Raw genomic sequence first — 55,959 nt, 5'->3', positions numbered from 1 at the left:
CTCGGTGCGGCCGGGCTCGTTCACGTGCACGTGGGTGTCGACGATCCCCGGCAGCAGCACCTGGCCGGCGGGGAGGACGACCTCCTCGAGGGTCTTCCAGGGCGCGTCGATGTCGCCGACGGCGACGATGAGACCGCCCGCGACGGCGACGCTGGCGGGCCGCGTCCCGTTCTCGGTGAGGACGGCGGAGGAGCGGATCACGAGGTCGAGCGAGGGGGAGTCGTCGGGCATGGGTTCGACCATATACTCGGCATGTTTCCCGCGTGTGAGCGCCCGCCGGCCGCACGACCCGGCTCTGCGCCCTCCCGCCCGTCGACGTCGGAGGCCGCCGTGCTCGAACTCGCCGTACCGCTCCTCGCGCGCGTCGAGGCGGGCGAGAGCGTCGCCGTGGTCACCGTCACCCACGTCTTCGGCTCGGCACCGCGCGCCCTCGGCTCGTCGATGGCGGTCGACGCGGCCGGCAGCGCCATCGGCTCCATCTCGGGCGGCTGCGTCGAGGCCCAGGCCTACGCGCTCGCGCAGGAGGTGCTCGGCTCCGGCGGCTCCGGCTCGGAGCACTTCGGCTTCGACGACGAGGCGGCGTTCGCGGCCGGTCTCTCCTGCGGCGGGCAGCTGCGGGTCTTCGGCCACGTCGTCGACGCGGGCTCGGGTGCGGTGCTGGCCGAGTTGCGGGCCGCGCGGGCCGGGCGGCCGGCGGGACTGGCGATGATCGTCGGCGGGCCGGACGAGCTCGTCGGCCTGGTGCTCACCGGGGCGACCCGCGCACAGGACGTGGTGGGACCGTCGCTGGACGAGGACACGGTGCGCAGGATCCTGGCCGAGCGGGCCGCGCGCCTGGCCTCGGGCCGCTCGGCGACGGTCGAGATCGCCTGCCAGGGCGTCGAGCTCGAGGTGACCTACGTCGTGAGTGCCGAGAAGCCGCGCCTGCTGATCTTCGGCGCCGTCGACTTCTCCGCGGCGCTCTGCGCGGCCGGGGCGCTGCTCGGCTACCGGGTGACGGTCTGCGATGCGCGGCCGGTGTTCGCGACGGCGGAGCGGTTCCCGGGCGCCGACGAGGTCGTGGTCGAGTGGCCGTCCGACTACCTCGCGGCGACGGAGGTGGACGAACGCACGGTGATCGCGGTGCTCACCCACGACGAGAAGTTCGACGTGCCGCTGCTCGAGACGGCGCTGACGCTGCCCGCCGCCTACATCGGCGCGATGGGCTCCCGGCGCACGCACGAGCGGCGGCTGCGGCTGCTGCGCGAGGCCGGGGTGGCGGAGGAGTCGCTCGCCCGGCTGCACTCGCCGATCGGCCTGGACATCGGCGCGTCGACGCCGGAGGAGACGGCGGTCTCGATCCTCGCGGAGGTGCTGGCGGTGCGCGCCGGGGCATCGGGCGCGCCGCTGGCGGGGCGGTCGGGGCCGATTCACGCCTCGCGCTGAGACAGAAGGTGCCAGCGGGTCACGCGAGCTGCCGGGCTCCTCAGTCCGTGCCACAGAGAGGACAGCGCGATGGGCGCGATGCCAGCATGGCGTCGCTCCGCCGCTCACCCTCAGCACGATGAACCAGGAGTCACCATGACCGAACCCACCCGCTCCCTCACCGCCGCCCGTCCCGCGCGCGGAAGTCGCTCGACCGTCGCGACCCTCGCGCTCGTCGCTGGTTTCGCCGGCGGCCTCGCCCCGGCCGCACTCGCCGACCCGACCCCGGACGTCGCAGCCCCGACGAGCCCGGCGAAGAGCATCGTCACGGGCGGCGGGAGTGCGGCGGCGCCGTCGGCCGCCGCGGCGTCCGACGGCGGTTTCACCTTCTCCTCCTTGACGGGGAGTGGAGCAGCCGTGCACCCCGGGCTGAAGGTCAAGACCTACGCCTCGTTCGACGTCGCGCCGGGGACCGCCGTCGGAGCGGGCACGCCGGTCACCGTCGTCTACTCGTTCTTCAACACCGGCGACATGCCGCTGCGCGATGTCGGTCCGAAGAAGGTGAACCTGGACGTCGACACGGTCTCCACGGTCGTCATCAAGGGCCGCGTCGTCACCGTGGAGGATGTCCAGCGCGGCTCTGTGGCTCTGTCGAGCACCTGGACGGCGAGGACGCCGGTGGGGTCGGTCTCCGCGCCGACCAGCACGTTCGACCTCCGCATCCCCGGCTCCGCCTTCTAGAGCACGCCCGGCTCGGCGGCGGTCCGCCCGGCTGCCCTGACGTTCGTCGGGCGCGGGCGGGCCGCCTCGAGGGGACGGACGTGAAGTGATGCCCCGTCGCTCCGCGTCCGTCCCCCTCCGTCGGCCTTCATCCGCCTCGAGTGCGTGCCGTGCCGACGACGCGCGGTCCTCGACGGACCGCTCCGGCAGGTGGACCGTCCGCACGACGACGCGCTCGTGGACGGCTGCTCCCTTCGCGATCTGGTTCTTCGCGCGCTGAGCAGCGGTCCGGAACGGCCCTGACGAGGACGGGCCGGGGCGGAGGAAACCGCCGCGAAACACCGCGCTGCCATGCTCGGAGGATGCAGCGTCACGTCATCACCGGAGCCCACGTCGCCACCGTCGATGCTGCGGGAGCCGAGCACCCCGGCGGCCACGTGGTCGTCGACGACCGGCGGATCGTCGCCGTCGGCGCGGGGGAGCCGCCCGCCTGGGCGCTCGACGGCCGGGCGCCGACCGGTCTCCCGTCCGCGGAGCCGGTCCTGCTCACCCGGGTCGACGGTCGTGGGCATTTGCTGACCCCCGGACTCGTCAACACTCACCACCACCTGTACCAGTGGCTGACCCGCGGCTGGGCGCAGGACTCGATCCTCTTCGACTGGCTCGTCGCGCTGTACCCCGCCTGGTCGCGGATCGACGCCGATCTGACCCGGTCCGCCTCGCTCGGTGCGATGGGGGTGCTCGCCCGCTCGGGCTGCAGCACCGTCGGCGACCACCACTACGTCTTCCCGCGCGGCTCCGGCGACATCGTCGGCGGCATCGTGGACGCCGCCACCACGCTGGGGCTGCGGCTGCACGCGACGCGCGGCTCGATGGATCTCGGCGAGTCGCAGGGCGGGCTGCCGCCGGACTTCGCGGTCGAGACGACCGCGGCGGCGCTGCAGGCGAGCGGCGAGGCCGTCGAGCGCTACCACGACACCTCGTTCGACGCGATGGTGCGCGTCGCGATCGCGCCGTGCTCGCCGTTCTCGGTGACGCCGGACCTGCTGCGCGAGTCGGCGGTCCTCGCCCGGCAGCTCGGCGTGCGCCTGCACACGCACGGGTCCGAGACGGTCGAGGAGGACGCCTACACCCGCGAGGCCTTCGGGATGTCGCCCACGGACTACCTGGAGTCGCTCGGCTGGCTGGGCGACGACGTCTGGATGGCGCACGGCGTGCACCTCGACGACGACGCGATCGCGAAGTTCGCGGCCACGGGCACCGGAGTCGCCCACTGCCCGTCGTCGAACGCGCGGCTCGCGGCGGGCATCGCGCCGATCCCGCAGCTGCTGGCGGCCGGGGCGCCGGTCGGGCTCGGCGTGGACGGCGCGGCGTCGAACGAGTCCGGGCAGCTGGGCTCCGAGATCCGCGCGGCCGTGCTGATGAACCGGCTCCGCGCCGGCGCAGACCGGATGAGCGCGCGGCAGGCGCTCTCGATCGCGACGATCGGCGGCGCGCGCGTGCTCGGCCGCCAGGACGAGATCGGCTCGATCGAGGTGGGCAAGCTCGCCGACCTGGCGCTGTGGCGGATCGACGGGATCGAGCACGCCGGCATCGCCGACCCGGTCGCGGCGCTCGCTCTCGGGGCGCAGCCGCCGCTGACGCTGCTGCTCGTCAACGGGCGGCCCGTGGTCGCGGACGGACACCTCGTCACCACGGACGAGGACGCGATCGCCCGCGAGGTCGCCCGCGCGAGCGCGGAGCTGGCGGCGCGCGTCTGACTGAGCACGGCCCGGATTGCGGACCACCCTCCGCCGCTGAGGGAGCGACCCGTGCGGCGGCCCGCCCGTTCTTGCTGATCGAGTAGGCCGCGAAGCGGGCGTATCGAGATCCACGGTCGTCCGTGGGGCGGTCTGCAGACACCTCGTGCTGGCGGTGGTGGGTCTCGATACGCCCCTGCGGGGCTACTCGACCAGCATGGGCGGCCGTGGCCACGGCCGCCGCTCAGGTCAGCCGGGAGGCGCGCCCGCGTCGACCGCCTGGACCGGGGCCGCGTCGGGGTGCAGCAGGCGCCAGACGCGGTCGCGGGAGACGGGCAGGGCGTGCGGCCGGACGCCGACGGCGTCGCGGACGGCGTTGGCGAGTGCGGGCGCCACCGGGTTGTAGGGCGCCTCGCTCATCGACTTCGCGCCGAACGGGCCCAGATCGTCGGCCGTGTCGGCGAAGTAGACCTCGGCCGGCGGCACGTCGGCCATCTGCGGGATGTGGTAGTTCCGCAGGATCGCCGTCGTCACGGTGCCCTCGCCGTCGAGGATCACCTCCTCGTACAGCGCCGAGCCGATCGCCTGGGCGACGCCGCCCTCGACCTGCCCGCGGAGCTGCGCCGGATTGATCACGAAGCCCGCGTCGACCGCCTGCACCGACTGCAGGATCCGCACCTCGCCGGTCGGCGCGTGCACCGCCACGCGGAAGCCCTGCACGTTGAAGGCGAGCGAGCGCTGCGCGCCGTCCTCGCTGCCGGTGGCCGACACCTGTCCGCCGGCCGCGAGCACCAGGTCCGCGTAGCTCACCCGGGTGCCGTCGGCGGCGAGGAGCCCCTCGTCGTCCGGCTCGAACTCGCTCCCGTCGTGACCGGTGAGCCGCTTCGCCAGCGAGCGCAGGTCGGCGAGGAGCCGCAGCGCCGCGCTGTACACGGCCTTGCCGGCGACGACCGTCCCCGCGGAGCCGAACGCGCCCGTGTCGTACCGGGCCGCGGCGGTGTCGGACTGGCGGATCCGCACCCGGTCCGCCGAGGCCCCGAACGCACTCGCGACGAGCTGCGTGTGCACGGTCGTCGTCCCGTTGCCGAACTCCGCGGTGCCGACTCCGATGGTGAGCACGCCCTCGGCGTCGACCGACACGGTCGCCTCCGAGAAGTGGCCGCGCGGAGGCAGCGTCGCGATCATCGCGACCGCCATGCCGCGCCCGGTGCTCCAGCCCGGTCCCTCGGGAGCCTCGGACCCCGTCGCGCGGTCGAGCGCCGCCTCCGCGAGGTCGAGGCACTGGTCGAGCCCGTAGGAGGCGAAGCCGATGTCGTCGCCCTCCACGTGGGTCACCACGAGCGGCTCGCCCGGCTTGACCGCGTTGATCCGCCGCAGCTCGAACGGGTCGATCCCCAGCTCGCCGGCGAGCTCGTCCATCGCCGACTCGATGCCGAAGATCACCTGGCCGAGGCCGTAGCCGCGGAACGCGCCCGAGGGCAGATTGTTCGTGTAGACCGCCTGCGCGTCGACGCGCTTGTTCGGCGCCGTGTAGGTCGCGACCGACTCCGACGTGCCGTGGAACATCACGCCGGGGCCGTGGTTGCCGTAGGCGCCGGTGTCCGAGAGCACATCGACGCTCAGCGCGGTCAGCCGCCCGTCGCGGCGCGCGCCGAGCGTGACGTCGACCCGCATCGGGTGCCGGCAGGGCGCCATCGTGAACTCGTCGGAGCGGGTGAACTCGAACTGCACCGGCCGCCCGGTCGCCAGCACGGCCAGTGCGACGACGTCCTCGGTGAGGATCTCCTGCTTGCCGCCGAAGCCGCCGCCGACCCGCGCGGTGAAGACCCGCACGCTCGCGGGGTCGCGGTCGAAGATGCGCGCGATCTCGTCGCGGACCAGGAACGGCACCTGGGTGGAGGTGCGCAGCACCAGCTCGTCGCCCTCGAGCCAGCCGATCGTGCCGTGCGTCTCCAGCGCGGTGTGCGCGACGCGGGAGGTGGTCCACCGGCCCTCGACGACGACGTCCGCCTCGGCGAGGCCGGCGGCGACGTCGCCGTACTCGCCGTGCAGCTCGGCGACCACGTTCGCGCCGGGGTCGGCGATGCGCGAGGCGATCGGGTCCTTGTCCGCGTGCAGGAGCGGGGCACCGGGCGCGCGCGCCTCCTCCGGGTCGAAGACCGCGGGCAGCAGCTCGTACTCGACCTCGATCGCGCGGCAGGCGGCCTCGGCCACTCCTACCGACTCGGCGACGACGACCGCGACCCGCTGGCCGCGGAAGCGCACGACGGTGTCGAGCATCCGGGTGTCGTCGGGGTCGTCCAGCCGCGACTCGTGCCGCGCGGTGGAGTACAGGATGTCCGGCACGTCGGCGGCGGTCAGCACGGCGACGACGCCGGGCATCGTCGCGGCGACCGCGGTGTCCATCGAGAGGATGCGGGCGTGCGCGTGCGGGCTCTGCAGCACCTTGAGGTGCAGCAGCCCGGGCACGGCGACGTCGAGCGTGTACGGCTCGTGGCCGGAGACGATGCGGCGGCCGGCCGGGGCGCCGAGCGAGCGGCCCACCCGCGACTCGTCGGCGGAGGTGCGCCCGGTGCGCCGCACGGGGGTCAGCCCGGTGGGCGGCTCGCAGAGGTGCTCGGACAGCGCCTCGCGGATCGGCCGGTAGCCGGTGCAGCGGCAGAGGTTCCCCTTCATCAGGCGGGGGAGGTCCTCCTCGCGCGTCCTTTCGAGGGCGCTCGCGGTGACGACCATGCCGGCGGTGCAGAAGCCGCACTGGAACGCGGCGTGGTCGACGAACGACTGCTGCACCGCGCCGGGTTCCTCCGGAGTGCCGAGTCCCGCGGCGGTGGTGACCTCGCGCCCCTCGATGCGGTGCGCGGGGTAGAGGCAGGAGTGGAAGGGCGTGCCGTCGACGAGCACCGAGCAGGCGCCGCAGTCGCCGGCGTCGCAGCCCTTCTTGACTTCGAAGTGCTCGTGGTCGCGCAGCAGCGTCCGCAGCACCTGGCCGGGGCGGGGCGATGCGTCGACCGGCTCGCCGTTGACGGTGAATCTCATGCGGTGTCTCCCGCGGTCGGGCTGGTCTCGCCGCTCGTCGCCGGCTGGTCCGCTCCGCCCAGCTCGCCGCGGATCTCCTCGGCCAGCACGCCCACCACCGCGCGCCGCCAGTCGGCCGCGCCGTGCGGGTCGGTGAACCAGGTCGTGATCCCGCCGAGCGCGGCGTCGAGCTCCTCGGACGTCGGGAGCGCCGTCCACCGCAGCACCTCGGGCCGGATCGTCGCGGCGGTCACCGTGACCACGACCTCCCCGTCGGCGTCCACCCGGCCGATGACGAGCGCTCCGGAGCGCCCGAGCGGCGACAGCGCGATCTTCCGGTACGCGGTCCACGCCGCCAGCGCCCGGCGCGGGAACTCGATCGAGCGGATCACGTCGCCGTGCCCGAGCGAGGTCGTCATGTTGCCCGTGACCAGCTCGGCGACCGGCACCAGAGCGTCGGAGCCGTCCGCGCGCCAGACGAGCGCCTCGGCGTCGAGCGCCGCGGCGAGGCTGATCATCGGCCCGGCGGGGAGTGCGTTGGCGATGTTGCCGCCGACGGTCGCGACGTTCCAGATCTTGAAGGAGCCCAGCAGCGCCGTGCAGCACTGGAAGAAGAGCGGGTGCGCGGGCCGACCGCCGTCCGGCATCGCCGACAGCTCAGCGAGGGTGCAGGTCGCCGCAATCGACAGGCCCTCGGCCGTCTCGCGGTACGGCTCCCAGCCGAAGCCCTGCAGGTCGAGCAGCTCGTCGAGGTGGTCGTGCGGGAGCGAGAACACCCAGGACCCGCCGCCGATCACCGCAGTGCGCGGACCCATCGCGGCCAGGTCGGCGCGCTCGCGGACGACGCGCACGCGCTGGATCGTGTTCAGGTCCATGCCGCGCCCTCCGCTCCGTGCGCCGACGGCGCGCTCCTCCCAGTGAACCTCAGACGTGTGACGCTCGTGTTTCCGAGCCCGCCGCGGAGGCTCAGCCGAGCGACGCGACCCACTCCGAGCTGCCGTCGACGAACGACTGCTCCTTCCAGATCGGCACGGTCGCCTTGATGTCGTCGACCAGCGCCGCGCAGGCCTCGAAGGCCGCGGCGCGGTGGGCGGAGGCGACGGCGCAGGCGAGCGCGAGATCGCCGACGACGAGGTCGCCGACCCGGTGCACCGCGGCGACGCGGACTTCCGGGAACCGCTCCGCGATCCGCCGGGCCGAGGCGAGCAGGGCGGCCGGCGCCTCCGGGTGCGCCTCGTAGGAGAGCCGGAGCACCCCGCGGCCCTCGTCGTGGTCGCGGACGATCCCGGCGAAGGTGACGACGGCGCCGTGGGTCGGCGACTCGACGGCGTGCTCGCACTCGTCGACGGTGACGGGGTCGCGGGCGATCCGGGCCAGGGCGACGGGATCAGCGGACATGATCGCCCCCGCCCAGCTGGTCGAGCACGTGGCCGATGATCGGCTCGAGCACCTCGATGCCGTCGCGGACGCCGCCGGGAGAACCGGGCAGATTCACGATGACGCTCCGGCCGCTGACTCCCGCGCGCCCGCGGCTGAGCACGGCGGTGGGGACATGGCCTGCCCCGCGCGCGCGGATCGCCTCGGCGAGTCCGGGCAGCTCGCGCTCGAGCAGCGGCGCGGTCTGCTCCGGAGTGACGTCGCTCGGTGCGACGCCCGTGCCGCCGGTGGTGATCACCACGTCGATGCCGGCCGAGAGCGCATCGGAGATCGCCTCGCCCACCGCGTCGCCGTCGGCGACGACGACCACGCGGCCGCTCCAGCCGCGGCTCTCGAACCAGGTGAGCAGCGCCGGACCGGTGCGGTCCTCGTAGACGCCCGAGGCGGCGCGGGTGGAGGCGACCACCGCGACTGCGGTGCGGCTCACGACCGGCTCCATGAGCCGCTCCTGCCGCCCTCTTTCGCCAGGACGCGGATCCCGGTGATGACGGCGCCGCGGTCGACGGCCTTGATCATGTCGTAGACGGTGAGCGCGGCCACGCTGACGGCGGTGAGCGCCTCCATCTCGACGCCGGTGCGGCCGCTCGTGCGCACGCGCGCCTCGATCCGGACCCGGTCGTCGCCGGGCTCGAGGTCGATGTCGACGCCGTCGAGCACCAGCGGGTGGCAGAGCGGGATCAGCGCGGAGGTGGCCTTGGCGCCCATGATCCCGGCGATGCGCGCGACGCCGAGCGCCTCGCCCTTGGGCAGCTCGCCCTGCGCGAGGAGGCGGACGACGTCGGGGGTCGTCTCGACGAACCCCTCCGCGACCGCGACCCGCGAGGTGACCTGCTTGCCGCCGACGTCGACCATGTGCACGGCGCCGTCGCCGCGGACGTGGGTCAGCTCGGTGCCGTCGGTGGTCCCGACGCTTCCGGTCGTGTCCGTCGTGTCAGTCATCGATCCTCCAGATCTCGACCGTGTCTCCGGTCGCGGCGTGCTCGGTCCCGATCGGGACGTGGATGAGCACGTTCGATCGAGCGTAGGACGCGAGCAGGTGCGAGCTCGGGCCGCCGACGGCGTGCACGAGCCCTTCGTCGTCGAGGGTGCCGCGCCGGATCTGGTGCAGGTGCCCGGGGGAGTCGAGCGGCGTGGCCAGCCGGGCGCGCAGCCGCGGGCGCTCGGCCGGCAGCCGGCCCGCGAGCGAGCGGAGCACGGGCCGAAGGAACAGCTCGAAGGAGACCAGGGCGCTGACCGGGTTGCCCGGCAGCGAGACGATCGGCAGGTGCAGGTCGTCGCGGACCCGGACGAGCCCGAGGCCCTGCGGACCGCCCGGCTGCACGGCGACGTGGCCGAACTCGGAGCCGGCCGCCCCGAGCGCGTCGCGGACGACCTCGTAGGCGCCCGCGCTGACCCCGCCGACGGTGATCGCGAGGTCGGCCTCGGCCGCGTGCGCGTCGAGGAGCGCGAGGAGGTCCTCCGCCCGGTCGCTGCCGCAGGGCACCACGGTCGGCAGGCCACCCGCCTCGCGGACCGCCTCGGCCAGCAGCGAGCCGTTGGCGTCGTAGATCTGCGCGTCCTCGAGCTCCGAGCCGGCCGCGCGGATCTCGTGCCCGGTCGGCACGACCAGCACGCGGACGCGAGGCAGCACCTCGACCTCGGTCAGGCCGAGCGAGGCGAGCAGGCCGTAGTGCGCGGCGCGGAGGACGGTGCCGGCGGGCAGCGCGAGCTCGCCCTGCCTCGCGTCGCTGCCCCGGGCGCGGACGAAGGCCGCAGCGACGACGGGGCGCGAGAACGCCACCTGGGCGTCGGTGCTGCCCGGGGCGGGGAAGCGCGGCGGGTCGACGGTCTCGATCGCGACGACGGCGTCGGCCCCGGCCGGCAGCGGCGAGCCCGTCATGATCGGCACCGCGGTGCCCGCCTCGTGCCGGGGAGCGCGGTCGCCGGCCGGGATCGGCGCGGCCACGGGCAGCGAGACCGGGCTGCCGGCGCTCGCCGCGGCGAGGTCCGCCGCGCGCACCGCGAAGCCGTCCATCTGCGAGTTGTCGAAGCGCGGCAGATCCAGCGGCGCGTCGACCGAGCGCGCGAGCACCCGGCGGTCGTACGCGCCCGGGTCGGCGGCGACGGCGGCGGGAGCGAGCGCCAGCGTCTCGCGGGCGCCGCGGGTGGCCAGCGGCGAGAGCAGTGCGCGCACACGGGCGGCGTGCAGATCGATCGAGGTCATCGGGTCCTCTCGGAGGTCCTGGCCGGCGAAAGCGTTCCTGACGGGGCGGGGCGTTCCTGACGGGGCGGAGGCGTTCCTGACCGGCGGCAGGGACGTCTCCATCTTGCCCGCTCCGGCCCGGATCCGGCGCGTAGTCTGTCCGGATGAGCACAGCACTCGGGATCCCCGGCATCCGGCCCCGCCCACGCGGTGCGGTCCTCCCGGCCGAGCGGCCCGAGACCCCGCTGCTGCTCGACAGCTACGGACGCGTCGCCGACGACCTGCGGATCTCGCTCACCGATCGCTGCAACCTCCGCTGCACCTACTGCATGCCGGCCGAGGGCCTGCCGTTCCAGCCGCCCGCCTCGCTGCTGAACCGCGAGGAGATCGTCCGCCTCGCCCGCATCGCCGTCGAGCAGTTCGGCGTCCGCCAGATCCGCTTCACCGGCGGCGAGCCGCTGCTGCGCAAGGACCTCGTCGACATCATCCGCGACGTCGCCGCGATCGAGCCGCGCCCCGAGATCTCGCTGACCACCAACGCGATCGGCCTCTCCGGCCGCGCGCAGTCGCTCGCCGACGCGGGCCTGGACCGCGTGAACGTCTCGCTCGACTCCATCTGCGCCGAGACCTTCGCGAAGGTCACCCGCCGCCCCTTCCTCGACCGGGTCCTCGCCGGCATCGACGCGCTCGGCCCCGCCGGGCTCCAGCAGACCAAGATCAACGCGGTTCTGCTGCCCGGGATCAACGACCACGAGGCGCCCGAGCTGCTCGCCTGGGCGCTCGCCGGAGGGCACCAGCTCCGCTTCATCGAGCAGATGGCCCTCGACGCCGACCACGGCTGGGACCGCTCCACCATGATCACGGCGGCGATGATCCGAGACCTGCTCTCGGAGCGCTTCGTCCTCACGCCGAATGCCGCGCCGCGCGACGGCGCGCCCGCCGAGCTCTTCGACGTCCGCGCGATCGGCTCCGACGAGCTGCTCGGCACCGTCGGCATCATCGCCTCCGTCACCGAGGCGTTCTGCGGCGATTGCCGCCGCACCCGGCTCACCGCCGAGGGCGGCGTCCGCAGCTGCCTCTTCTCCAACGAGGAGACCGACCTGCTCGGCGCGATGCGCTCCGGCGCCGACGACCACCACGTCGCCCAGCTCTGGCGCGGCGCGATGTGGGCCAAGCCGGCCGGCCACGAGATGAACCGGGCCGGATTCGTGCAGCCCGAGCGCACCATGAGCGCGATCGGCGGCTGAGCGTGCGCGTCCGCTACTTCGCCGCGGCGAAGGCCGCCCTCGGGCGCGCCTCCGACGAGTTCGAGGGCGTTTCCGACCTCGCCGCCCTGGAGGCGGAGCTCGTCGCCTCCGCGCCGTCCGCCGCCGACGTCCTCGCCCGCTGCAGCTACCTGGTCGACGGCGTCTCGACGACCGACCGCGCCACTCCGCTGCCCACCGGCGCGTCGGTGGACGTCCTGCCGCCCTTCGCCGGCGGCTGACCCCTCTCGCCGCTGTGCAGGTGCCCGTCCGTTGTGCAGGAGATGCCGGCTCCGGTCGGCCGTGCCACGCGGCGAGACGGCACAGGGAACGCGGACGACCTGCGAATCGAGCCTCCGACCGGCAGTCGGATCAGCGCCAGCCCACCATCCCGCCGAGCAGCGAGTCCGAGGCGATCCCCACCGCCGCCGCCCGGTCGGCCGCGATCCGCGAGCGCACACCCGAGGCGCAGTGCAGCACCAGCGGCCCCGCGGGCAGCAGCGCCGGATCGAACCGCGACATCGGCAGCCGCACGGCCCCGGGGATCGCGACGGAGCGGTCCTCGTCGTCCTCCCGCAGATCGACGACCGTCGGCGGCGTCGGCCCGGCGAGCCGCGCCCGCAGCTCGTCGGCGGTCACCGCTCCGGCCACGGCGAGCACCGCAGCCACCGGCGGCACCGCGCGGGCCAGCGGCAGCTCGTTCCACGAGCCGTCCAGCGCGTCGTGCACGACGACCCGGCCGAATAGAGGCTCGCCGACGCCCGAGACGAGCTTGACCACCTCGCTCGCCATCGCTGAGCCGATCGCCGCGCAGAGCGAGCCGAGGACCCCGACCGTCGCGCAGCTGTCGGCCGCGTCCTCGGCGCCGGGATGCAGGGCGCGCAATGTGACCCCGCCGCCCGGCGCGGCCGCCCAGAAGGTGGACAGCTGCCCGTCGAAGCCGAGCGCCGACCCCCAGACGTGCGGAACGCCGGCCCGGGTCGTCGCGTCCGAGGCGAGGTAGCGCGAGCCGAAGGTGTCGAAGCCGTCGACCACCACGTCCCAGCCCGCGACGAGCGCGTCGGCGTTCGCACCGGTGAAGGAGACGGGGAAGGCCTGCACGTCGATCCCGGGGGAGAGCCGCCGCGCGGTCGCCGCCGCGGACTCCGCCTTCGACGAGCCGATCGACGACTCGTCGTGCGCCGTCTGCCGCGCGAGGTTCGACGCCTCGACGACGTCGCCGTCGACGATCCCGAGGTGCCCGACTCCGGCTGCGGCGAGCGCCGTGATCACCGGGGAGCCGATGCCGCCCGCGCCGAGGACGAGCACCCGCGCGTTCCGCAGGCGGCGCTGCCCGAGCTCGCCGAGCGGCGACAGCCGGATCTGCCGGGCGAAGCGCTCGCGCTCGGCGGCGGTCAGCGGCGGCCCCGGCTCCACCAGCGGGATCACGGCGCCACCTCGTCGAGCCGCCACTGGCCCTCCACCGCGATCGCGCGGAACCCCACGGCCTCGTTGACGGCGAGCATCGGCCGGTTCTCCTCCGCGTTCCAGGTGTAGACGGCCCGGCAGTCCGGATCGGCCACGGCCAGATGCTCGAGCGCGTCGAGCTTGAGCAGCATGCCGAACCGGTGCCCGCGGTGCGCCGGCTGCACGAGCGTCGCGCCCCAGAGCGCGGCGCGGCCGGGCAGCACGTCGACGGTGCAGTAGCCGACCGGCCGGCCCTCGTGCAGGGCGACCGAGGTCAGCTCCACCCGTCCACCGGCGGTCGACTCGCGGTCGTGCGCCTCGAGGCGCTCGCGGGTCCAGGTCTCCTCCGGCACCGACAGCCCGGCCGTGGGCGCCTGCGCGGACATGCTCGCGCGCAGGGCGAGCATCCCGTCGACGAGCTCCGCGGGCGTCGCGCCGCTCCAGTGCCGCAGCTCGTAGCCCTCGGCGTGCGCCAGGGCACCGCGACGCCGGGACGCGGCGAGCACGGGATCCAGCGGCAGCCGCACCGCGCTGACCCGCTCCACCTGCTCCAGCACCCAGCCGCGGGAGGCGAGCCAGCGCGCGCCGGGGTCGTCGGCCGGAACGGAGCCCGCCCCGGAGCGCGCGGCCAGGCGCGGCCCCGAGCGGTCGGCCCGGTGCGCCGTCCAGGTCTGCAGCACGGTCCGCCCGAGCGCGTGCGCCTCCGCCGTGAGCCGCTCCAGCAGGGCGGAGCCGACGCCGTGCCCGCGCTCCGCGGCGAGGACGGAGAACGCCAGCCAGGCCGCGTCGTCGCCCTCCTCGGTGCTCCAGTGCAGCTCGCCGCTGCCGACCGCGCGGACTCCGTCGTCCGTCGTGACCTCGGCGAGGAACGCGCGGCGCGGGTCGAACTCCTGCTGCCGCCACTCGCCGAGGTTCGTCTCGGCGGGGAAGCCGAGCTCGTCCGTGCCGGTGCCCTCGGCCTCGACGGCGTTGCCGATCGCGGTGAGGGTGACGAAGTCGTCCCAGCCCTCGGCGCCCGGGTGCTCGGGGATCGGCAGCTCGCGGATCCGGAGCGCGGGGTCGGTGGGGCTCGTCACCTCCCCAGTGTGCACGCCGCCGGGCCGCACCGCGCGGTTCCGGGCACGACGGAGCCCGTCGAGTACCGTAGGGAGCGTTTTCGAGCGGAGCGAGGCGGCCGGGTGTACCTGAAGAGCCTGACCCTCAAGGGGTTCAAGTCCTTCGCGCAGCCGACCACGTTCGCCTTCGAGCCCGGGGTCACCTGCGTCGTCGGGCCCAACGGCTCGGGCAAGAGCAACGTCGTCGACGCTCTCGCCTGGGTGATGGGGGAGCAGGGCGCGAAGACCCTCCGCGGCGGCAAGATGGAGGACGTCATCTTCGCCGGCACCTCCACCCGCGGCCCGCTCGGCCGCGCGGAGGTCGCGCTCACCATCGACAACACCGACGGCGCACTGCCGATCGAGTACACCGAGGTGACGATCAAGCGCACCCTGTTCCGCAACGGCGGCAGCGAGTACGCGATCAACGGCCGCGCCTGCCGGCTGCTCGACGTGCAGGAGCTGCTGAGCGACTCCGGTCTCGGCCGCGAGATGCACGTCATCGTCGGCCAGGGCCAGCTCGACGCCGTCCTGCACGCGACCCCGGAGGAGCGCCGCGGCTTCATTGAGGAGGCGGCCGGCATCCTCAAGCACCGCCGCCGCAAGGAGAAGACGCTCCGCAAACTCGACGGCATGCAGGCGAACCTGACCCGCCTCTCCGACCTCGCCGGCGAGATCCGCCGCCAGCTCAAGCCGCTCGGCCGCCAGGCGGAGGTCGCCCGGCAGGCGCAGACCATCGCCGCCGTCGTCCGCGACGCCCGCGCACGCCTGCTCGCCGACGACGTCGTCACCCTCCGCACCGCGCTCGACGGCTTCGCCCGCACCGAGAGCGAGCGGCACAGCGAGCGCCTCGTGCTGCAGGAGCGGCTCGAGCAGAGCACGCTGCGCACCGCCCGGATCGAGTCCGAGATGGTCGGCGACGCGGTCGACGACGCCCGGCGCACCACCTTCGAGCTCGAGTCGGTGCAGGAGCGGCTGCGCAATCTGGCGGCGCTCGCCGGCCAGCGCCTCGCCCTGCTCGAGGCGGAGTCGGAGCAGCCCGCCGTGCAGCCCCGCGTCACGGCGCCGATGGTCGAGGAGGCGCGCGCCGAGCTGGAGCGCCTCCGCGTCGCCGTGCTCGACGCCGAGACCGCGTGGACCGACTCGCAGAAGGCGACGGTGCGCGCTCGCGGCGCCCTGGACGCGACCGACGAGGAGATCGCGGCGCAGTCGGCGCTCGTCTCCCGGCACGACCTCGAGCTGTCCAAGCTGACCGGCCAGGCCGACACCGCCGCCTCCCGTCTCGCCGCCGTCCGCGGCGAGGTGCTCCGCGCGCAGAACACCCTCGACTCCGCCGTGCAGCGCCGCGAGGCGGCCCAGCGCCAGCTCGACGCGCTCGAGGACGAGATCGGCGAGGCGGGCGGCGGCACAGACGGCACGCTCGACGAGGGCTACGAGCTCGCGCAGTCCTCAGTCTTCGAGGCCGAGGGCGAGATCGAGCGGCTCCGCGAGGAGCTGCACGCCCTGGAGCGCGAGCGCGACGGACTCGCCGCCCGCCGCAGCGCCCTCTCGCTCGCCCTCGACGTCTCCGACGGCTCGGCCGAGCTGATCGCCACCCGCCTGGACGGCATCCGCGGCCGCGTCGCCGAGCGGATCCAGGTCCGCCCCGGCTACGAGGCGGCCATTGCGGCGGCACTCGGAGCGGCCGCCGACTCCGTGCTCGCCGACTCGCAGCCGCACGCCGAGGCCGCACTCGACGAGGCGATCCGTCGCGAGCTCGGCCGGGTCGAGCTGCTGATCGGCGACGCCGCCCGCCCCGCCCTCGCGATCGAGGTGCCGGAGGGAGCGACCCGCGCCCGCGACCTGGTCACCGGCCCCGACGGCGTCCTCGCCCTGCTCGAGCAGGTCGTCGTCGTCGACGACCTCGACACCGCCCGCCGGCTCTGGCCCGCGCTGGCCGGCGGCGAGCACCCCGTCACCGTGGTCACCCGCGACGGCGCCTCGGTCTCCGACGCCGTCCTCAGCGGGGGAGCGGGCGGGCAGCGCAGCCGTCTCGAGCTGGTCTCCGAGCGCGACGCCGCCGCGAGTCGGCTGGAGGAGATCGAGGGCCGGATCGACCGCCTCCGCTTCGACCTCGCCGAGCAGACCGGCGCCCTGCGCGCCGCCAAGGAGCAGTCGCGCCTGGCCCTCGCCGCCCTGCGCGAGCACGACGCCGCCCGCGCCGCGCACACCGAGCGCCTCGGCCGGGTGCGCGCGCAGCTCGAGGGCGCCACCGCCGAGCTCGGGCGCGGCGAGAAGGCCCTGACCATCGCCACCGAGCGGGTCGGCGACGCCGAGGCCGCGGCGCAGAAGGCGAAGGGCGAGCTCGACGTCGCCCGCTCGCGCCCGCGCCCGGTCCTCGACGTCAGCGCCCGCGACGGCCTCCAGCGCGAGGTCGACGCGGCCCGCGAGCGCGAGATCGAGGCGCGCCTCGGCGTCGAGACCGCCAAGGAGCGCGTCCGGGCCGAGCAGTCCCGCGGCGAATCGCTCGAGCGCCAGCTCGCCGCCGACCGCGCCGCCGCCGACGAGGCCGCCCGCCGCGCCGTGATCCGCCGCCGCCAGCACGACGCCGCGGCCGACGTGACCGGCGCCATCCCCGCCGTGCTCGCCTCCGTCGACCGCTCGGTGCAGCAGTCGCGTGCCGAGCTGCTGCGCGCCGAGACCGCCCGCTCGCAGCAGAACGAGGAGCTGCAGGCGCTGCGCCGCGAGGAGGGCGTGCTCCGCGACCGGCTGCAGAGTGTCACCGAGAGCGTGCACGGTCTGGAGCTGCAGATCTACGAGAAGCGCCTGCAGCTCACCGGGCTGCTCGAGCGCGCCGGCTCCGAGCTCGGACTGGTCGAGGACGTGCTGGTCGCCGAGTACGGCCCCGAGGTCCCGGTCCCCGACGAGACCGACGCCGAGGCGCCCGCGCGCCCGTTCGTCCGCGACGAGCAGCGCCGCCGGCTGGACAAGGCCGAGAAGCAGCTCGGCCAGCTCGGCCGGGTGAACCCGCTCGCCCTCGAGGAGTTCGCGGCTCTGGAGCAGCGCCACGTCTTCCTCACCGAGCAGCTGACCGACCTCACCAACACCCGCCGCGACCTGCTGACCATCATCGAGGAGCTCGACGAGACGATGCAGACGGTCTTCGCCTCGGCCTTCGACGACACCCAGGCCGCCTTCGCGGACGTCTTCCCGGTGCTCTTCCCCGGCGGCACCGGCAGCATCCGGCTCACCGACCCGGAGAACCTGCTCACCACCGGCATCGAGGTCGCGGTGCGCCCGGCCGGCAAGAAGATCGAGCGGCTGTCGCTGCTCTCCGGCGGCGAGCGCTCGCTCGCGGCGGTGGCCTTCATGGTCGCGATCTTCAAGTCGCGGCCGAGCCCGTTCTACATCATGGACGAGGTGGAGGCGGCGCTCGACGACGCGAACCTCGGCCGCCTGCTCAGCATCTTCCAGGACCTCCGCACGTCGAGTCAGCTGATCGTCATCACCCACCAGAAGCGCACGATGGAGATCGCCGACGCCCTCTACGGCGTCTCGATGCGCCAGGACGGGGTCTCCGCGGTGGTCGGTCAGCGCGTGGAGGCGCCGGCGGTCTGATCCACGGGTTCGATTCGCAGGCGATGCCGGCCGGCAGGCCCGTCCTGCCGCAGGTCCAGGCTCCGCGAAGGGCGGATCGCCTGCAGATCGGACGTCCACCCGCCGGTAGCCTGGGCGCATGGCAGAACGCAGCTCCTGGTCGCTCGGTCGCGCACTCCGCGGCCTGTTCGAGAAGCGCACGATCGACGAGCAGACGTGGGACGACCTCGAGACGGCCCTGATCACCGCCGACTTCGGGCCGGACATCACCGAGGAGATGGTCGAGGACCTCCGCGCCAAGGTCGCCCGCTACAACACCACCGACCCGCGCGACCTCCAGCGCATGCTCCGCGAGTCGCTCGAGGAGCGCCTCTCCAAGTACGACACGACCCTCAAGCTCAGCGAGCGGCCCGCGGTCATCCTGGTCGTCGGCGTGAACGGCGTCGGCAAGACCACGACCATCGGCAAGTTCGCGAAGTTCCTCCGCAACTTCGACCGCAGCGTCGTGGTCGGCGCCGCCGACACCTTCCGCGCCGCCGCGGTCGACCAGCTCGCCACCTGGGCGCAGCGCGCCGACGCGCAGATCGTCCGCCCGCAGCAGGAGCGCCAGGACCCGGCCTCCGTCGCCTACCAGACCGTCGAGTACGCGAAGACCCACGGCATCGAGATGGTCATCATCGACACCGCCGGCCGCCTGCACACCAAGGGCGGCCTGATGGACGAGCTCGGCAAGATCAAGCGCGTCGTCGAGAAGCAGGCGCCGATCTCCGAGATCCTGCTCGTCCTCGACGCGACCACCGGCCAGAACGGCCTGATGCAGGCCCAGGCCTTCATCGAGCACGCCGGCGTCACCGGCCTCGTCATCACCAAGCTCGACGGCTCGGCCAAGGGCGGCTTCGTCCTCGCCGTCCAGGAGAAGACCGGCATCCCCATCAAGCTCGTCGGCCAGGGCGAGGGCATCAACGACCTCACCGGCTTCACCCCCCACGTCTTCGCCGCCCAGCTCGTCGCCTGACCCGGGAGTCCCTCCTCCTCTTCTGCGAGATGCCACTTGTGCACGCGACACGCCGTGAAACGCGTGCACAACTGGCATCTCGCGAAGCAGTTCAGTCCCCGGCGCAGCGTGAGTCACCACTGACCGCCGGGCCGAGAGTGGACGCGAACCGAGTTCTGCGGGCGGGCCATGGCCCGAGACGGATCGACTCGGCGAACAGCCCTCTCGGAAGACCGGCCACTTTGCTGATCGAGTAGCCCGCGGAGCGGGCGTATCGAGATCCACCAGCGTCAGACAGCGAGTCTGCAGACCACCCCTGCTGACGATCGTGGGTCTCGATACGCCCCTGCCGGGCTACTCGACCAGCAAGGGCCCCCAGGACCCCATCCGCGAGATGCCACTTGTGCACGCGACACGCCGTGCAAGGCGTGCACAAGTGGCATCTCGCGGGGAGAGCGGGTCAGACCGCCTGGGAGAAGCCGAGGGCCGCGTCGGCCAGGTGGCGCAGGTGCTCCGGGACCGGCCGGCCCTTCGACTCCATCGAGCGGGCCCAGAGGCGACCGGCGCGGTAGGAGGAGCGGACGAGCGGGCCGGAGAGCACGCCCAGGAAGCCGATGTCCTCCGCCTCCTCCTTGATCGCGACGAACTCCTCCGGGTGCACCCAGCGGTCCACCGGCAGGTGCCGCGGCGTCGGGCGGAGGTACTGCGTGATCGTCACGATGTCGGTGCCCGCGTCGTGCAGGTCCTGCAGCGCCTGCGAGATCTCCTCGCGCTCCTCGCCCATGCCGAGGATGAGGTTCGACTTCGTGATCAGCCCGGCATCGCGTCCCTGGGTCAGGACGTCGAGCGAGCGCTCGTAGCGGAACGCCGGCCGGATCCGCTTGAAGATGCGCGGCACCGTCTCGACGTTGTGCGCGAACACCTCCGGCCGGGCGTCGAACACGCGCTGCAGGTGCTCCGCGCGCCCGGTGAAGTCGGGCACCAGGATCTCCACGCCCGTCCCCGGCGCCTGCGCGTGGATCTGCCGGATCGTCTCGGCGTACAGCCAGGAGCCCTCGTCCGGCAGATCGTCGCGGGCCACCCCGGTCACCGTCGCGTAGCGCAGCTTCATCCGTGCCACCGACTCGCCCACGCGGCGCGGCTCGTCGGCGTCGTAGTCGGCCGGCTTGCCGGTGTCGATCTGGCAGAAGTCGCAGCGGCGCGTGCACTGCGAGCCGCCGATCAGGAAGGTCGCCTCGCGGTCCTCCCAGCACTCGAAGATGTTCGGGCAGCCGGCCTCCTGGCAGACCGTGTGCAATTCCTCGTCCTTCACGAGCGACTGCAGCTGCCGGTACTCCGGGCCCATCACGGCCTTGGTCTTGATCCACTCCGGCTTGCGCTCGATCGGCGTCTCGGCGTTGCGCACCTCGAGGCGCAGCAGCTTCCGGCCGCCGGTCTCGGCGCTCACGCCGCGACCCCCGCGATCGTCTCCACGACCGCGAAGGCGGGTGCCGCCTCCCGGAACCGCGCCTCGACCCGGGCGCGCACCGACTCCATCGAGGGCGCCTCGCCGCGCTCGCGCTCGACAGTGGTCACTCCGGCGTCGGCGATGCCGCACGCGACGATCCGGGAGTAGGGCTCGAGGCTGTTCGAGACGTTGAGGGCGAAGCCGTGCATCGTCACGCCGTGCGCCACCCGGATGCCGATGGCCGCGATCTTGTCGGCGCCCTCGCCCCGGCGGATCCAGACCCCCGAGCGCCCGTCGACCCGCACCCCGGCGACACCGAGGTCGTCGAGCACGTCGATCAGCACGCCCTCGAGCGAGCGGACGTAGGCGACCACGTCCACCGGCTCGCGCAGCCGCACGATCGGGTAGCCGACCAGCTGCCCCGGCCCGTGCCAGGTCAGCCGTCCGCCTCGGTCGACATCGACCACGGGGGAGCCGTCGACCGGCCGCTCGTGCGACTCCGTGCGCTTGCCCGCCGTGTAGACGGCGGCGTGCTCGCAGAGCACGAGCGTGCCCGGCCGCGAACCGGCGACCACCTCGCCGTGCAGCCGGCGCTGCAGCTCCCAGCCATTGCGGTAGTCCAGGGGATCCGCGGCGTCGCCCGCGAGCAGTGTCTCGATCACCCGGCCACCTTAGACGAGTTCCTGCACTCGGTACAGTTAATCGACGCGGGCCGCGGTCGTCCGACCTCCGGGAAGGCTCCGGTAGAATTCCCGGCATCATGGCTACTTTCGGCACCCTCTCCGATCGACTCGTCGAGACCTTCAAGAACCTGCGCACGAAGGGCAAGCTCTCGGCCTCGGACGTCGACGGCACCGTCCGCGAGATCCGGCGCGCGCTGCTCGACGCCGACGTCGCGCTCGACGTCGTCAAGGCGTTCACCGGCAAGATCCGGGAGCGCGCCCTCGGAGACGAGGTCAACAAGGCGCTGAACCCCGCGCAGCAGGTCGTGCAGATCGTCAACGAGGAGCTCGTCGCGATCCTCGGCGGCCAGTCGCGCCGCCTCGAGTTCGCCAAGCGCCCGCCGACGGTCATCATGCTCGCCGGCCTCCAGGGTGCGGGAAAGACGACCCTCGCCGGCAAGCTCGGCAAGTACCTCGGCAAGGACGGCCACACGCCGCTCCTCGTCGCGGCCGACCTCCAGCGCCCCAACGCGGTGCAGCAGCTGCAGGTCGTCGGCGAGCAGGCCGGTGTCGCGGTGTACGCCCCGGAGCCCGGCAACGGCGTCGGCAACCCGGTCAAGGTCGCGCAGAACGCGATCAAGTTCGCCACCGACAAGCAGTACGACACCGTCATCATCGACACCGCCGGCCGCCTCGGCGTCGACGCCGACATGATGAAGCAGGCCTCCGACATCCGCCGGGTGACGAACCCGGACGAGGTCCTCTTCGTCATCGACGCGATGATCGGCCAGGACGCGGTCGCCACCGCGAAGGCCTTCCAGGAGGGCGTCGACTTCACCGGCGTCGTCCTCTCCAAGCTCGACGGCGACGCCCGAGGCGGCGCGGCCCTGTCGGTCGCCTCGCTCACCGGCCGCCCGATCCTCTTCGCGTCCACCGGCGAGGGCCTCGACGACTTCGAGCAGTTCCACCCGGACCGCATGGCGAGCCGCATCCTCGACCTCGGCGACGTCCTCACCCTCATCGAGCAGGCGCAGAGCGCGTTCGACGAGGACGAGGCGCGCAAGATCGCCGAGAAGATCATGGGGGACACGTTCACCCTCGACGACTTCCTCGGCCAGATGCAGCAGCTGCGCAACATGGGCTCGATCAAGAAGATGATCGGCATGCTGCCCGGCGCGAAGGGCATGCGCGAGCAGCTCGACCAGTTCGACGAGCGCGAGATCGTGCGTACCGAGGCGATCATCCAGTCGATGACCAGGGCCGAGCGGGTGAACCCGAAGCTGCTGAACGGCTCGCGGCGCCTCCGCATCGCCCGCGGATCCGGCATGACCGTGACCGACGTCAACCAGCTCGTCCTGCGCTTCGACCAGGCCGCGAAGATGATGAAGACCGTCGCCAAGGGCGGCGTGCCGAACGTCCCCGGCATGGGCCCCGTGCCCGGTGCCGGCTACCAGGGCCGCCCGAAGCCGCAGAAGAAGAAGAGCAGCAAGTCGGGCAACCCGGCCAAGCGCGCCGCGGAGAACGCGGCGATCAGCTCCGGCCCGCAGTCCACGAACGCGGGCGGCTCGGGCTTCGGCCTCGGCGGTGGCTCCGGCGCGGGTGCGCAGCCCACTCCGGAGGAGCTGGAGCAGCTGCAGAAGCTCCTCGGCCGATGAGGGGCCTGGGCGCCGGTCTCGCGGTCGCCGCGGCGGCCGCAGTGGCCCTCGGGCTGGCCGGCTGCTCCGAGGGCTCGGGAGTGGACGCCGCCTCTGCCCCGTCGCCGGACGAGCTCGTCGGCCGCTGGGTCACGGGAGTGTCCTACGAGTCGCCCGAGGTCCCGTTCCTGCTCCTCGCCGAGGACGGCACCTGGACCGGATCCGACGGCTGCAACGGCGTGCAGGGCGAGTGGTCGATCGACGGCGAGGGCGCGCTGACCGTCGACGCCGGCCCCAGCACGATGATCGCCTGCGACGGCGTCGCCCTGCCGATGATCTTCGCCGACGCGATGATGGCCTCGATCGACGGCGGCCGCCTCCGCCTCTTCGACGCCGACGGCGCCACCACCGTCAAGCTCGCCCGCTCCACCAGCGACGACGCCCCCACCGCGTCCCCCGACCCGGCCGGCGAGTAGCCGCCCCGATCGGATCTCGATACGCCCGCTGCGCGGCCTGCTCGATCAGCAGGGGTCCGCCTCATGCTGGTCGAGTAGTCCCGCAGGGGCGTATCGAGACCCACCACCGGCACGCCGCCCGCCGCGAGGTCTAGCGTGAAGGCATGACAACCGCTTCTCCGCGCCCCGTCCGCATCGGCGTCCAGATCGCCCCGCAGCACGTCTCCTACGAGGTCATCCGCGACACGCTCGCCGAGCTCGAGGACATCGGCGTCGACATCGCCTTCAACTGGGACCACTTCTACCCGCTCTCCGGCGAGCCCGACGGCCTGCACTTCGAGGGCTGGAGCATGCTCGCCGCCTGGGCCGAGCAGACCAGCCGCATCGAGTTCGGCCCGCTCGTCACCTGCAACAGCTACCGCAACCCCGACCTGCTCGCCGACATGGCCCGCACCGTCGACCACATCAGCGCCAAGGGCGCCGAAGGCCGCCTGATCTTCGGCATCGGCTCCGGCTGGTTCGAGCGCGACTACCAGGAGTACGGCTACGACTTCGGCACCGCCGGGTCGCGCCTCGACGAGCTCTCCGAGGCCATGCCCCGCATCCGCGCCCGCTGGGACAAGCTGAACCCCGCTCCCACCCGCGACATCCCCGTGATGATCGGTGGCGGCGGCGAGAAGAAGACCCTCCGCATCGTCGCGGAGCACGCCGACATCTGGCACAGCTTCTCCGACGTCCCCACCCTCGAGCGCAAGCTCGGCGTCCTCGCCGACTGGTGCGGCCGCGTCGACCGCGACATGGACGCCATCGAGATCTCGACCGGCGCGAGCGTCCGCGGGGGAGTCGGCGACGCCTCCTTCGGCGTGCTCGACCAGCAGTTCGACCTCGGCGCCCGCCTCTTCACTCTCGGCATCACCGGCCCGGACATCGACCTCCAGCCGGTGCGCGACCTGCTCTCCTGGCGCGACGGCAAGAACAGCACCACCCGCTGAGCGGCTCCCCCGGGGTCAGCCGGGCGCGTCCGTCGCCCGCTGGTCCCCGGGGATCGCCTGCGCGAGCCCGGCCTTCTCCGCGGCGAGCACGAAGGCGTCCGCGAGCGCGACCTGGCCCTCGGCCGTCGGATGCACGCCGTCCTCGGCGAGCAGCCCGTCGGCGCGCAGCGGGTCCGGGTACTCGAGGGCGATCCCGCCCGCCGCGTCCACGGCGCCCACGAGCGCCGCATCGTAGGCGTCCAGGTCCTCGGGTCGCGGATCCGGCCCCCACACCGAGTCGAGCGCGATCAGCTTCGCGGAGGGGGAGGCCTCCGCGATCGCCTGCACCGCCGGGCCCATCGCGTCGGCGACCTCCTCGGGGGTCCAGCCGAGGTCGTTGCTGCTGGCGATCAGCACGATCGCGTCGGGCCGGGTGTCGGCGATCTCCTCGGCCCGGTCGCCGACGGCCACGCCGCAGTCGCCCGGCTCGATGAAGCCGCCGCCGTCGCAGCCCAGGTTGACGACGCTCCAGCCCAGGTCGTCCCCGACGAGGGCCGGCCAGGCCTGTCCGGGATCGAGCCCCAGACCGCGGACGATGCTGTCGCCGACGATCGTGACCCGCGCGCCGGCCGGCAGCGCCCCACCGAGCGCGAGCGGCGCGGAGTCGGACAGCGGATCCGAGGTCGGCGACGGCAGAGCCGTGGCCGTGGTCGCGGATGGCGACCGTGTGGCGCCCGTTCCGGCGGGGGCACCGCTGGCACTCGAGCACCCCGCGAGAGCCAGCAGGCCGGCGCCGAGCAGCGCCGCACCGGCCAGGAGCCGTCGGGTCATGCCCGCGGGTCCTTGAGCCCGTCGCGCAGCTCGCCCGCCAGCGCCCGGACCACAGCCTTCAGATCGCCGTCGTTCTCGGCCGCGGTGCGCAGCTGGCGCTGGTAGCTCGCTCCCGCCACGAGGATCAGCTCGACGTCGGCCAGCTCCGCCGCGCAGTCGAGCCGCTCCGCCACCGGCGCGAGCGTCGTGAGCAGATCGCGGATGTCGTCCGTGACGAGCCGCTCGTTCCCGGCCGCGTCGAGGATGATCTCCGCGTCGAGTCCGTAGCGCGCGGCGCGCCACTTGTTCTCCCTGACGTACCAGGGCTGCATCGTCGCGAGCGTCCCGCCCTCGTCGAGCTGGGTGGAGAGGTGCTCGACCAGGCACTGGATCAGCGCCGCGACCGCGCCGATCTCCTCCGGCGAGGACAGCCCGTCGCAGGCGCGCATCTCGATCGTGCCCCACTGCGGCGAGGGGCGGATGTCCCAGCGGACCTCGGTGTGGTCGTCGATGACGCCGGTGCGCATCATGTCGTCGACGTACTCCTCGTAGTTCGCCCAGGCGCCGAACTGCGGCGGCAGCCCGGCGGTGGGCAGCTGCTGGAACATCAGCGCGCGGTTCGAGGCGTAGCCGGTGTCGACGCCGCCCCAGAACGGGCTGGACGCCGAGAGCGCCTGCAGGTGCGGGTAGTAGTCGAGCAGCGCGTTGAGGATGGTGAGGACCTTGTCCCGGTCCTCGATCCCCACGTGCACGTGGATGCCCCAGATCATCATGTTGCGGCCCCACCACTGGGTGCGGTCGATGAGCCGGTGGTACCGCTCCTTGTCGGTGATGGTCTGGTCGTACCACTGCGCGAACGGGTGCGAGCCGGAGCAGACGAGGTCCAGGCCCATCGGGTCGGTGATCTCGCGCACCTGGCGCAGCTGGTCCTGCAGGTCGGCGACGGCGTCGCGGACGGTGCGGTGCACGCCGGAGACCAGCTCGACGGTGTTCTTCAGCAGCTCGCCGGTGATCCGCGGATGCGGCGATCCGTCCTCGCCGCGGAGCGCCTCGAGCACGACGTCGGCGACGTTGGCGAGGTCGCCCGTCTGCCGGTCGACGATGGCGACCTCCCACTCGATCCCGAGGGTGGAGCGGTCGGATTCGGCGAAGGTGATCTCCATGACGGCGTCCTCGTCAGTCCGGCGTCCACCGGGGCGGGACGCGCCCCCACATCCTCGCACCAGAGACCGGAGCGGACGCCGAGTGACGGGTGTCCGTGTCGGGGCCGCAGGCCGGGGGTTTTTCTGGCAGAATGATCCGTCGGGTCCGAGGCGGTCGACCCTCTACTCACCGCCGAAGAAACCCCCTCGAGCTTCCGGCCGGGTGTGCACCCCACGCTCACGGCTCAGTTCATCCATCATCGACCTCACGGTCAACGACCACACAGGAGAATTGTGGCTGTCAAGATTCGTCTGAAGCGCCTCGGCAAGATCCGAGCGCCCTACTACCGCATCGTCGTCGCCGACTCGCGCACCAAGCGCGACGGCCGCGTGATCGAGGAGATCGGCCAGTACCACCCGACCGAGCAGCCCTCGTTCATCAAGGTCGACTCGGAGCGCGCGCAGTACTGGCTCGGAGTCGGCGCGCAGCCGACCGAGCAGGTCGCCGCGATCCTCAAGCTGACCGGCGACTGGGGCCGCTTCAAGGGCGACGCCGACGCCGTCAGCACCGTCCAGGTGAAGGAGCCCAAGGCTCCGTTCGTCGTCGACGCCAAGAAGAAGCCGGTCCTCAAGCCGAAGTCCGAGGCTCCCGCCAAGGCCACCGCGCCCGAGGCGCCCGCCGCCGACGAAGCCTCCACCGAGGCGTAGTCCATGCTCGCTCCCGCCGTCGAACACCTCGTCAAGGGGATCGTCGAGAACCCCGATGAGGTCAAGGTCGTGGCTACGAGCTCCCCGCGCGGAGAGGTCCTCGAGGTGCGCGTGCACCCCGAGGACCTCGGCCGCGTGATCGGACGTTCCGGTCGCACCGCCAAGGCCGTCCGCACTCTCGTCGCTGCCCTCGCCGACGGGCGACGCGTGCGCGTCGACGTCGTCGACACCGACAAGTAGGGTGGCGGCCCCCGCAGCGGGCACGACGCAGCTCCGCGTCGCCCGACTCACCAAGGCCCACGGGCTCAAGGGCGCGATCAAGCTCGAGCTCTACACCGATGAGCCCGACAAGCGCTTCACCCCCGGTGCCTCCTTCACGCTCCAGGTGCCCCGCACCTCCGAGTGGCACGGCAAGAAGCTCGAGCTCGTCGAGCTGCGCTGGTACAACAGCCACCCCGTCGCGTTCTTCAAGGGCATCGCCGACCGCGACGCCGCCGAGACCCTCCTCAAGGCGATCCTCTGGATCGACGAGGAGGTGCAGACCGAGCCCGGCGACGACGACTCCTGGTACGACTACCAGCTGGTCGGCATGTCCGTCGTCCGCGACGGCCGCGAGGTGGGCACGGTCCGCCGCGTCGACCACTTCCCCGCGCAAGACCTCCTGATCGTCGGCACGCCGTCCGGCGAGGTGATGGTCCCGTTCGTGAACGCGATCGTCCCGTCCGTCGACCCGGTCGCCGGCGTCGTCACCGTCACGCCGCCGATCGGCCTCTTCGAGGAGGCTCCCGAGGAGGAGCCCGCCGAGGTGGACCTCAGCGGCGTCGACCTCTCCGACCCCGAGCTGGCCGCGGCCGCGCCGGTCGAGGACGAAGCCGACGCCGAAGCTGAATCCGAGTCCGCCGACGTGACAGCCGACTCCGCGGATGCCGCGACCCCGGACTCCCAGGAGGAGCCGCGGTCGTGAGGATCGACATCGTCACGATCTTCCCGGAGTTCTTCGGCGTCCTCGACATCAGCCTGCTCGGGCGCGCGCGCCAGAGCGGGCTGATCGAGCTCGGGGTGCACGACCTCCGCTCCTTCACGCACGACCGGCACCGCACCGTCGACGACACGCCCTACGGCGGCGGCGCCGGCATGGTGATGCGGCCCGAGCCGTGGGGTGAGGCGTTCGACACGATCCTCGATCCCGCGGCGGACCCGCTGGTGATCTTCCCCTCGCCCGCCGGCGAGGTCTTCACCCAGGCGACCGCGCGCGAGCTCGCGCAGGAGTCGTCCCTCGTGTTCGGCTGCGGCCGCTACGAGGGCATAGACCAGCGCGTCGTCGACCACACCGCCGAGCGCGCCCGCGTGCGGATGATCAGCCTCGGCGACTACGTCCTCAACGGGGGAGAGGTCGCCGTGATGGCGATGATCGAGGCCGTCGGCCGCCTCGTGCCCGGCGTCGTCGGCAATCCGGCGAGCCTGGTCGAGGAGAGCCACTCCGACGGCCTGCTCGAGTACCCCAGCTACACCAAGCCCGCGTCCTGGCGCGGCCTCGACGTCCCCCCGGTGCTGCTCAGCGGCAACCACGGAGCGATCGCCGCCTGGCGCCACGAGCAGAGCGTCGAGCTCACCCGCCGCGTCCGCCCGGAGCTCCTGCCCTGACCCGATCCCGCGAGATGCCACTTGTGACCGCCTTTCTCGGCGTGTCGCGTACTGAAGTGGCATCTCGCCACTGCGTGCGACGGCCCGATCCCGCGAGATGCCACTTGTGACCGCCTTTCTCGGCGTGTCGTGCTCATAAGTGGCATCTCGCGAGGGGGGGGGTCAGGGCTCCCGGGCGAGGGTGAGGTGGCGTTCGCGGAGGGCGAGGAAGAGCGGGAAGGCGAAGGCCAGGGCGACCAGGGGCGCGAGCAGGACGAGGATCCAGACCCGCTTCATGCCGATGCGGCGGCCCTCGGTGATCATGAAGGCGACGGCGGCGATCGCCACCACCAGCAGGTCCGTCGTGATCGACGAGACCGCCGGTCCACCGCCCGCGAGGTCGCCGAGGAAGTCGACGCTCTCCAGCACGGCGCGGACGTTGTACGTCCAGGTGCCGACGAGGCCGGCGACGGCGAGCAGAAGGTAGATCACCGCGTGCGGCGTCCAGCCGCGGCGCAGCCGGCTCATCGCGCGACCTCGACGGAGGCGCGGCGCACCGCGACGAGTCCCGCGATCACGAGGGCGAGCACGACCGCGCCGCCGACAGCGAGGGTGAGCGCATCCGGAGCCACGATCGACTGCCCGCGCAGCGCCTGCCAGCAGGTCAGCGCGACGAGGGCGGACCAGGCGAGCGCCGCGAGCGCGACCAGCCGGAGGCGGAGGGTCGCGTCGCCGAGCAGCCGCACCCGCGTCCCCAGCCGTGCGAGCGCGAACGCCAGCAGCGGCAGCCCCTGCAGCGCGTGCATCCCGACGAAGTGCGGGATCCGGAGGTCGCCGCCCGTGGTGCTCCAGCCGAGCAGTGGCAGTCCTGCGCCGCCGTCGTCCACGCCGACCGCGTGCGCGCCGACGACGCCCTGGTAATCCGAGAGCTGCGAGGCGGTCGGCCCGGTCATCAGGAAGGCGAGCGCCATCCCGACGAGTCCGATCACGAGGCCGGCCCGGACCGCGAGAGTGAGCGAGGGGTCGCCGAGCGGCACCCGCGCCAGGAGCGCCGCGAGCACCAGCGTGACCAGCCAGACGACGACGATCGACACCGCCATCGCCGCCCAGAGCGCCGAGTGCAGCGGCGTCGTGACGTTGAAGTGGCTGGTGACGCCCACCGCCGCGGCGCCGCCGATGACGACCATCTCGATCGCGAGACCCGCGACAGCGACGCTGCCGAGGATCCGCGCGAGTCGCCGGCGGCGCTCGGGGACGAGGCCGATCAGCCAGGCGAGCGTCAGTGCGTAGACGGCGATGGAGAGGCAGAACTTCAGCGGCTTCGCCCAGAGCGGCTGGCCGCCGAGCTCGCGCGGGTCGACGAGCAGCAGGACGAGGCAGGCCAGTACGCCGACCGCCATCGCCGCGGCGAGGACGAGGAGCGGGCGGTGCGGACGGGCGAGGACCGCTGCTGCACGCTCCGGACGCTGGATCGTGGCGGTCATCGCGCGACCTCGGCGTTCTCTTGCGCCGCGGTGTGCTCGGAGGCGGACGGCGAGTCCTGCCGCTCCCCGAACCTCCGCTGCGTCTCGCGGGCCTGGGCCACGCGGCGCATCGACTGCAGCACGACATCGCCGAGGGCCGTGCCCACCGCCGCGATCGACGTCTGCTCGCTCACGCTGCTGCGCGCCTCGAGCTCGTCCAGGTCCGCGCCCGCGACGATCGCCGCCGCCCGGGCGTAGGCGTCGAGCCAGGACGGCGTCATCCCGCCCCCGGAGAGCTCCAGGGCGTCGAGGGCTCGGGCCGCCGTCCGCACCGCGGGGTGCTCGCAGTAGTCGTCGCCGACCACCGACCGCACCCGCTCGAGCGCGTCGTCCGAGGCGACGGCCTCGGAGTCGACGTTCGCGGAGACGACGTCCTGCGCCACCTCGAACGCGACCGCCGGGGGAGCGCCCTCGTCCAGCACGGCCGTGATCCGCTTCGCGCCGGCGATGCCGACCCCGCCGCTCTCGATCAGCGCGCGGAGCAGTCGGAGCCGGGCGAGGTGCTCGTCGCCGTACTCGGACCGCTGCGGCCCCGAGGCCGTGCCCGGTGGTAGCAGCCCCTCCCGGATGTAGTACTTGATCGTGGGCAGGCTGACGCCGCTGAGGCGGCTGAGCTCGGAGACTCGCATGCGGATAGTATCGCTATCGGATACCGCTGCTGTCCAGTACTCCGCGGATGAACCTTCGGGGCTGGGATCAGTCCCGCGCGGAGAGGACGATGTTGCCGGTCTCCGTGATGGCGATGGTGTGCTCCATGTGCGCGCCGCGCGAGCCGTCGCGGCTGCGGAGGGTCCAGCCGTCCTTGTCGGTGTAGATCTCGTCGGTGCTCTGCAGGAACCACGGCTCGATCGCCACGACCAGGCCCGGGCGCAGCGGGTAGCCGCGGCCGGCGCGGCCGTCGTTGGCGATGTGCGGGTCGCCGTGCATGGTGCGGCCGACGCCGTGGCCGCCGAAGTCGGTGTTGATGCTGAGTCCCTCGGCGCGGGCGACCGCGGCGATGGCGGCGGAGATGTCGCCGATCTTCTTGCCCGGCTGCGCGGCGGCGATGCCGGCCTCGAGCGCGCGGGTCGTGGTGTCGACGAGCTTCAGGTCCTCGGGGCGGGGCGTGCCGACGGCGACGGTGATCGCGGAGTCGGCGACCCAGCCGTCGACGGAGGCGGCGAAGTCCAGGGTCAGCAGGTCGCCGTCGCGCAGGCGGTAGTCGAAGGGGAGGCCGTGCAGCACGGCGTCGTTCACCGACGTGCAGATCACCTTGCCGAAGGGGCTGGCGCCGAACGACGGGTGGTAGTCGATGTAGCAGGACTCCGCTCCGGCCGAGCGGATCATGTCGTGGGCGAGGCGGTCGAGCTCGAGAAGGTTGACGCCCACGGCGGCCGCGGCTGACGTCGCCTTCAGCACCTCGGCGACGAAGCGGCCGGCCGGGCGCATCTCCTCGATCTCGGCGGGTGTGCGCAGCTCGATCATGCTGATCCTCTCGGGGGTCGCTGAGGCGTTCTTCAGCGGTCATGGGTACCGTCGGTGCATGCGCACGAGACGGGCTTTCGGTTCCTGGCTGTTCCCTGCGGCGGTCGTCCTGCCGCTCTGGATCCTCCTGGGGTACGGACTCTTCGGAGGATCGAGCGGCTGGACCGTGCTCGGCCTGGTCATCGCCCTCCCCATTCTGGCGGTCGGTCTGGCCGTCGTCGCGAGCGTCGTGGCGTTTCGGGTGACCGTGCGGCCCTCCCGGACCCCCGCCTGGGGCGACGTGGCCGCGCTCGGCGCCTGGCACGTCTCGCTGATCGCCTTCGGCTTCTTCCCTCCCGGGGCGTGGGCGCTCGGACTGCTCTCGATCCTGCTGGGAGTCGTCGCGTTCACCCACTCCGTCTGGCGCTTCTTCACGGATGCACGCGCGACGCTCCTCGCCTTCGCCGCGGCCGCCGAGGTGCAGGCCCAGGGCGGCCCGCAGCCGCAGCCGGTGACGGACGACCGCTTCGACCCGGAGCGCCCCCAGGACGGGCAGACGATCGTCCTCTGAAGCGACCGTGCCGGATCGCGGCTTCCACTCCTCGCAAGTTGTCGTAGTGGGCATCCGAGTACGACAACTTCTGCGTTCTGCCGCTAGACCTGCGTGGCCCCGCGTCGCCGCTCTCCAGAAGTTGTCGTAGCGGGCGCCCCGGTACGACAACTTCTGCGGAGTTGCCCTCGCGCATCCGTCCTCAGGACCTCGCCGGGACCGCCGCTTTGACGCGCGCTCCGGCGCCATGGCAGAATGAGCGCTTGTGCCTCGCGCAGGCTCTGCCACAGGGGAGCCGCGACGACGTGGGCACGACCGACTTCCATCAACGAAACGGTGTTCGACCTGTGGCGGGCACGGAGAGCGATACAGCATGCACATCCTCGACTCACTCGATGCGGCGTCACTCCGCACCGACATCCCCGAGTTCCGCGCCGGCGACACCGTCAAGGTGCACGTCAACATCGTCGAGGGCACCCGCTCGCGCATCCAGATCTTCCAGGGCGTCGTCATCGGCCGCTCGAACGAGGGCGTCCGCGAGACCTTCACGGTCCGCAAGGTCAGCTTCCAGGTCGGCGTCGAGCGCACCTTCCCGGTCCACTCCCCGGTGATCGACCACATCGAGGTCGTCACCCGCGGTGACGTGCGTCGCGCGAAGCTCTACTACCTCCGCAACCTCCGCGGCAAGAAGGCGAAGATCAAGGAGAAGCGCGACTCCTGAGCGGCGTCCGCACAGCGATTCCCGGACCCCGGCCCATCTATGATGGACCGGGGTCCGACCCTTTTCCGGGGCGGTACGACCCGGTGATCCACAGACCGGCGCGGCACCGCGCGGGTCGACCACAGTAGGGGCCACGGCACGCGATGACAGACAGCACGGCCCCCGTGACCCTCCCGCACGACGGCGGCCGCCACTCCGCCGATCCGGACGGCGAGCACCGGCCCCGCCGTCGCCGACGGGGAGTGCTCCTCTTCCTCCGCGACGTGCTGATCATCGTCGTCGTCGCCGTCCTGGTGTCCTTCCTCGTCAAGACGTTCCTGATCCGCTCGTTCTACATCCCGTCCTCCTCGATGGAGCAGACGCTGGTCGAGAACGACCGCATCCTCGTGAACGAGCTGGTCCCCGGGGTCGTCCCGATCTCGCGCGGCGACGTGGTCGTCTTCCGCGATCCGGGCGGCTGGCTCTCGCCGACCACCGAGCCCGAGGTCCCCGCCTTCCAGGCCGCCATCGACTCCGCCCTCGCGCTCGTCGGCCTCACCGCGCCGGACAGCAACGACCACCTGATCAAGCGGGTCATCGGCCTGCCCGGCGATCACGTCACCTGCTGCACGCCGCTCGGCCAGGTCGAGATCAACGGGAATCCCATCTCGGAGCCGTACGTGAAGCTCCCCGACGGCGTCCAGGCGGTCTCGGCGACCCCGTTCGACGTGGTCGTGCCCGAGGGCTCGCTCTGGGTGATGGGCGACAACCGCTACAACTCCGCCGACTCCCGGTACAACACCGACAAGCCCGGCAACGGCTTCGTGCCGATCGACAACGTCGTCGGCCGCGCGATCCTGGTCACCTGGCCGGTGCAGCAGTGGGCCTGGCTGGACGACTACCCGTCGGTGTTCCGCGGCGTCGACACCGAGGCGTCCGACGAGCAGTCGGAGGACGACCGGGCCAGCGCGGGCGGGCGCTAGGTGGTCGTCGCCGACCCGGACCTCCGCGAGGAGCGCCGGCTCTTCCGTCAGGGCTTCGAGAGCGTCATCGGCTGCGACGAGGTCGGCCGCGGCGCGATCGCCGGACCGGTCTCCGTCGGCGTCGTCGCGATCGGCTCGCGCTGCGGCCGCTTCCCGGAGGGCCTGCGAGACTCGAAGATGCTCGCCCCCGCGCGCCGCGAGGCACTGCTGCCCGGCGTGGTGAAGTGGGTGTCCGGCTGGGCGATCGGCGAGTCCTCCGCCGACGAGATCGACGACACCGGGATCATCGCCGGCCTCGGCCGCGCCGCCTCGCGCGGCATCGAGCGCCTCGTCGACCAGGGCGTGGAGCTGTCCCGCGCCGTCGTCCTGCTCGACGGCAAGCACGACTGGCTCACGCCCGCGCTCGGCCCGTGGGCGGCGGACCTGACGATCGTCACCCGCATCAAGGCCGACCGCGACTGCGCCTCCGTCTCGGCCGCCTCCGTGCTGGCGAAGGTCGGCCGCGACGGCCAGATGGTGCGCCACCACGACGACTTCGCCGATTACGCCTGGGACAGCAACAAGGGCTACGGCAGCGCCGCGCACTGGGCCGGCCTGGATCGGGTCGGGCCGTCGCCGCTGCACCGGGTGACGTGGCTGTCGCGCTCGCGCGAGGCCGGAGCGGACGCCGTCTCTGCGTAGGGCGGTCCCGGCGGAGGGTCGTGTCGCGTAGAATCGACGGACGATGGATGAGGACGAGTTCGAGGACTACGACCGCGAGGTCGAGCTGGCACTGTACCGGGAGTACCGCGACGTCGTCTCGCAGTTCTCGTACGTCGTCGAGACCGAGCGGCGCTTCTACCTCGCCAACGAGGTCGAGCTGGTCCGCCGCGACACCGAGCACGACTTCTACTTCGAGCTGACCATGCGCGACGTCTGGGTCTGGGACGTCTACCGCTCCGACCGCTTCGTGAAGTCCGTCCGCGTCCTGACCTTCAAGGACGTCAACGTCGAGGAGCTCTCCCGCAAGGAGTTCGAGCTCCCGAAGGAGCTGGCCCTCGACGAGTAGGGCTTCCGGCTCGTTCTCTCCGGGTTGAGAAGCGCTTCCGGCGCACACTCCCCCCTGCCGAGGAGCGCTTGCAGCGCTCCATTCTCCGGCTGAGGAGCGCCTGCAGCGCACCCTTCTCCGGCTGAGGAGCGCTTGCAGCGCACTCTTCCCTCCGCTGATCGAGTAGCGGTGGCGCTCATCGAAACTTCGCAGACGGACGTCGCTGACGGCTCTTCCCTCGGGCCGCGGCCGGCCTCATTGATGCTGGTCGAGTAGCCGCCGAAGGCGGCGTATCGAGACCCACCCTCACAAGGGGCCGGCAGCGGCTGGTCTCACGATTCCGGCATGCATCACGCACCGCCCGGCCTTCACGCTGGTCGAGTAGCCGCCGCAGGCGGTGGATCGAGACCCACCCTCACAAGGGGCCGGCACCGGCTGTTCCTCCGCTTCCGGAGCGCATCACGCACCGCCCGGCCTTCATGCTGGTCGAGTAGCCGCCGGAGGCGGCGTATCGAGACCCACTGTCGACGGACGATCCCGCGCCGATCGACGCCGCCGGACCCGCCCTCCACAGCTCCGGATTCCCCGCTCCCTCCCCAGTTCTACCGCCGCCCGCCCCGTGCCACCTCTCTCTCCGCGACCCTTCCCTCGGGAGGTTCTGCATGGACAAGGACGAGTTGGGCCGTCGCGGCGAGGAGATCGCTGCGGCGCACCTGAGGGAGCGCGGTTTCGAGATCCTCGACCGCAATTGGCGGGTGCGGGAGGGGGAGCTGGACATCGTGGCGCGGGAGGGTTCGGCGTTGGTGGTGGTGGAGGTGAAGACGCGGTCCTCGACGCGGTTCGGGTTGCCGATCGAGGCGATCACGCGGGTGAAGGCGCAGCGGCTGCGGCGGCTGGCGTATGCGTGGGCGCGGGAGCACGACGAGCGCTCGCGGCACCTGCGCATCGACGCGGTCGGCATCGTCGCGCCGGACGGAGTGCCGTCGCAGGTGCGTCATGTGCGGGCGGTGGCCTGATGGGGCTGGGGCGGACATCCGCGGTCGGTCTGGTCGGCTTCACCGGCGCGGTGGTGGGGGTGGAGGCGCACTCGGCGGACGGCACTCCGGGGATGGTGATCATCGGTCTGCCGGATGCGGCGCTGTCGCAGGCGAAGGAGCGGGTGCGGTCCGCAGCGATCAACTCGGGCAGCGGGATCGCGGAGTACAAGATGACGGTGAACCTGTCGCCGGCGGCGATGCCCAAGCACGGCTCCGCGTTCGATCTCGCGATCGGGCTCGCGGCGCTGGCGGCGCTGGGGGAGGTGAATCGCGAGTCGGTCGCAGCGGTCGTGCACATCGGCGAGCTCGGGCTCGACGGGCGACTGCAATCGGTGCCGGGCGTGCTGCCCGCGGTACTCGCCGCGGCCCGGGCCGGCCGATACAGGGTGATGGTGCCCGAGGACGACCGGCTCGAAGCGGAGTTGGTGGACGGGGTGGACGTCATCCCGGTCTCGTCCCTGGCGGCGGCCGCCGTGTGGCACGGGGCGGAGTGGGACGTGCCGGTCCTGCCGGAGCGTTCCGCTGCGCCTCCAGCCGTTCGTGAGCCGGAGTCCCGGCTCGACTTCGCGGACGTGATCGGCAACGAGGAAGCGGCGTCCGCGATGATCGCCGCAGCGGCGGGCGGGCACCACGTGTTCCTCCTCGGTCCGCCCGGAGCGGGGAAGACGATGCTCGCCTCACGCCTGCCCGGGATCCTGCCGGATCTCGACGACGAGGCGGCACTCGAGGCGACCTGCATGCGCTCCCTCGTCGGCGAGCACACCGGCGGCACCCTTGTGAGGCGTCCGCCGTTCGAGAGCCCGCACCACTCCGCCTCCGCCGCAGCGATCGTCGGCGGCGGCAGCGGCAGGATCCGGCCGGGAGCCGTCGCACGCGCGACCCGCGGGGTCCTCTTCCTGGACGAGTCCAGCAATGGAAAGCGCACCTCCTTATCGAAGGAGGTCACTGATGAACACAAGCACGACGAAGCCGGGACCGAACGCGCGGCCCGGACGGGCCACGCGGGCGGTGGTCTATCCCGCGTTTACTCAGACAGGTCCGGAGACACCCGCCGAAGGCACACGGGCAATTTACCTGTACCTGCGTCTGTCGAAGTATCACAGGGACAAGGCCGACGCGATCGAACGCCAGCGACTTGATCTGACACGAAAGCTCTCTCAGGATGGCGGTTGGACTGTGCTTGGTGAGTATGTCGATAACGATTCAGCGAGCACGTCCGCGGCGAAGAACCGCAAGGGATGGCGCCAACTCAACCAGGACATTCAGGCCGGGAAGGTGTCGGCAGTAGCGTTCTGGAAGCTGGATCGTACGAACCGGGTCGCGGCTAAGTGCATCGAGTGGATCGGCGAATGCCAGCGCTCGGGCGTCTAGTTGGTTTCGCACCAGGACAGCGCCGATGAGTTGAATACCGCGACCGCCGGCGCGAAGCTAGTGACTGGAATCAAGGCTCTTCTCGCGGAGGTCGAAACCGACTCCATGAGTGAGCGGCAACTTGCGGCGAAACGCCATCTTGCGGAGGCGGGATTCCACCACGGTGGCACGGCGCCACTCGGGTGGATCGCCGGTCCGCGGGTCACAGATGAGTTTGGGCGTTCGGGGGTGCGTCTCGTGCCACACCCCGTTGAGTACCCGGCGTTGCAGGCTGCGGTGGACATGGTGCTGGCGGGTAAGAGCCTGGCGCAGATCGTCCGCCACTGGAGTGAGCACTTTGGGATCACAACCGCGACAGGCGGACCGGTCTATGAGGCGACCGTGTACCGCTCGCTGGTCTCGCCTCGGATGATCGGGTATCGGATGCGGCAAGTGCCTGAACATCAACGGGGGGTCAAGCTCGATCTGCTCGACTACATTGCGCGTGACGCTTCAGGGAAGCCTGTGATTGGTCAGGAGCCGGTGTGTGATCGGGCGACGTGGTTGCGGGTACGACGGCTGTTGGAGGAGGCGAAGACATCACGAACCCGGCGACCGTGGGGATCGCATGAGTGGCTTCTGACCGGTCTGGTGCACTGCCAGTGCGGGGAAAGGCTGTACGGGCATCAGAAGTACCGCACGCGTGCGTCAGGCGAGCGCGTCGAGGCATTCGCGTACCGGTGCCAGGCCAACCGGTTGAGGGGGCCGGGGAACTGCGCAGGTGGGTGCACGATCGATGCTGCCAAGGGCGAGGCGTTCGTCCTTGGCTGGTTCTTCTCTCAGCTCAGCGATGACGCGCTTGCTCAGGCGCGTGCTCGACGTCGCGCTGCACGCGCGGACGTAGGCATCAATGACGTGCTCGCTCAGCTCGACGAGGCGAAAGCTGAGCGTGATGCGCTGCTGTCCAAGCAGGGCACTGGAGCGTATCGGGGCGGCATGGTGACCGTACTGTTGTCGCTTGTTGAAGATGCTCAGCGGCGGGTGGAGGTCCTCCAGCGTCGTTTAGACGCAATGGAGTTGGAAGAGTTCCCTATCGAGGACGGTCCTGCACTAATCGCGTCGTGGAAGGAGCGGACGATCACGGAGAAGCGTGCATACCTGCGGCGGATGATTCATCGGATTGATGCTCAACCGGGTAAGGCGGTGACCGAGAAACGGCTATTGATCGTTCCGGTCGGATGAGGGCGTCGGCGTGATCGCAGCATCCAGCATTGCTGCGATCTGCTCCAGCACATCCTGTGACGCTGGTTGAGTGGCGTGTCGATGAGTTCCGGCCCGCCACCCGGCCGCGAAAGCGTCATGGGCTGGCTCCGGGACGATCTGAGCCAGTTCATCAGCGGGTGGGAAGCTCGGGGCGCGGCTCATTGATCGCCCTTGACTATCGACGCGTAGAACTCATCCTCGGCCGTTTGCCGTCTGGCGATATCGGTGGCCACGAACGCTTCGAAGTCTGCCGAGCGGTCTGTGAGCACGACATCATCGATTGCGGGTCCGGGTTCCTCGCCGGGCCAGGTGGTCTGCCGGGTGGGGCGATCAAGATCCAGGCGGGTCCCAGAAGCGGCAACCCAGTCGCGGAGCCGTTGCCGTGTGTCAGCGAAGTCGCGGTGCCACCCGAGAGGTGCGGAGCCGTTCTGGTCGGGGTCGTAGGCGCAGAGCCAGTGCAGGTGCAGTGCAGATAGTTCCCACAGCAGTTCAGGGTGTCGGTACCAGAACGGTGGGATCACCGACGCTGGAAGGCCGTACGTGCGACGGAGCCAGTGCACCCATTGGTCGAGTTCGATCCATTCGGCGCCGGCTTCGTCCGCGGTGAGCAGGTTCCAGTTCACCGGATGGGGCGGCTCGGCGATCAGTCCGGTGTCGACCAGCGGGTGCTCGTCGTAGTCGTCCTCATTGAGTTGGCGCGGCTCTGGTTCGTCAAACTCTGGAGCCTCAGCGATGTCCTCCATGACTGGACTCCTCACAACCCAATCGCGGGCCCGTTGTCGGGGGATGTCCGTCGCGCGCCTGCATGTTCAAGGGCGGACCGGTCGACGGGCCCTCGGGTCGGAGCGACTTGTTCAACGGCGTCCGGGGCACGTCGTGTGCGGTCGACTTCATAGGTGGTGCGGGCGAGGTCGTGACCGATCTTCTTGGCGACGAACTCTTCAACGTCGGTGCTCTGCCCGTCGCGCTCGCTCGTGTAGGGGTGGACGTATCCCTCGGCGACGAAGCTGTCGCCCTTGGCGAATCGTTCATGGGCGCGCTCGGCGGTGGCGCGAAACGCAACGAGATCGTGGAACGTCGGCTCCAGCCGGGTAAATGTCCCGTCGCCTTCCCGACGGAAGTGCTCCTGGCCGATCCGTGCGTAGAACCTCGCCTCCCCCTTGGACGTGTAGTTGAGCTGCGGATCAGACGCGATGAAACCTGAGATGGACTGCTGAGTGCGGATAGCCATCGGGCTCTCCTCCTGGCGTTCGTGGCGACCGCCGGTGTGGGGTCGCTCGTATGAGGCAGGTGCACAGCAACGCCCACGGTCGCTCTCGTCAGGAGTCGACTGGGCGTCGTAGCCGCGCCTCGATCCCTGCCCGCTCCTCCTTGAGCTGGGTGCTATCAGGGCGCGAGGTCCATGCCCGTAAGTCGGTGATGATTGGTGGTGCGGAGCGGAGCAGGGTGACGCCGGTGCCGAACGGCATGGTGCGTATGCGGTCCGGCGGGAGGATCGGCACGCGGCGGATGGAGCGCTGGTTCGAGCGGCTGCCGTGGTCGCCGAGGGTGACGCTGTCGGTGTATTCGTCGCGTTCGCCGATGAGAGTGGAGAGGTCTTGGAGGTCACGGGAGTTGGAGGCGCCGCCAAGGATGATCTTCACGATGGACGCGTCCCAGATCGCACCGGCGGCGTTGTCCGACCACTTGTCCCGAGCCTGGGCCAGTGACTGAAGGACAGGCATAGTGGTGATGCCGGTGCCGCCGCCCTCCGCCATCAGTGTCGGCAGGGACGGTAACGGGGCGAGGTTGCCGATCTCATCGAGTGCGAGCAGCAGGGGTGGGTCGAGGCGCGCGCCGGGGGACCGCGCGGCGATGCGGCGAGCGGTCTCGATGAGGTCTTCAACGAGCGCTGCCACGAGTGCGGCGGATGCGCCGGCTCCGGCGCCGGTGGCGAGGAGGTAGAGGGTGCCGCGTTCTCGGATGAACGTCTCGGGGTCGAAGCCTTTGCCGGGTCCGGGTGAGACGGCGTCGAGGACGCGGGGGTCAGCGAGAGCGCCGAGAGCGAGGGCGACGCCCTGCCAGATCGAATCGCGGGTCTTGGGGTCGGAATCTATCATCGCCCCGAGGGAGTCCGCCCACCCAGTCGCCGCTTGAGCGCTGTTCGTGAGGATTGCGACGGCTTCGGCGGCAGCCGTGGGGTCGAGGGTCCACCGGAACAGCTCTGATGGTGGCCGCTGGTCGAGGGCAGCGGCATGAAGGAGGGCTTGGAGGGCGGTGCGGGTTTTGCCTTCCCAGAATCCGCCAGATTCGACGCCGCCGGACGAGAGTCCAGTGGCGGCGGCGAGGCCGGTGGCGCGGATCATCGCGGTCAGCGGGTCTTCGCAGCCGCGGATAGGCGACCAACGCATGCCTGCCGGGATGCCTTCGGCGAGGTGCTGGGGGTCGAACACGGCCACCGGGCGTCCGTCACGTTGCCGCGCGCGGAGAGTGGCGGTGAGGTTGTCTGGGCGTGTGCTGGTGGTGACCACCGCGCCCGGCGCATCGAGGATGGCGTTGATGACGATGTGGAGGCCTTTGCCGGAGCGGGGTGGCCCGATGAGCAGGATTGAGTCCTCGACGCTGGCCCAGACATCTCGCCCCTTGGAAGTGCCGATCCGGTAGCCCACATCACCGGGGGCGGGGCTGTCGAGGGAGGGGCGGAGCGTAGATGCCCGACGGAGAAGCGCCTTGGCTGAGGCGGTCTGTGTGACCTCGTGGGCAGTGGCGGTGCCGATCAGACGTCGCGGGTCGGTGTCGACCTTTCGGGTGTGCCGTCGAAACCGGACCCACGCCCAGGTCCCTGCGGTGGCGAGGCTCGCGAGCAGGATTGCGGTGGTGCCCCAGTACACGATCGGGCTGAGGCTGTGGGCGCCGAACGCGGTGGCAGGGTCACCCGGATTGGCGAGCACCGCCAATCCGGAGGCTGGCCCCGATGTGGGTTGCGGCGTGCCGGAGAGGAACGCTGCCACGCTGCCAGCGGCACGCAGAATAAGCGCGACGCCGAAGATCCCGACCAGTCCGATGAGGGCGGCGTTGGTCAGCTCATCGCCGACCGACCCGCCCTGACGTTGCTGGGATGGGTTCATGGCAGCCGCTGAACGTGAACGGTGCCGGAGATTCGCCCGAGGAGCACAACCTCGCCGGTCCGGTCTCGCAGCAGGAAGGAGAGGTGAGTCTTGTCGAGGAGGGTGCGGGCGCGGCCGGTTCCAGTGGCATCGGTGTGGGAAACGATGACCGCGACGGCGACGTCCTCACCCGGCACGAACCCGTCCGCTGTCACCTCGACCAGTTCGGGCGTTCGCGTCCTCGTGGCGGGCTTGCCGCCCTGTTTCCCCGGCTCGGGCGCTGGTGGGCCGGGCGTGATGCGCCGGCGGGCGCGGATGATGTCGGTGAACACGCTCCCGTCGGTCTCACGGACCTCGATGCGTACTGCGGTCGCCCGGTCCTCGGCGATGGCATCCAGCAGGTCTCCGAAATCGCCCCGCGTCCACGCCTGCCCTTCGGGCGGCGGCGGGAACGCGGTTCCGTCGACAGTGACGTCTAGTTTGCCGTCGTCAGTGACGGTGATGACCGCGTGCGGAAGCACGATCGGGGTCTGCTCGGGTTGCTGCCAGGTCGAACGGCGGAGGGGCTTGCCGTGCATCACTTCACCCCCTGCGTGAGCCGGGAGCTGGTGTCGAACAACTCCAGCTCGGCGGGATGCAGTTGATGTTGGGTCACGAAAGCCCTGTCCTTGATCCGCCACAGTCCTTGCCCGACACCTAACGAGGGGAGAAGCTTCTGCTCGGTGCCAGTGAGCCCGAGGGCCTGTGCCGTGGGGCCGAGCTGGTCGGATTCCTGCCGGTAGACGATCCTGGTCTCGGCGTTGGCTAGCAGTGAGTTCGCCAAGGACCGCATCGCGGAGCCGGCATCGCCGACGTTGTCGAGGTCGCTCAGCTTGTGGAAGATCAGCATGTTCGCGATCCCGTAGTGCCGAGCCAGCCGCCAGTGCGCGTCCATCCTGCGCAGCAGTGCCGGATGAGACATGAGCCGCCACGCCTCGTCGTAGATGACCCAGCGTTGCCCGCCGTTGGGGTCCAGCAAGGCTGATTCCATCCAGGCCGACGAGCACGTCATCAGCACGGAGATCAGGGTGCTGTTCTCGGTGACCCGGGACAAGTCCAGGCTGATCATCGGCAGGGTCGGGTCGAATGTCACTGTGGACGGGCCATCGAACAAGCCAGCGAGGTCACCGGCGACCAAGCGGCGAAGAGCGTGGCCGACGAGCCGTCCGTCGTCGGCCAACCGGTCGTCGGCATCGGCGGTGGGGCGGAGGATGCGGTCAACGACCATCGGCAGGATCGGCACGGTGTTCTCCCGCACCGTTTGCGTGAGTGCCAAGTCGATCGCGGTGTGCTCCAACGGCGTCAACCCGCGAGCCAGGATCGTTTCAGCCAGTGACCCGATCAGGTCGCGGCGGCGGGAGGCAACGGTGAGCGCCCACTGCTCATTGGACAGACCGGAGGGACGGTGGCCCTCGTCGAGCGGGTTCAGGCGGGTGTTGAGTCCGTGGCCCAGAACGATCGCCCGCCCACCGACGGCCTTCGCGACCGCAGTGTGCTCGCCCTTCGGATCGCCCGGAACATACACGCGGCGGCCGAACGGAATGCTCCGCGTGTAGAGAGACTTCGCGAGGCTGGATTTGCCAGAGCCGACGATCCCCGCGAGCACCACGTTCGGTGCCGTGATGATGCCGCGGGCGTAGAGCACCCAGGGGTCGTATACGAACGACCCTCCCGAATAGAGGTCTTGACCGACGAACACCCCGTCGGCGCCAAGCCCACCTTCTGCGACGAACGGATACGCCCCCGCCAAGGTCGCAGAGGTGTCCTGATGCCGAGGCAGGCGGAACTTACCGGGGGAGCGCAGTGCTGCCGGGCCGGGCTCACCCGCCGCAGGCAGGTAGGCGGTGGCTCGTCGTTCGGCGCGCTCGGCCTCCGCTTTCGCCCTCGCTTCGGTGATCTCAGTGCGGCGATGTTCAGCCTGCAGGTGGGCGGCGGCCTGCCGTCGCTGCTTACGGAGCCGGCGTCGCTCGGAGGCAGGCGCGACGAGTACGGAGGTGTGCAACTGCTCGCGTTCATTCACAGCGACAGCCCCCGCCCCACGGAAGCCGTCCCGCCGGCAGGACCAGCGAACCAGTCCCTAACCGCCACCGGCGACGTCCGCATCGCCTCGCGACTGGGCTTGGCCCCCGATCCAACCAGAGGCGGATCAAGCGGAGCCGGGTGCGCGCGTAGCAGGCTCACGTGCCCCATCGCCGCGTTGGACGTGAGGGTGTAGTCCCCATCGGCAACCACACGGTCCAGCGGCCCCGCCGGGCGCTCGTCGTAGACGTACCCGTTCTCCATCGCGGCTGAGGTGGTCTCGTCGCCGTAGTCGAATCTCTTCAAGTGTTCGATCGCCGCGTCCGTGCCGTCCCGGTCGATCAGGTCGAGTACCTCGTCGGCGTCCTCGCCTTGGAGGAACACGACAGAGACCCACCGCCGCGCGGCGGGCTCGCTTAGCGACGCTTGTTCGAGGGCGGGTTCGGGGTGCCAGGCGATCTTTCCCGAGTGTCCGAACGCTGCATCGAGTCGATCGTGCACCTGATCCAGCAGAGTGCCCGCCTGGTGCAGCTCATCCGCAGCGGTCAGGGCACTACCTGCTCCGGCAGCGTGATTGCCGGCGTCGTCGTGGGCGCGCTCGCGGTGTGTCAGATGAGCGTCCGCGAGCTGATCGAGGACCTGTCGCAGCGACCGCACCCCGGAGATCACGTCACCGAAAACGGCGTACGTGTCGGCGGGGTTGTCGAGGGTCCGGCTGGCGTGGGCGAGGCCGCGCAGAGCTTCTGATGCCTCGGCGGCATCGGCGAGTGGATCTTTGAATGTCGGCATTGCGAGTCTCCTTGGCACGTGGCGTGTCAAGCAGGTGCGCGGCGATGAGCCAAGGGTGTCCGTGGTCGGGCGTAGCGTGGCTATGAGTGGACGCAATGGAGCGAGGGGTAGTCAGATGAGCGCGAGTCAGTACCGGGGTCAGCTTGAACGGAAACGCAAGCAACGGATCGAGGCCGAGAAGAAGGCCGGCGAGTACCGGACGAAGGAGTCGAAGAAACGTGCCGAGGCGGCCAAGGCGCGACAGTCCGCGTCGAAGACCAAGAGCGAGACGACTGCGAAGAGCAAGCTTCGCGAAGCTGATCGTAAAGACCAGGAAGCCGAAGCCGCAGGCAAGGAGGCCGGCCGGTTGCAGTCGAAGGCTGCCGGGTACTCGAAAGAGGAGTCAGCGTTGCTGACCAAGCTGACGCGAGCCGAGCAGTCCGAGGCAGATGCCGCGGAGCGCCGCCGTAAACGCGAACAGCAGCAGGCGGACCGGCGGACCGCTGCCGATCGGGCGACTCTGGAGTCACGGATCAGTGGAACCGAATCAGCCGTCGACCATGTTCTTCGCCAACTTCCTACCCCCAAGCCGGAGAAACTTCGGGTCCTGATTCTCGGAGCATCCTCGGAAGGAGACCTCCGAGTGGGCAGGGAACAGAAGCGTATCCGGGCGGCCGTCGAATCCGCTTTGCATCGTGATCAGATCGAACTCGACGTCCGTCCGGCGGCGACCACCCATGACCTCCTCGACGGAATTACCAAGTTCCGCCCCCACGTGGTGCACTTCTCAGGCCATAGCAATGAAGACCTCATTGTGTTCGAGGACGAGCAGGACGCACCGCACACGGGCGTGATCGTCTCGGCCCGCGCGTTTGCCAACGCCATCCGCGCCACCGATGATCCGCCGCTCCTGGTGCTATTGAACTCCTGCAAATCCGCTGCCCAGATCGATGACCTGGTGGACCAGGTCGTGCCGTTCGCGATCGGCATGGCCGACAGCATCGACGATGCCGACGCGATCAACTACGCAGCCCAGTTCTACGCCGCAATTGCCAACGGGCAGTCGGTCAACTCCGCCCACCTGGCCGGACAGGTCCGTCTCGAACTCGACGGACTGGACAGTGCCGATCTGCCCACGCTGGCGTGGGCTCCCGATGTCGACCCGACAACAACCATCCTCGTCAGGCCCACCGACCCCTCCTAAACCTCAGACAGTTCGGCACAGAGGCAACGCGGCGGCCGTGAAGGCCGCCGCCTGCTGACCAACGAGGGGCCTGGTCTCGCAAGACGCTTGGATCGCTGCCTGTTCAATAGCCGCGACCGCGGCTTCCAGCTCGTCGACGGTAGGGGCGGAGACGCTGATGAGGCCGGTGTAGCGCAGTACTCCGTGGCCTGCGGTGAGGTCGGCTTCCTGCTGGAGAACGTCTTGGTATTCGGCAGTGAGGGCGGCGTCCTCGATCTGGCCGATCTTCGCCCTTTGAGCGGCGTCGCTGATGTGCTCGACCTTCTTTTTGCGGATGTCCCGGGCAGCTTGGTCCGAGCGCATCGGAGTGCAGATCAGTGAGAACGAGCGTTGGATGCCGGTGGACAGCAGTACCGGCGACAGGAATCCGGGATAGACCATCGAGCGGGGCCATTCACTGATCCACAGTGTCGTGTGGTGGGCGGAGTCGGTGCGCAAGCGTGTCCAGGACTCGTTGACTGCGACGGGGCCGGCGGTGGCGAGGTTCTGTCCCAGCTCGCCGTGACGTTCCAGGGTGGCGGCGATCGCCGGGTCATACGCACCGCGGAGGATCACGGCGATCTGTCCAGGGGTGAGCCATCCGGAGGGTGTGAGGTCGGCGGAGCGCAGAGCTGCAACGAGGGTGGACATCTCCTGCCGGAGTACGGCTGCGCCGCCGCGGATGCCGCCGCCGGCGGTCCTGATCTGCCGGGCGGCGGCTTTCATGTCCAGCGAGAGAGACAGGGTGGTGGCGTGTCGTTCTCCGGCGGGCCCGGCGCGGTCAATGAGTTCGGCGTAGGTGGTCGCGGCCCAGGAGTCGTCGGATATCCCGTGGGAGGCCCACCATTCGGCCAGCCCGGTGCCGGAGTCCGGCAGGGTGCGCTCCAATACTTGGAGAGTGACGATTCGGCCGGATCGGCACACGGTGGCCAGTACGCGGCCCCAGGAGGTGACGCGACGCTCCTGCTCACCGGGGTCGAGGAGCACGAACGCGGGATGGCTGATCTCGCAGACGACTGTGAGGGTCTGCTGGTGGGGGTCGTGGATCATCCCGGCGTTCGTGTCGGGGTCGGTGTATTCGCGGAGCCGGGCAACGTCGCCGGGCAGGGCGAGGGTGCCGACAGGGCGTGGGGTGACTACACGTCTGCGGTAGAGAAGTTGCCCGCCGGTGGAACGCCAGAGCCACCAGGACGCGACGGGTAACCATTCGATGGCGGGGCGTCCGGCGATGGGTGTCCAGGTCAGGGCGGCGGCGAGTGCCCAGATGGGCGCGGTGTAGGCGAGCAGGATGCCGCCGCCGGCGTACAGCGCGCCGACGATGCTCAGGATGCCGGTGGCCAAGGTGATGAGCTGGGTCAGAGACAGGCCCAGCAGCACTCCCCGGCGGGTGAGGCGGGAGAACTTCACTGGCACCAGTTCCGAAGACATGGCGCGCTCGTTCTTGGTCGTCATGGTTCTCACTCCTTCCCGGTCGGCTTCGGAGCCGAAGGTGGGGTCTGTTTCGGTGCAGTCGGTGTCTTGGGCGCCGGGGTGGACGGCGGCGGTGTCTGTGACGCCGGGGGTGTGCTGCCTGCCTGGGAGGCGGAGTCAGCGGCGGCCTCGCCCTGCCCGCCGAGCGCGGCGCCGGCTTTGGGCCCAGCGGTGGCAGCATCTTTGGCGACCTTCGCTGCGATTACTGCCGCTGCGACCGGGCCTGCTGCCGCGGCCCCTGCCCCGGCGGAGCTGCCGCCCGCGGCGGCGGCCTTCCCGCCTCCGGCTCCGGCAACGCCACCAGGGCCCTGGGGCGCCGTGTTTGTCGGTGGCGGCGGGGTTTTCCCACCCCCATCCCCTCCGGAGATGTTGCCGCCGTCGAGAACCTTCTTTGGCTCGCCGCCCCGCGGCTTCGATGGTGTGGGGATGGGCCGGTTGAGGGCGTTCTTCGCGTCCTGCTCGGACCCGATCGCGTGGTACATGTCGAAGCCCACAAAGGACAGGAACTTGTACGTCAGGTACGGAGCGAAAGCGGCCATCGCCATCAGCACGATCCCGGCGATCGGATCGGCGACGGAGGACAGATCCCCGTCGATCGGCGCGGAAACTTGAGTGATGGCGACGAGGAACATCACGACCAGGACGAGCTTGGAGACGATCAGGGCGATGACGAACATCGCCCACTTGCTGATCCACCCCTTGGTGGCATCCCACGACGCACCGGAAAACGCCAGCGGCGCGAGAACGATCGCGACCAGCAGGAGGGCCTTGCGGACCAGCAAGCTCAACCACACGATGGCGGCGGCGGCGATGGCGAGGCCTGCAAGGAAGATCGTGATGATCGCCCCGACCCCGGGGGCGGCGATGTTAATCCCGACCAGGCCCGCGGCCAAGAGCGTGATCTTGTCGCCCATCGACTCGGTGGTCTCGCCGGCGGCTTGGACGATGCCGATGCAGAGCTGATCGACGATCTCCAAGAGCAACGCGGTCAGGGTGATGACGACGAACGATCCGAGGACGGATTTTGCTAGGCCGAGTGCCGCCCGAGACAGGGCGGTCGGGTCACGGCGGATGAGGCCGGTGATGAGTTGGAGGCAGAAGAAGATCAGCATCACAAACACGGCGATGCCGAACAGGATGTTGTAGACCGCCACATACTCCGGCCGGGTTACGTCGACCAGGGTGGTGGTGTCGAACACGGTCCAGACGGCCTCGAACAGCCAGCCCGCGGCGGCGCCCATCGCGGAGGCGAGCCAGTCGAACGGTGCCGCTACGAGGGACGCGGCGGCTTCGCCGGCTGTGTCGCAGACGGACGAGATGATGGGGACATCGCACACACCCACCGCAATCACTCCTCACACATAGGGGTCGAGTCGGGTGGGTGGGTCAGACCTGCTGGCCGACGTTCCAGAAGAAGTTGATCAGCGTCACCGACGCTCCGCAGATCAATGCCGCACCGCAGGAGACGAGGACGCCGACCTTTCCGCGTCCGGCGAGATGCGGGTTGGACGAGTTCGCGCCGAAGCCCCACACGATCGCCGAGATGATCAGCGCCAGGACGGACAGGATCAGGCCGACGGTCATGACGGCGCCGACGATGGTGCGGAGCTGTGCGATACCGGGCAGGCCGTCGCTGTTGGGATCGATGTTGATGTCCATGGGCATGAGCACGGGCAGGGCGGTGATGAGATCGAACACGGTGGGCCTCCTGACGAACGTTCTCCGCCCGTAGTGCGGAGAACATGGATGGGTTCGTCGGGCAGGTGCGCACCCCAACCCGTGAGGCCGCGAACACGACAGGTTCGCGAGACGGGCAGCAGGGCGGCGTTAGAGCTGCTGACCGAGGGTGATGAGCCAGTTCATCCACGCGACCCCGCCGCCGGCCACGACTGTGGTCCCGAGGGCGGTCCACGCGCCGATGCGTGCCTTGGACGCGGCGGTGTGGTTGCCGTTGGCGGTAGCGATGGCCCAGATGATGGCGGAGACGATCAGCATCATCACCGCAGTGATGAGCACGAATGTCAGTAGCGCGCCAACTACTTCGCGTAGGTCGCCGATGCCGCTCAGGCCTTCGAAGTCGGGGAACACGTCCATGGCCGTCAGCTTCCGGCCCGGACGGTGACGTGGAGGTGGTCGATGTGCCGGGTGGTGATATTGGTGCCGTGCGCGTAGTCGCGCCATCCTTCGGCGTCTCGGGTCAGGGACCAGATCTTGTCCTGCCAGATCAGGTACTCGACACCGAGGGTTTCGGCGTGGTCCTTCATCCAGTTGGTGACCTGCCATCCGGCCTCGAGCTGCGGGGGAGTGGGGTTGGTGCCGATGGCGTTACCGAACGTTAGATCGCACGCCCGCCCCAGAGGGTGTTCGGAAACAGTGCCCGGACGTGGCGAGTAGCAGGACCACGAGGTCTCCGGGAACGCTGTGGTGGCCTGTGTGTGGAGGTGAAGGAGGCGGGCGGTGATTTGCCCGCCGCTGGTGGGGTCGTCGACCATGCGGTCTGGGTCGCCATCGACCGGGCTCGGATCGCCGCCGGGCGTTCCGGGGTCGGGGTTGCAGCCGCCGGGTGTGCCGGTGGCAGGCTCGGGCAGATCGGCGGCGTTGTGGGCGTTGAGCCAGGAGGCGGGGTCGGTGTGCTGGCCGTTGGTGCCGCCGGTGCGGACCTCGAAGTGCAGGTGCGGGCCGGTGGAGTTGCCGGAGGAGCCGACGTCGCCGATGTGCTGTCCGGCGGTCACGGTGTCGCCGGCGGTGACGCGGATGCCGGTCTCCCACATGTGCGCATACGCCGTCGCCACGACTGCTCCGTCGATGTGATGTTCGATGACAACGAGTCCGCCGTAGCCGCCGGAGAATTCCGCGACGGTCACGGTTCCGTCTGCTGCGGCGAGGATAGGCGTGCCATCGGGCGCGGCGAAGTCCGTGCCGGTGTGGAACGAGTTCTCCCCGCTGATCGGGTGGACCCGGGGTCCGTAGTCCGAGGAGGGAACCCAGGTGCCCTCCGGCAGCGGGAACACCACCCGCGACGACTCCGCCGCGACCGTCCGCACCGCCGGCGCAACTGTGCCGCCGGTGGAAGCGCCCGCAGTGGTCGTGGTGGTGAGGGTGGTCAGGATGGTCTCGGCGACGGGCTCGTAGTTGCGGTACCGGTCGGGGTAGGCAGATACCTCGACGGCCTGGGCGGCTTCGCCCTTGTCCATCGACTGCCAGCCGGGGATGTCCAGTAGCCCTCGGGGACTGGGGTAGTTCGGGCCGTCTGGTCCTCCGAAGAATGCCCGCGCCTGATAGACGGGGTCCATGAGGTTGGCGACCGTGCCCCACCCGGACTGAGGTCGCATCTGGAACAGGCCCAGCGAGTCGTGGTCGGAGCCGTCACCGTCGTTGGGGTAGTTCGCGGATTCGGGGTAGGTGCCCGTGTTGGCGAGCATGCGCAGGGTGGATTCGGTGAGGGCTGCCATCAGCGCGATCTGGAGCCCGTCCCGGGTAACCCCGTCGATGCCCGAGCCGGTCTCGATGATTGTCGCGGCGTGGGAAAGCTGACGGCTATTGAGGGTGAATGTCTCGCCGTTCGCGGTGGTCACGCTCAACGACTCGGGGACCTCGCCGATCGTGATGCCGTTCCCGGTGACGGTGCACGCGGCGGTGGAGGCGGGGTTCATTAGCACCCCGATCCCGACCAGAGCGAACGACGGGCCGAGCAGGATCAGAGCGAGAGCGGCGATGGCGAGCTTCTTCACGACAGTGGCCTCCTGGGCTTATCGCAGGGGGTTGTCGAGCCGGGAGACCCGCAGCAGATGGCAGGTGTCGTAGGTCGGGCCGCAGACGATGAACACCGTGAACGTCACCGGGTGTTCGGAGGTGACCGGTTCGTTGTTCCAGAGACCAAAGCGGTGGCGGGTGCCCTCGATTGTGTAGGCGGTCGTTCCCGCAGCGAGCTGGCCCGGCTGAGCCTGACTGATGGCGGTGTCCCAGGCATTGGGGACGAACAGGGTGTCGATGGTGAGGTGCTGGGTCGTGGCGTACTGGCGCAGCTCGACCCACGCTTTCCGGGTGGGCAGGTAGGTGGCGATGTCGGAGGCAAGCCCGGCTTGCTCGGCTCCAGTGGGGTCGCCGACTGCGAGGAGAACTGAGGTGTAGTCCAGGGGTATGAATCCGGACGCGGTGTCCCAGGCAAACAGGGCGGTCGCAACGTTGCGGGCGAAAGTCTCCGGATCATCCGACCCGGCTACGACGGGCAGGCGCGGTGTCGCAGCCGGAGTCGGTGCGGCGGGTGTCGTAGCGGCTGGCCCAGGACCGGTCGAGCCGCTGTCGGTGCCGGCTGGTGTGGGTGGTCCGGTGATGAGGCCGTAGACGCCGACACCGGCCAGCACGAGAACTGCCGCTACTGCGGCGAGCACGGCGATCCACCGGCGACGGATGCGGGGGTCAGTGAGGTCGGGTGTCTTCATGCTCCGTAGGTGCACTACAGGAACCCAGCGGCCCGAAGAGTGGCGCGGAGAAGTCAGAGGGCGCGTAGGTGACCGCGGACGGGCGCGAGGTCGCTGCCGGTCTGTCGGTCGTGGGCGGCACGTAGCTCGTCCGCGAACCGGCCAGTCCCGGCGACGGTGGTCAGGAAGGACCCGATCTGTTCGTCGCTGAGTTCGGCGGCGAGTTGCTCGGCGTCGTAGTGGGTCCACCAGTCGGCCAGTTCGCCCCAGGTGAGCACGAATGCCCGCACCGGATACTGCACCGGCTCGCCACCTGCATCGGAGAGCGGGATGGGGCGGGGCGTGCGTTTCTTCGTCTTGCTGTTCTTGGCTCGGGCGAGCGCGTCGGAGGCGAGCTGGTGCAGGTCAGTCTCACGCTGATCTTGAGCGGTGGTCGCGGTGGCGCGGACGGATTCGTAGATGGGATGCACCGGTGCGCCCTCATCGATGCGTGCCAACTCAGCGGTGACGTGCGCACGGAGTTCGGTCGGTTGGGCGGGGTCGGCGGCGATGTGCTCCAGGTAACTGATCTTGTCGAGGGTCTTGTAGGAGGCGCCGCCCGGGATCCTCGCCGCGGCTTGCTCGCGGGTCTTGCCGCGTGAGCCGAGTGACGGTGGTGGAAATTTTCCACCACCGTCAGCTCCCGGCTGGTGGTCGCTGCTGAACTTGGTTGCTGCTTGTCGCCGTTCGGCGTCTTCGGCCATCAGGGTCTTCAGTTCCCGGTAGAGGGCGGCGGCCTCGGTCTGCGTCAGTGGCTTGTGCAGCGCGTTGTCGTCCTGCTCGGCCAGGAGATGTCCGAGGCGGTCGGAGATCCCGGAGCGGACCCACACGTTGACTTTTTTCCAGCCGAGACGTGTGATCGCCGCCAGTCGACGTGCACCGCACACCAGCACCCCGTCGGGCGTGATCGTGATGGGTTGCAGGAGCCCGTCGCGATCAATGGACGCAGCGAGTTCATCGATGTCGCCCAGCTCGGTCCGGTGCCGGCGTCCGACCCGAATCGAGGCGACCGTCCGCTCCAGCTCGATGAACCCCGATGGCGCGCTCACCGCGACCCACCCCCGCCAGGTTCGCGAGGTGCGGCGAGAGAGACGGCGAGGACGAGGTCGTCATCACGCAGCAGCACCGCGACGGGCTCGCCGATCAGTAGCCGTAGCAGCACGCCCCGCCCGGCAGCAGTCGCGGCGTAGGCAGGGTGGGGATTGCCCAGTACCGCTTTCAATAGGGCAGTCCAAGAGGTGCGAGGGATGTCGAGCTGGGCGCGAGCGTGCTTGTCGCGTCGCAGCGCCTCGTAGGTGGCCTGGCGGGTGCCAGCCCTGGTCAGTGCCCCGCAGACGTGTTCGATCCCGGCTCGCGCGGTCGACGGCGGCCAGTCCAGCAGGGTGAAGAACGCGATGGCATCCTCTACCGCAGCCGACGCCGAGGTGGACGCCCCTGCCGAGGGCTCGTCCTCACCTTGGCTCTTGCCGTCGCCGGTTGGCGTTGGATCGGTGACGTGGAACGCGGGGTCGTAGTCGATCAGGGGATTGTCGCGGTCGCTGAAGCGTTCCGGGTCGTGGAATGCCGACACGTGCGGGCGTCGTGCCTGATGTACCGAGCACAGCAAGCCTTGGGCGCGTTCCTCGAAGATGCAGGTGATCCGCACCGCATGAGTGATTACCGCCCACGGGTCGATCGCGGTCCGGGCGGCCCGGGTGCGCATCACGTCGAACGCTGCGGACGCGGCCTCCCACGGGTCCAACCCGTGCTTGCGCGCCAAGGGCGCGTACTTCTCGGCTACGAACTCCATCAACTCGGCTGCCATTGGGTCGCGTCGCCATGCGCCGGGCCCCGAGGCGTGGAGCCGGCGCAGCAGGGCTCGTAGGCCTTCGCTGGTTGTGAAGTCCTCGACGCTCTCAGTCGGGCGCTCGGTGGTCGTGTGCGTGTTCTCGGTCATGGTCAGGGCACCTCCTGACACACAGGTGCGCACGCGCCTCCAGCAGACGTCATCGGTGACGTGTCGGTGCTGGGGGCGCGCATCGTCAGCTCACCTCAGCCCGATCCCCGAACGCGTCACCCAGGACTGTGACCCGTCCGAACGCCCGAAGTCCGACACCGGCGGTAAACGCCGTGCCCGCTCGGCCTCGACGGTTTGTACGTCGCTGATCCTGCGTCTGCCCGCACGGACCGCCTGACCCGGGAGGCTACGGGTGCGGCGGGCCAGCTCGACCTCGAAGTCGATACCCCGACCCGCCAACGTGGCACCGTGACGAGCCATCAGGTCGGTAGGTCGCACCCACTCCACACCTCGCACCCGTCGGACGGACGCTCCTGTCGGCGACGTGTCGCTACCGGGACGGCTGATTCTTGCGGCCTGCACCGCCGCCGGGGTCTCTGTCCTGTCGGCATGCTCCGATGAGGCGGGGGTCGTATCCGGTTCGAGCGCGCGTTCATGGCGCTCGGGTGGCTGGGCGGGATGGCTGCTCATGAGTTTTCTGCTTCCTCGACGTCGGCATCTTCGGTGTCGTCGGGAAGGTGCGCGCTGGCGAACCACCGGCCCACGGTCGAGGGATGTACCTGGAGCTCGCGGGCGATCTTCTTGTTTGACCACCCCCGGCCACGTAGCTCCCGGGCATGGTCGCGCCGATCCGCGGCAGCAGCCGCGTGGAGCGGTGCTTCCTCAAAAGCAGAGAGCCGTCTCAAGAGCGTGTTCCCAAGGCGCAGCGGCGGTGCGAGGCTTCGTTGCGCGGTCGTGGTGCCTGAGACTTCCGGCGTCTCCTCAACGGGTGACGGCTCCCCAGCGGTGGGGAGGGGGCGGGTGAGGGTGACGGTCAGATGGGTGATCGCCAGCAGCACAACCGGCGGGACTGCCGCCACACTCGCGGCCAGCACACCTGGGACATCGGCATCGGCGGCGACGACGGCGTGGATTGCGTTCGCGGTCACAGACACGGCGGCCCCGCCGATCAGTAGCGCCCACGGGTACCAGGCTGACCGCTGTCCGGCCATGGCGACGACGGCGACCGTGGCGACAACGATGATCCCGTCCACGATCAGCGGCCAAGCCCACGCTTGTTCTTCACCGATTCCGGACCGGGCGGCAAGATCCGCCAACGCCGTGAAGCTGAGCCAGAACGCCCCCGCAGCGATGAACACCGTCCCGGCTACAGCCGTCACTACCGCCCAACGTCGGCCCGCCTGCTTGTCGAGACTGGAGGCGGCCATCACAGGACCCGCGTATTCGACGGGCCCGAAGCAGCAGGGTCCCTGGCAAACCAGGTGCCCGCCTCTGGCGGTGCCGACGCTTGCACGGAGGACGCGGACGCGTCCCTGTCGGGGTGAGCGGCTCGGTAGGCAGAACGGATGGTCGCGATGATCTCCTGTTCACCCAAACCCGCATCCGAAGCAGCAGCGCCCAGTACGTCGAGGGCATCGGAGGTTGGTAGGCCGTTCTCCGCGAGCCGGCACGCAGCCCAGAACAGGCTGCGGTTCCGCTCACCCTCCGCGCGTCCAGCGACCCATCTCGCCAACCGCGACACATCCGCACCTCGCCGCTGAGCAGAATTCGTCGGCTCGCGAAATGTGGGGCGCGGGTCGAAAAAATCCCGCAACCGATCCGAATCGAGCACCGCGGCGGTTCCGGCGCTGACCCGCCGCAACCGATAACCGACAACGTCTCCGGCGATGGACATCCGTGAGGGTGGGACGACGATGTATCCGCCGTCGCCACGGAAGTCGATCCCCGCGCGCGCCGCCTGCCAGGATCGTTGGACCTGAACAGGCGTGGACCGGTAGTAGGCGTGCATCCCACCGGACGGCGTGGATACCAGGAGCTGCCACCCGTCCAGCAGATCCGCTCGATGGGCGCGCGAGAAACCACGGAACCCATCGACAGGGCCATGGACATCGACATCGACCACGACCATTCCCGAGGGTGCGCCGGTCGGGACGCCGATGTTCGCCCCAGGAGACCGGCCCCACCATGCGGCGACTCGGTCGGCGTCGGTGGTGGCGTCGTGGAAGCCGTGTTCGGTCAGCGGTCGTTTCCCGCCCGGTATGCACGGGAACACCGGTACTCCCACGCGAGCCAGCTCTTCGGCGGCAGCAGGCAACGACTGCGGGCCGGATGCTCGCGTCAGCGCACGGGCGAACACGTCTGGGAAGACCATTACAGGCCTCTCTCTCGCGCCGTTGCGGTCGCTACGGTCGTGACCCGCGGGCTAGCGTCATGTAGCAACGCTGCGCGTTCGGGCGCTGACCGTTCGCTACCGGACTGGGTTCGTTGCGGTGTCTCGCGGTCCAAGCCCGGCGGGGTGCCGTCCCCGATCTGGGTGGTATCGAGCTGGTCGAGGATTCCCATCGCGATCTTGCGAACCCGCTCACCGGTGGTCTTGACGATCTCGACCGGCTCCTTGCCGTCGACCCTGGCCGCCCAGGTCGACACGTACGGAATCGTGTAACCAGAAGTGTCCATGCCGTGGGCAGCGCCGATCATCAGCGCGACCGACTCTGCCTCGACCTCTCCGATGCCACGGTGTTGCCGAGCGGTCTCGGCATCGGGGCCGTGCATGAGCACATGACCGAGTTCGTGAGCGAGAGTCTTCACCTGCGCGGACGGGTCCATATTTTCGCGCACCGCCACCGTCTTCGCGGTGTAGTCCGTCATCCCGTTGGCGCCGTGGATCATCCCCTCGTGTGGGACCCGCAGCACCTCAAACCCGCGCTCCTCTACCAGGG

Annotated in this window: 58 protein-coding genes (2 of these 58 only partly in view); 24 read left to right on the top strand and 34 right to left on the bottom strand. The window is 70.7% G+C overall.

The genetic code is table 11. From position 1 onward, the window contains the following. Positions 1-231, bottom strand: the beginning of a protein-coding gene (allB, locus tag MT351_RS06995) for an allantoinase AllB (protein ID WP_132437810.1). 1,119 nt of this gene lie to the left of the window's left edge; the window shows 231 of its 1,350 coding nt (coding positions 1-231); its start codon is at positions 229-231; its stop codon lies beyond the left edge, outside the window. Positions 232-330: 99 nt separating this feature from the next. On the opposite strand from allB, the gene MT351_RS06990 reads away from it, so the two are divergent. From MT351_RS06990 to MT351_RS06980, 3 genes are all read left to right on the top strand, one after another. After that, positions 331-1,425, top strand: coding sequence for an XdhC family protein (locus MT351_RS06990; RefSeq protein ID WP_243581689.1), 1,095 nt, complete (start codon positions 331-333; stop codon positions 1,423-1,425). A 135-nt stretch (positions 1,426-1,560) separates the two neighbouring features. Then, positions 1,561-2,145: a hypothetical protein gene (locus MT351_RS06985; protein WP_243581687.1), complete on the top strand. Its 585-nt coding sequence runs from the start codon at positions 1,561-1,563 to the stop codon at positions 2,143-2,145. Between the two features lie 341 nt (positions 2,146-2,486). Beyond that, complete coding sequence (locus MT351_RS06980; RefSeq protein ID WP_243581686.1) at positions 2,487-3,884, top strand: 8-oxoguanine deaminase; 1,398 nt, start codon at positions 2,487-2,489, stop codon at positions 3,882-3,884. A 228-nt stretch (positions 3,885-4,112) separates the two neighbouring features. Here the strand turns inward: MT351_RS06980 and MT351_RS06975 are convergent, their stop codons facing one another. The 6 genes from MT351_RS06975 to glp all read right to left on the bottom strand — a co-directional run bounded on the left by MT351_RS06975 (position 4,113) and on the right by glp (position 10,518). Continuing rightward, positions 4,113-6,899: a molybdopterin-dependent oxidoreductase gene (locus MT351_RS06975; RefSeq protein ID WP_243581685.1), complete on the bottom strand. Its 2,787-nt coding sequence runs from the start codon at positions 6,897-6,899 to the stop codon at positions 4,113-4,115. Beyond that, positions 6,896-7,753, bottom strand: a complete 858-nt coding sequence (locus tag MT351_RS06970; RefSeq protein ID WP_243581684.1) for an FAD binding domain-containing protein — start codon at positions 7,751-7,753, stop codon at positions 6,896-6,898. The genes MT351_RS06975 and MT351_RS06970 overlap by 4 nt, the downstream gene beginning before the upstream one ends. A gap of 91 nt (positions 7,754-7,844) precedes the next feature. After that, complete coding sequence (locus MT351_RS06965) at positions 7,845-8,276, bottom strand: molybdenum cofactor biosynthesis protein MoaE (protein WP_123703271.1); 432 nt, start codon at positions 8,274-8,276, stop codon at positions 7,845-7,847. Then, positions 8,266-8,742 carry a molybdenum cofactor biosynthesis protein B gene (locus tag MT351_RS06960; RefSeq protein ID WP_123704769.1) on the bottom strand — a complete coding sequence of 159 codons (477 nt, stop codon included), beginning with the start codon at positions 8,740-8,742 and terminating at the stop codon, positions 8,266-8,268. The genes MT351_RS06965 and MT351_RS06960 overlap by 11 nt, the downstream gene beginning before the upstream one ends. Beyond that, a complete protein-coding gene (moaC, locus tag MT351_RS06955; protein ID WP_279398109.1) occupies positions 8,739-9,254 on the bottom strand; it encodes a cyclic pyranopterin monophosphate synthase MoaC in 516 nt (171 codons plus the stop codon). The genes MT351_RS06960 and moaC overlap by 4 nt, the downstream gene beginning before the upstream one ends. Next, on the bottom strand, positions 9,247-10,518 hold the full coding sequence (gene glp / locus MT351_RS06950; protein WP_243581683.1) for a gephyrin-like molybdotransferase Glp: 1,272 nt from the start codon (positions 10,516-10,518) through the stop codon (positions 9,247-9,249). Before glp ends, moaC begins: the two co-directional genes overlap by 8 nt. Positions 10,519-10,661: 143 nt before the next feature. Here glp and moaA point away from each other — a divergent pair, with 143 nt between their 5' ends. Further along, a complete protein-coding gene (gene moaA, locus MT351_RS06945; RefSeq protein ID WP_132437818.1) occupies positions 10,662-11,744 on the top strand; it encodes a GTP 3',8-cyclase MoaA in 1,083 nt (360 codons plus the stop codon). Between the two features lie 2 nt (positions 11,745-11,746). Beyond that, positions 11,747-11,983 carry a MoaD/ThiS family protein gene (locus MT351_RS06940; protein ID WP_207901822.1) on the top strand — a complete coding sequence of 79 codons (237 nt, stop codon included), beginning with the start codon at positions 11,747-11,749 and terminating at the stop codon, positions 11,981-11,983. Between the two features lie 130 nt (positions 11,984-12,113). Here MT351_RS06940 and MT351_RS06935 read toward each other — a convergent pair whose 3' ends face one another. Beyond that, complete coding sequence (locus MT351_RS06935) at positions 12,114-13,169, bottom strand: ThiF family adenylyltransferase (protein ID WP_132437819.1); 1,056 nt, start codon at positions 13,167-13,169, stop codon at positions 12,114-12,116. Further along, entirely contained in the window at positions 13,166-14,263 is a 1,098-nt protein-coding gene (locus tag MT351_RS20245) for a GNAT family N-acetyltransferase (RefSeq protein ID WP_132437820.1), read from the bottom strand. Before MT351_RS20245 ends, MT351_RS06935 begins: the two co-directional genes overlap by 4 nt. 102 nt (positions 14,264-14,365) lie before the next feature. On the opposite strand from MT351_RS20245, the gene smc reads away from it, so the two are divergent. Next, on the top strand, positions 14,366-17,878 hold the full coding sequence (smc, locus tag MT351_RS06925; RefSeq protein WP_132437821.1) for a chromosome segregation protein SMC: 3,513 nt from the start codon (positions 14,366-14,368) through the stop codon (positions 17,876-17,878). Positions 17,879-17,996: 118 nt separating this feature from the next. Beyond that, positions 17,997-18,872 carry a signal recognition particle-docking protein FtsY gene (gene ftsY / locus MT351_RS06920; RefSeq protein WP_123445706.1) on the top strand — a complete coding sequence of 292 codons (876 nt, stop codon included), beginning with the start codon at positions 17,997-17,999 and terminating at the stop codon, positions 18,870-18,872. A 439-nt stretch (positions 18,873-19,311) separates the two neighbouring features. On the opposite strand, the gene lipA is transcribed toward ftsY, so the two are convergent. Continuing rightward, positions 19,312-20,298 carry a lipoyl synthase gene (lipA, locus tag MT351_RS06915; RefSeq protein ID WP_207901823.1) on the bottom strand — a complete coding sequence of 329 codons (987 nt, stop codon included), beginning with the start codon at positions 20,296-20,298 and terminating at the stop codon, positions 19,312-19,314. Next, positions 20,295-20,960 (bottom strand): lipoyl(octanoyl) transferase LipB, encoded by a 666-nt coding sequence (gene lipB / locus MT351_RS06910; RefSeq protein ID WP_132437822.1) that lies wholly within the window; start codon positions 20,958-20,960, stop codon positions 20,295-20,297. Before lipB ends, lipA begins: the two co-directional genes overlap by 4 nt. A gap of 98 nt (positions 20,961-21,058) precedes the next feature. On the opposite strand from lipB, the gene ffh reads away from it, so the two are divergent. The 3 genes from ffh to MT351_RS06895 all read left to right on the top strand — a co-directional run bounded on the left by ffh (position 21,059) and on the right by MT351_RS06895 (position 24,041). Further along, a complete protein-coding gene (gene ffh, locus MT351_RS06905) occupies positions 21,059-22,615 on the top strand; it encodes a signal recognition particle protein (protein WP_132437823.1) in 1,557 nt (518 codons plus the stop codon). Further along, complete coding sequence (locus MT351_RS06900; RefSeq protein WP_132437824.1) at positions 22,612-23,070, top strand: META domain-containing protein; 459 nt, start codon at positions 22,612-22,614, stop codon at positions 23,068-23,070. The genes ffh and MT351_RS06900 overlap by 4 nt, the downstream gene beginning before the upstream one ends. 143 nt (positions 23,071-23,213) lie before the next feature. Beyond that, a complete protein-coding gene (locus MT351_RS06895; protein ID WP_123732175.1) occupies positions 23,214-24,041 on the top strand; it encodes an LLM class F420-dependent oxidoreductase in 828 nt (275 codons plus the stop codon). A gap of 15 nt (positions 24,042-24,056) precedes the next feature. Here the strand turns inward: MT351_RS06895 and MT351_RS06890 are convergent, their stop codons facing one another. Together MT351_RS06890 and MT351_RS06885 are read right to left on the bottom strand one after the other, a co-directional pair. Then, positions 24,057-24,851 carry an SGNH/GDSL hydrolase family protein gene (locus MT351_RS06890; RefSeq protein WP_132437825.1) on the bottom strand — a complete coding sequence of 265 codons (795 nt, stop codon included), beginning with the start codon at positions 24,849-24,851 and terminating at the stop codon, positions 24,057-24,059. Beyond that, positions 24,848-25,993: a glutamate--cysteine ligase gene (locus tag MT351_RS06885; protein ID WP_132437826.1), complete on the bottom strand. Its 1,146-nt coding sequence runs from the start codon at positions 25,991-25,993 to the stop codon at positions 24,848-24,850. Before MT351_RS06885 ends, MT351_RS06890 begins: the two co-directional genes overlap by 4 nt. Before the next feature lie 273 nt (positions 25,994-26,266). Here MT351_RS06885 and rpsP point away from each other — a divergent pair, with 273 nt between their 5' ends. From rpsP to trmD, 4 genes are read left to right on the top strand one after another with little or no spacing between them, the layout of a single operon-like run. Next, entirely contained in the window at positions 26,267-26,680 is a 414-nt protein-coding gene (gene rpsP, locus MT351_RS06880) for a 30S ribosomal protein S16 (protein ID WP_123445713.1), read from the top strand. Positions 26,681-26,683: 3 nt separating this feature from the next. Next, complete coding sequence (locus tag MT351_RS06875; RefSeq protein WP_123445714.1) at positions 26,684-26,920, top strand: RNA-binding protein; 237 nt, start codon at positions 26,684-26,686, stop codon at positions 26,918-26,920. A 1-nt stretch (position 26,921) separates the two neighbouring features. Continuing rightward, positions 26,922-27,644 carry a ribosome maturation factor RimM gene (gene rimM, locus MT351_RS06870; protein ID WP_123736846.1) on the top strand — a complete coding sequence of 241 codons (723 nt, stop codon included), beginning with the start codon at positions 26,922-26,924 and terminating at the stop codon, positions 27,642-27,644. Next, positions 27,641-28,324 (top strand): tRNA (guanosine(37)-N1)-methyltransferase TrmD, encoded by a 684-nt coding sequence (gene trmD, locus MT351_RS06865; RefSeq protein WP_243581682.1) that lies wholly within the window; start codon positions 27,641-27,643, stop codon positions 28,322-28,324. The genes rimM and trmD overlap by 4 nt, the downstream gene beginning before the upstream one ends. Positions 28,325-28,486: 162 nt before the next feature. Here the strand turns inward: trmD and MT351_RS06860 are convergent, their stop codons facing one another. From MT351_RS06860 to map, 4 genes are all read right to left on the bottom strand, one after another. Beyond that, entirely contained in the window at positions 28,487-28,831 is a 345-nt protein-coding gene (locus tag MT351_RS06860) for a DUF2834 domain-containing protein (protein WP_132437827.1), read from the bottom strand. Then, positions 28,828-29,787: a hypothetical protein gene (locus tag MT351_RS06855; RefSeq protein WP_132437828.1), complete on the bottom strand. Its 960-nt coding sequence runs from the start codon at positions 29,785-29,787 to the stop codon at positions 28,828-28,830. Before MT351_RS06855 ends, MT351_RS06860 begins: the two co-directional genes overlap by 4 nt. Continuing rightward, entirely contained in the window at positions 29,784-30,455 is a 672-nt protein-coding gene (locus tag MT351_RS06850) for a MerR family transcriptional regulator (protein ID WP_132437829.1), read from the bottom strand. Before MT351_RS06850 ends, MT351_RS06855 begins: the two co-directional genes overlap by 4 nt. Before the next feature lie 67 nt (positions 30,456-30,522). Continuing rightward, positions 30,523-31,290: a type I methionyl aminopeptidase gene (gene map, locus MT351_RS06845; protein ID WP_123445720.1), complete on the bottom strand. Its 768-nt coding sequence runs from the start codon at positions 31,288-31,290 to the stop codon at positions 30,523-30,525. Positions 31,291-31,348: 58 nt separating this feature from the next. On the opposite strand from map, the gene MT351_RS06840 reads away from it, so the two are divergent. The 9 genes from MT351_RS06840 (at position 31,349) to MT351_RS06800 (ending at position 38,158) form a co-directional block, all read left to right on the top strand. Continuing rightward, positions 31,349-31,840 carry a hypothetical protein gene (locus MT351_RS06840; RefSeq protein WP_132437830.1) on the top strand — a complete coding sequence of 164 codons (492 nt, stop codon included), beginning with the start codon at positions 31,349-31,351 and terminating at the stop codon, positions 31,838-31,840. 352 nt (positions 31,841-32,192) lie between these two features. Then, positions 32,193-32,540, top strand: coding sequence for a 50S ribosomal protein L19 (gene rplS / locus MT351_RS06835; RefSeq protein ID WP_123445722.1), 348 nt, complete (start codon positions 32,193-32,195; stop codon positions 32,538-32,540). 143 nt (positions 32,541-32,683) lie between these two features. After that, positions 32,684-33,502 (top strand): signal peptidase I, encoded by an 819-nt coding sequence (gene lepB / locus MT351_RS06830; RefSeq protein WP_123736852.1) that lies wholly within the window; start codon positions 32,684-32,686, stop codon positions 33,500-33,502. Further along, positions 33,503-34,183 (top strand): ribonuclease HII, encoded by a 681-nt coding sequence (locus tag MT351_RS06825; RefSeq protein WP_243581681.1) that lies wholly within the window; start codon positions 33,503-33,505, stop codon positions 34,181-34,183. It begins immediately after the preceding gene. A gap of 43 nt (positions 34,184-34,226) precedes the next feature. Continuing rightward, on the top strand, positions 34,227-34,550 hold the full coding sequence (locus tag MT351_RS06820) for a DUF2469 family protein (protein ID WP_056044100.1): 324 nt from the start codon (positions 34,227-34,229) through the stop codon (positions 34,548-34,550). Between the two features lie 641 nt (positions 34,551-35,191). Then, entirely contained in the window at positions 35,192-35,545 is a 354-nt protein-coding gene (locus MT351_RS06815; RefSeq protein ID WP_123736854.1) for a YraN family protein, read from the top strand. Continuing rightward, the gene (locus MT351_RS06810) at positions 35,545-36,705 is read left to right on the top strand and encodes an ATP-binding protein (protein ID WP_243581679.1); all 1,161 of its coding nucleotides are present in this window, start codon (positions 35,545-35,547) and stop codon (positions 36,703-36,705) included. Before MT351_RS06815 ends, MT351_RS06810 begins: the two co-directional genes overlap by 1 nt. Further along, a complete protein-coding gene (locus tag MT351_RS06805) occupies positions 36,635-36,937 on the top strand; it encodes a recombinase family protein (protein WP_243581840.1) in 303 nt (100 codons plus the stop codon). Before MT351_RS06810 ends, MT351_RS06805 begins: the two co-directional genes overlap by 71 nt. Beyond that, positions 36,938-38,158 carry a recombinase family protein gene (locus MT351_RS06800; RefSeq protein WP_243581677.1) on the top strand — a complete coding sequence of 407 codons (1,221 nt, stop codon included), beginning with the start codon at positions 36,938-36,940 and terminating at the stop codon, positions 38,156-38,158. 179 nt (positions 38,159-38,337) lie between these two features. On the opposite strand, the gene MT351_RS06795 is transcribed toward MT351_RS06800, so the two are convergent. From MT351_RS06795 to MT351_RS06770, 6 genes are all read right to left on the bottom strand, one after another. Next, complete coding sequence (locus MT351_RS06795; protein WP_243581676.1) at positions 38,338-38,922, bottom strand: DUF4913 domain-containing protein; 585 nt, start codon at positions 38,920-38,922, stop codon at positions 38,338-38,340. Positions 38,923-38,933: 11 nt separating this feature from the next. Next, complete coding sequence (locus MT351_RS06790) at positions 38,934-39,410, bottom strand: single-stranded DNA-binding protein (protein ID WP_243581675.1); 477 nt, start codon at positions 39,408-39,410, stop codon at positions 38,934-38,936. Between the two features lie 88 nt (positions 39,411-39,498). Continuing rightward, complete coding sequence (locus tag MT351_RS06785) at positions 39,499-41,286, bottom strand: type IV secretory system conjugative DNA transfer family protein (RefSeq protein WP_243581674.1); 1,788 nt, start codon at positions 41,284-41,286, stop codon at positions 39,499-39,501. After that, entirely contained in the window at positions 41,283-41,843 is a 561-nt protein-coding gene (locus MT351_RS06780) for a hypothetical protein (protein WP_243581839.1), read from the bottom strand. Before MT351_RS06780 ends, MT351_RS06785 begins: the two co-directional genes overlap by 4 nt. Beyond that, positions 41,843-43,324, bottom strand: coding sequence for an ATP-binding protein (locus MT351_RS06775; protein ID WP_243581673.1), 1,482 nt, complete (start codon positions 43,322-43,324; stop codon positions 41,843-41,845). Before MT351_RS06775 ends, MT351_RS06780 begins: the two co-directional genes overlap by 1 nt. Beyond that, a complete protein-coding gene (locus tag MT351_RS06770) occupies positions 43,321-44,112 on the bottom strand; it encodes a hypothetical protein (protein ID WP_243581671.1) in 792 nt (263 codons plus the stop codon). The genes MT351_RS06775 and MT351_RS06770 overlap by 4 nt, the downstream gene beginning before the upstream one ends. Before the next feature lie 115 nt (positions 44,113-44,227). Between MT351_RS06770 and MT351_RS06765 the strand changes: the two genes are divergently transcribed. After that, a complete protein-coding gene (locus tag MT351_RS06765) occupies positions 44,228-45,295 on the top strand; it encodes a CHAT domain-containing protein (RefSeq protein ID WP_243581670.1) in 1,068 nt (355 codons plus the stop codon). A 3-nt stretch (positions 45,296-45,298) separates the two neighbouring features. Here MT351_RS06765 and MT351_RS06760 read toward each other — a convergent pair whose 3' ends face one another. The 11 genes from MT351_RS06760 to MT351_RS06710 all read right to left on the bottom strand — a co-directional run. Next, on the bottom strand, positions 45,299-46,765 hold the full coding sequence (locus tag MT351_RS06760) for an SCO6880 family protein (protein ID WP_243581668.1): 1,467 nt from the start codon (positions 46,763-46,765) through the stop codon (positions 45,299-45,301). 5 nt (positions 46,766-46,770) lie between these two features. After that, positions 46,771-48,126: a conjugal transfer protein TrbL gene (locus tag MT351_RS06755; RefSeq protein ID WP_243581838.1), complete on the bottom strand. Its 1,356-nt coding sequence runs from the start codon at positions 48,124-48,126 to the stop codon at positions 46,771-46,773. A gap of 43 nt (positions 48,127-48,169) precedes the next feature. Further along, entirely contained in the window at positions 48,170-48,481 is a 312-nt protein-coding gene (locus MT351_RS06750) for a DUF6112 family protein (RefSeq protein WP_243581667.1), read from the bottom strand. 129 nt (positions 48,482-48,610) lie between these two features. Continuing rightward, positions 48,611-48,877 (bottom strand): DUF6112 family protein, encoded by a 267-nt coding sequence (locus tag MT351_RS06745; RefSeq protein ID WP_243581666.1) that lies wholly within the window; start codon positions 48,875-48,877, stop codon positions 48,611-48,613. A gap of 5 nt (positions 48,878-48,882) precedes the next feature. Beyond that, positions 48,883-50,514: a M23 family metallopeptidase gene (locus tag MT351_RS06740; RefSeq protein WP_243581665.1), complete on the bottom strand. Its 1,632-nt coding sequence runs from the start codon at positions 50,512-50,514 to the stop codon at positions 48,883-48,885. 18 nt (positions 50,515-50,532) lie between these two features. Beyond that, entirely contained in the window at positions 50,533-51,225 is a 693-nt protein-coding gene (locus MT351_RS06735; RefSeq protein ID WP_243581664.1) for a hypothetical protein, read from the bottom strand. Between the two features lie 53 nt (positions 51,226-51,278). Continuing rightward, the gene (locus MT351_RS06730; RefSeq protein ID WP_243581662.1) at positions 51,279-52,292 is read right to left on the bottom strand and encodes a ParB N-terminal domain-containing protein; all 1,014 of its coding nucleotides are present in this window, start codon (positions 52,290-52,292) and stop codon (positions 51,279-51,281) included. Then, a complete protein-coding gene (locus MT351_RS06725; RefSeq protein ID WP_243581660.1) occupies positions 52,289-53,179 on the bottom strand; it encodes a hypothetical protein in 891 nt (296 codons plus the stop codon). The genes MT351_RS06730 and MT351_RS06725 overlap by 4 nt, the downstream gene beginning before the upstream one ends. Before the next feature lie 527 nt (positions 53,180-53,706). Beyond that, positions 53,707-54,447, bottom strand: a complete 741-nt coding sequence (locus MT351_RS06720; RefSeq protein WP_243581659.1) for a DUF2637 domain-containing protein — start codon at positions 54,445-54,447, stop codon at positions 53,707-53,709. Then, positions 54,447-55,391 (bottom strand): bifunctional DNA primase/polymerase, encoded by a 945-nt coding sequence (locus MT351_RS06715; protein WP_243581657.1) that lies wholly within the window; start codon positions 55,389-55,391, stop codon positions 54,447-54,449. Before MT351_RS06715 ends, MT351_RS06720 begins: the two co-directional genes overlap by 1 nt. Continuing rightward, positions 55,391-55,959, bottom strand: the 3' portion of a protein-coding gene (locus MT351_RS06710; RefSeq protein ID WP_243581655.1) for an ArdC-like ssDNA-binding domain-containing protein. Its footprint extends 538 nt past the window's final position; the window shows 569 of its 1,107 coding nt (coding positions 539-1,107); its start codon lies off the right edge, out of view; it ends in the stop codon at positions 55,391-55,393. The genes MT351_RS06715 and MT351_RS06710 overlap by 1 nt, the downstream gene beginning before the upstream one ends.

Source organism: Rathayibacter sp. VKM Ac-2926 (assembly GCF_022815565.1).
In the GTDB taxonomy this organism is placed as follows: domain Bacteria; phylum Actinomycetota; class Actinomycetes; order Actinomycetales; family Microbacteriaceae; genus Rathayibacter; species Rathayibacter festucae.
Note: the sequence above shows the minus strand (reverse complement) of the source record. Positions and strands in the feature narration are given on the sequence as shown.

Bases quoted from the DNA above. Each gene is read 5' to 3' on its own strand.
- MT351_RS06790 (WP_243581675.1), bottom strand. From the start codon at position 39,410: ATGGCTATCCGCACTCAGCAGTCCATCTCAGGTTTCATCGCGTCTGAT.
- MT351_RS06760 (WP_243581668.1), bottom strand. From the start codon at position 46,765: ATGACGACCAAGAACGAGCGCGCCATGTCTTCGGAACTGGTGCCAGTG.
- moaC (WP_279398109.1), bottom strand. From the start codon at position 9,254: ATGACTGACACGACGGACACGACCGGAAGCGTCGGGACCACCGACGGC.
- MT351_RS06860 (WP_132437827.1), bottom strand. From the start codon at position 28,831: ATGAGCCGGCTGCGCCGCGGCTGGACGCCGCACGCGGTGATCTACCTT.
- MT351_RS06875 (WP_123445714.1), top strand. From the start codon at position 26,684: ATGCTCGCTCCCGCCGTCGAACACCTCGTCAAGGGGATCGTCGAGAAC.
- MT351_RS06735 (WP_243581664.1), bottom strand. From the start codon at position 51,225: ATGAAGACACCCGACCTCACTGACCCCCGCATCCGTCGCCGGTGGATC.
- MT351_RS06895 (WP_123732175.1), top strand. From the start codon at position 23,214: ATGACAACCGCTTCTCCGCGCCCCGTCCGCATCGGCGTCCAGATCGCC.
- MT351_RS06815 (WP_123736854.1), top strand. From the start codon at position 35,192: ATGGACAAGGACGAGTTGGGCCGTCGCGGCGAGGAGATCGCTGCGGCG.
- MT351_RS06770 (WP_243581671.1), bottom strand. From the start codon at position 44,112: ATGCCGACATTCAAAGATCCACTCGCCGATGCCGCCGAGGCATCAGAA.
- rplS (WP_123445722.1), top strand. From the start codon at position 32,193: ATGCACATCCTCGACTCACTCGATGCGGCGTCACTCCGCACCGACATC.
- ftsY (WP_123445706.1), top strand. From the start codon at position 17,997: ATGGCAGAACGCAGCTCCTGGTCGCTCGGTCGCGCACTCCGCGGCCTG.
- lepB (WP_123736852.1), top strand. From the start codon at position 32,684: ATGACAGACAGCACGGCCCCCGTGACCCTCCCGCACGACGGCGGCCGC.
- MT351_RS06715 (WP_243581657.1), bottom strand. From the start codon at position 55,391: ATGGTCTTCCCAGACGTGTTCGCCCGTGCGCTGACGCGAGCATCCGGC.
- MT351_RS06785 (WP_243581674.1), bottom strand. From the start codon at position 41,286: ATGAACCCATCCCAGCAACGTCAGGGCGGGTCGGTCGGCGATGAGCTG.
- moaA (WP_132437818.1), top strand. From the start codon at position 10,662: ATGAGCACAGCACTCGGGATCCCCGGCATCCGGCCCCGCCCACGCGGT.
- MT351_RS06970 (WP_243581684.1), bottom strand. From the start codon at position 7,753: ATGGACCTGAACACGATCCAGCGCGTGCGCGTCGTCCGCGAGCGCGCC.
- MT351_RS06725 (WP_243581660.1), bottom strand. From the start codon at position 53,179: ATGACCGAGAACACGCACACGACCACCGAGCGCCCGACTGAGAGCGTC.
- MT351_RS06890 (WP_132437825.1), bottom strand. From the start codon at position 24,851: ATGACCCGACGGCTCCTGGCCGGTGCGGCGCTGCTCGGCGCCGGCCTG.
- MT351_RS06855 (WP_132437828.1), bottom strand. From the start codon at position 29,787: ATGACCGCCACGATCCAGCGTCCGGAGCGTGCAGCAGCGGTCCTCGCC.
- MT351_RS06975 (WP_243581685.1), bottom strand. From the start codon at position 6,899: ATGAGATTCACCGTCAACGGCGAGCCGGTCGACGCATCGCCCCGCCCC.
- MT351_RS06850 (WP_132437829.1), bottom strand. From the start codon at position 30,455: ATGCGAGTCTCCGAGCTCAGCCGCCTCAGCGGCGTCAGCCTGCCCACG.
- glp (WP_243581683.1), bottom strand. From the start codon at position 10,518: ATGACCTCGATCGATCTGCACGCCGCCCGTGTGCGCGCACTGCTCTCG.
- MT351_RS06965 (WP_123703271.1), bottom strand. From the start codon at position 8,276: ATGTCCGCTGATCCCGTCGCCCTGGCCCGGATCGCCCGCGACCCCGTC.
- MT351_RS06980 (WP_243581686.1), top strand. From the start codon at position 2,487: ATGCAGCGTCACGTCATCACCGGAGCCCACGTCGCCACCGTCGATGCT.
- MT351_RS06765 (WP_243581670.1), top strand. From the start codon at position 44,228: ATGAGCGCGAGTCAGTACCGGGGTCAGCTTGAACGGAAACGCAAGCAA.
- MT351_RS06720 (WP_243581659.1), bottom strand. From the start codon at position 54,447: ATGGCCGCCTCCAGTCTCGACAAGCAGGCGGGCCGACGTTGGGCGGTA.
- MT351_RS06780 (WP_243581839.1), bottom strand. From the start codon at position 41,843: ATGCACGGCAAGCCCCTCCGCCGTTCGACCTGGCAGCAACCCGAGCAG.
- MT351_RS06885 (WP_132437826.1), bottom strand. From the start codon at position 25,993: ATGGAGATCACCTTCGCCGAATCCGACCGCTCCACCCTCGGGATCGAG.
- MT351_RS06985 (WP_243581687.1), top strand. From the start codon at position 1,561: ATGACCGAACCCACCCGCTCCCTCACCGCCGCCCGTCCCGCGCGCGGA.
- ffh (WP_132437823.1), top strand. From the start codon at position 21,059: ATGGCTACTTTCGGCACCCTCTCCGATCGACTCGTCGAGACCTTCAAG.
- MT351_RS06745 (WP_243581666.1), bottom strand. From the start codon at position 48,877: ATGGACGTGTTCCCCGACTTCGAAGGCCTGAGCGGCATCGGCGACCTA.
- MT351_RS06820 (WP_056044100.1), top strand. From the start codon at position 34,227: ATGGATGAGGACGAGTTCGAGGACTACGACCGCGAGGTCGAGCTGGCA.
- map (WP_123445720.1), bottom strand. From the start codon at position 31,290: ATGATCGAGCTGCGCACACCCGCCGAGATCGAGGAGATGCGCCCGGCC.
- MT351_RS06795 (WP_243581676.1), bottom strand. From the start codon at position 38,922: ATGGAGGACATCGCTGAGGCTCCAGAGTTTGACGAACCAGAGCCGCGC.
- MT351_RS06840 (WP_132437830.1), top strand. From the start codon at position 31,349: ATGCGCACGAGACGGGCTTTCGGTTCCTGGCTGTTCCCTGCGGCGGTC.
- MT351_RS06810 (WP_243581679.1), top strand. From the start codon at position 35,545: ATGGGGCTGGGGCGGACATCCGCGGTCGGTCTGGTCGGCTTCACCGGC.
- MT351_RS06900 (WP_132437824.1), top strand. From the start codon at position 22,612: ATGAGGGGCCTGGGCGCCGGTCTCGCGGTCGCCGCGGCGGCCGCAGTG.